Here is a 57,671-nt window from a genome sequence, read left to right as displayed (position 1 = left end):
AGGTACTGTATTAACTTCTGGTGAAAGTGTAGCTCCTGAAGTGGGTAATGCCCTTCCTCTAGCTAAAATACCTTTAGGTACAATCGTTCATAATATTGAATTGAAACCTGGAAAAGGCGGTGCTTTAGCAAGAAGCGCAGGATCTTATGCGCAGTTAACAGCTCGTGAGGGTAAATACGCTACTTTGAAATTACCTTCTGGTGAAACTAGAAGAGTATTGGTTACTTGTTTAGCTACTGTAGGTTCTGTATCTAACTCCGATCACATGAATGTGAAACTTGGTAAAGCAGGTAGAAACAGATGGTTGGGAAGAAGACCTAGAACAAGAGGTGTAGCCATGAACCCTGTTGATCACCCTATGGGTGGTGGTGAAGGTAGATCTTCTGGAGGTCACCCTAGATCACGCAAGGGCTTGTTAGCTAAAGGTAAGAAAACAAGAACGCCTAAGAAATATTCAAACAATCTTATAATTAGTAGAGGTAAGAAGAAAAAATAATGGCTAGATCACTTAAAAAAGGACCATATATAGATTTCAGGCTCGACAAGAAAGTCGACGCTATGAACGATTCAGGAAAAAAATCTGTGATCAAGACCTGGTCAAGAAGGTCAATGATCTCGCCAGATTTTGTAGGACATACTTTTGCTGTACATAATGGTAATAAGTTTATTCCTGTTTATGTAACTGAAAATATGGTGGGACACAAGCTTGGTGAGTTTGCTCCTACTAGAAACTTCAGAGGTCACGTTGGTAAAAAAGACAAAGGTAAAAGATAATTATGGAGGCAGTAGCTAAATTAAAGAATGTACCTACTTCACCTCGAAAGATGAGATTGGTTGCCGATCTTATCAGAGGAGAGAGAGTTAATAAGGCACTAAATATATTGAAATTTGAGCCTAAGCAAGGTGCTGCCAGGCTTGAAAAGTTATTACTTTCTGCTATTTCAAACTGGCAGCAAAGTAATGAGGACGTTGACTTAGAAGATGCGGATCTGTATGTGAAAAGCATTCAAGTTGATAGCGGTAAAATACTTAAGCGTTTAAGACCTGCACCTCAGGGAAGAGCGCATAGAATAAGAAAGAGATCTAATCACGTAACTTTAGTCTTGGATAGTCTTTCCCCTGTTCAGGAAGAGGTTGAAAAACCTGCAAAGAAGGAGACCAAAAAGACTAAAAAATCAGATAATAAAGAAGATAAATAATGGGACAAAAAGTTAACCCTGTAGCTTTTAGATTAGGTATCATCAAAGGTTGGGATTCCAGCTGGTATGGTGGTAAGGATTTTTCTGATAAATTGGTTGAAGACCACAACATCAGAAACTATATAGCAGCTCGTATACCAAAAGGGGGTATATCTAAAGTTGTTATCGAAAGAACTCTCAAAAGAATCACACTTACAGTTCATACTGCACGTCCAGGAGTAGTTATTGGTAAAGGAGGCGCGGAAGTAGATAAGATTAAGGAAGAGTTGAAGAAATTAACTGGTAAAGATGTTCAAATCAATATCTTCGAAGTTAAACGTCCTGAACTCGACGCCAAATTAGTAGGTGAATCAATAGCTCAGCAGTTACAAGCTCGTATTTCTTATAGAAGAGCTATGAAGCAAGCCATTGCTTCTGCAATGAGAGTTGGAGCTCAGGGAATTAAAATTAAAGTTTCTGGTCGTTTAGGAGGTGCTGAAATGGCACGTACTGAACAGTACAAGGACGGTCGTATTCCATTGCATACCTTGAGAGCTGATATCGATTATGCTATTAGTGAAGCTAATACTGTATATGGTAAGATCGGTATAAAGGTGTGGATCTTCAAAGGTGAAGTTTACGGAAAGAGAGATCTCTCTCCTAACGTTGGTCTTGCAAATTCAGGATCAGGTAACTCTGGAAGAGGAGGAAGAAAAAGAGGCGGAGACGGCGGTCCTAAGAGAAGAAGAAATAAATAGTTTTTAATTGGAAGAAGTGCGAAGGCACGGTCTAAATTTCATAAAATATTATGTTACAGCCAAAGAGAGTTAAATTCAGGAAAAAACAAAAGGGTAGAATCAAAGGAATTGCCCAAAGAGGACATAGAATAGCTTTCGGTGCTTTTGCAATAAAGGCATTAGAGCCAGGATGGATCACATCAAGACAAATAGAAGCGGCAAGGATAGCCATGACTAGAGCGATGAAACGTGAAGGTCAGGTTTGGATTCGAATTTTTCCTGATAAGCCTGTAACCAAAAAACCTGCAGAGGTAAGGATGGGTAAAGGTAAAGGTGCTCCTGAGTATTGGGTAGCTGTTGTTAAACCAGGTACTATCCTATTCGAAGCAGGTGGTATTAAGAAGGAGCTTGCACAGGAGGCGTTGAGATTAGCACAACAGAAGCTTCCAATTAAAACTAAATTTTCAGTACGCAGAGATTACGTAGAATCATAAGAAAAATGAAAAATTCGGAAATAAAAGCACTAAATATAGAAGAGCTAAACCAAAGGTTAGCTGGTGAGGAAGAGGCGTACCGAAAAATGAAGTTTGCTCATGCTATATCGCCTATTGAAAATCCTATGAAAATTAAGGAGACTCGTAGGTTAATTGCCAGATTGAAGACTGAATTAACGGCTAAAAAACTTGCTAAATAATATTTAAATGGAGTCTAGAAAATTAAGAAAAGAAAGAATAGGGCAGGTTGTAAGCAACAAGATGGAGAAATCTATCACTGTAAGTGTACAACGTAAAGAAAAACACCCTATCTATGGTAAGTTTGTAAATAAAACTACCAAGTTTACGGCTCATGACGAAAAGAACGAGTGCGGAATTGGCGACACCGTTCGTATAATGGAAACTCGTCCTTTGAGTAAAAATAAAAGGTGGAGATTAGTTGAAATCATCGAAAAGGCTAAATAATAATGATACAGCAAGAGTCTAGATTAAATGTAGCAGATAACAGCGGAGCAAAAGAAGTTCTTTGTATTCGTGTGTTAGGAGGTACTGGAAAGAAATACGCTTCAGTAGGAGATAAGATTGTTGTATCAGTTAAGTCTGCACTTTCTTCCAGTAACTTAAAAAAAGGTACGGTTTCTAAAGCGGTTATCGTTCGTACCAAAAAAGAAGTTAGAAGAAAAGATGGGTCTTATATCAGATTTGAGGATAACGCAGCAGTTCTTTTAACAGCAAATGACGAGCCGAGAGGTACTCGTATTTTTGGACCTGTGGCTAGAGAGTTGCGTGAAAAGCAATTCATGAAAATTGTTTCACTAGCACCTGAAGTATTATAATCATGGAGAGATCAAAAAATAAACAAGCTAAACTACACATTAGAAAAGGAGATAAGGTAAAAGTTATTTCTGGAAACTCTAAAGGTAAGGAGGGTGAAGTTTTAGAAGTAATAACCTCAAAGCAAAGAGCTATTGTGCAAGGTGTTAATATGGTTACTAAGCATGTTAAACCTTCTGCTGATAACCCTGAGGGTGGAATAAAGAAAACTGAGGCAGCTATACATATAAGCAATTTGATGCTTATTGATCCAGCTACTGGTGATGCGGTAAGAACAGGTAGAAAGGAGAACCCAGATAAGGGGGATAAGCTGCAGAGATATTCTAAGAAAACTGGAGAATTTATATAAAATGGCTAATCCAAGATTAAAAGATAAATACCAAAAGGAAATTGTGTCTGCCTTAAAAGACAAATTTCAGTATAAGTCAATAATGCAGGTACCCAAGGTGGTGAAAGTATGTATCAATAAGGGTATAGGTGCAGCTGTTGCTGATAAAAAATTAGTTGATATAGGCCTGGAAGAACTAACTACAATTTCTGGTCAAAAGGCTGTTGCAACGAAGTCTAAGAAATCTATCTCAAACTTTAAGTTAAGAGATGGTATGCCTATCGGAGCCAGAGTGACTCTTAGAGGAGATAAAATGTATGAATTTATGGATCGTTTGATGTCCATTGCATTACCTCGAGTTAGAGATTTTAGAGGAATTAGTGATAAAGGATTTGACGGTAGAGGTAACTATACCTTAGGTGTTAAAGAACAAATTATATTTCCTGAAATAAGTATCGATAAGGTTAATAAAATCAGTGGTATGGATATTACATTCGTAACTACTGCTGAAACAGACGAAGAAAGTTACGAGTTGCTAAAGGCATTCGGTATGCCATTCGCAAATAAAAACTAAAATATTATGGCAAGAAAAGCTGTTATAGCAAGAGAAAAGAAAAGAGAAAGACTTGTGGCTAAGTATGCCGCTAAGAGAAAAGCTCTTAAAGAAGCTGGTGATTATGAAGCATTGGATAAATTACCAAGAAATGCTTCTCCGGTAAGATTACACAATAGATGTAAGCTTACAGGTAGACCTAAAGGTTATATGAGGAAATTTGGAATTTCTAGGGTAACATTTAGGGAGATGGCTTCTGAAGGGAAAATACCAGGCGTTACTAAAGCCAGTTGGTAAAAAATTCTCTTTTATTTTTATTCAAAGAAATTGTTCTGTATCTTTGCAGGCCTGTTTGAGCAGGGTTGCAATTTTACGTTAGATAAAGAAGAAAATGACAGATCCAATAGCAGATTATTTAACCAGGCTTAGAAATGCAATCAAAGCCCGTCACAGAATAGTAGATATTCCTGCTTCTAATATAAAGAAGGAAATGACGAAAGTGTTGCATAATAAAGGATATATCCTTAACTATAAGTTTGAGGAGACTGATAATCATCAGGGAAATATCAAAATAGCTCTGAAATATAATACAGAGACAAAAAAGCCTGCTATTTACCACATCGAGAGGGTAAGTAAGCCTGGTTTAAGAAAGTATGCTCAGGCAGATGCACTTCCAAGAGTACTGAATGGTCTTGGCGTAGCTATTTTATCTACTTCTAAGGGAGTAATAACAGATAAAGAAGCTAAAGACCTTCATATTGGTGGTGAGGTATTGTGTTACGTATATTAATTAAATAATAATGTCAAGAATAGGGAAAAAACCGATTAAGCTCGTAAATGGTGTTACTTACACATACGACAAAGAAGCTGGAGTCGTTACAGTAAAAGGACCTAAAGGAGAGCTTACGCAAGAAATTGATCCTTCCTTCAAATTGGTTGAAAATGAAGGCGAGTTGATTCTGGACAGGCCGACTGAGCAGAAAAGACATAAAGCAATGCATGGCTTGTACCGTTCGCTTATAAACAACATGTTTGTGGGCGTAAGCGAAGGATATCAAAAGAAATTGGAATTAGTGGGTGTTGGTTATAAAGCCACTGCTCAGAATAATGTATTGGAATTAAGTCTTGGATATTCACACAATATCTTTCTTGCTATTCCATCCGAAATTTCTGTGAATGCTGAAACAGAAAAAGGAAAGAATCCTGTTGTTACCTTAGAAGGGTCCGATAAGCAATTGATTGGCCAGGTAGCAGCTAAAATTAAGGCTCTTAGACCGGTTGAACCATACAAAGGTAAGGGTGTAAGATTTGTAGGAGAAATAGTAAGACGTAAAGCTGGTAAGCAAGCTGCTAAATAATTAGGATATGGCATTAAATAAACATAAAAGAAGACTTAGAATAAAGAAAGGTATCAGAAACAAAATTTCTGGTACTGCTGATAAGCCAAGATTATCTGTTTTCAAAAGCAATAAAGGAATATATGCTCAGTTAATAGATGATACAAAAGGACATACATTATTGGCTAGCTCTTCCAAAGATATTGATGAAGAAGGTCTTAATGTGGATGTTAGTAAAAACGTTGGTCTTAAGCTTGCTGAAAAAGCCAAAGCTGACGGAATTGAAAAAGTTGTATTTGATAGGAGTGGTTATCTTTATCATGGTAGAGTGAAAGCTTTAGCTGAAGGTGCCAGAGAGGGAGGTCTAAAATTTTAAAGCGATATGTCTCAGAGTAATATAAGATCAGTAAAAGCTAGCGAAATAGACCTTAAAGAAAAGGTTGTTGCCATAAAAAGGGTAGCTAAAGTAGTAAAAGGTGGTAGAAGATTTAGTTTTTCAGCGATAGTAGTTGTTGGTAATGGTAATGGAGTTGTGGGTTACGGATTAGGTAAGGCTAATGAGGTAACAGACGCCATCACAAAAGGTATAGATGACGCTAAAAAGAATCTTGTTCAAGTACCTATTATAAAAGGAACCGTTCCTCACGAATCAATTGGTAAGTTTGGTGGAGGTTTTGTATTGTTAAAGCCTGCGGCTCCTGGTACTGGAGTAATAGCGGGTGGTGCGATGCGTGCTGTATTAGAAAGTGCTGGAGTACACAATGTGTTGGCCAAGTCGAAAGGATCATCTAACCCTCATAACGTGGTTAAAGCTACTTTTGATGCTTTGACAAACATGAGAGATCCATTTACAGTAGCTCAAGACAGAGGAGTTTCTTTATCTAAAGTTTTTAACGGTTAATAAAATGGCAAAGGTTAAAATATCTCAGGTAAAAAGTGCTATAGGCAGACCTGAAAGACAAAAAAGAACGATACTGGCTCTTGGTTTAGGTAAAATCAGCAAATCCGTAGAAGTGGAGTTAACACCTCAGATTCAAGGAATGATCAACAAGGTGAGCCATTTAGTATCTGTAAGTGAACTATAACCGATTGAACAGATGAAATTAAATACATTAACACCTGCAAAAGGTTCAGTAAAAAGTAAGAAGAGAATTGGTCGTGGTCAAGGTTCTGGAAAAGGTGGTACTTCTACAAGAGGTCACAAAGGAGCTAAGTCACGTTCAGGATATTCTAAAAAGATAGGTTTTGAAGGTGGGCAAATGCCTTTACAAAGACGAGTACCTAAGTTTGGATTCACTAATCCTAACAAGGTAGAGTTTAAAGCCATCAATTTAGATGCTATCCAAGCTCTTGTAGACAGTGCTAGTGTAGATACTATCAATTTAAGTGATTTGATCTCACATGGTCTTGCTGGTAAAAATGATAAAGTAAAAATATTAGGTAGAGGTGAATTGAAATCTAAGGTTGATGTTGAAGCGCATGCGTTCTCTTCCTCTGCTGCCAAAGCGATAGAAGCTGCTGGTGGTAAAGTTACTCAACTATAATTATGAAAAAGTTTTTCACTACTATACAGAATATATTCGCAATAGAAGATTTGAGAGTTCGAATTCTAAATACTATCGGTTTTCTGATAGTATTTAGACTCGGATCTTATATTGTATTACCTGGAGTTGATACAGATGCTTTAGGAGCGGGACCTCAAGGAGGAATATTCGATTTATTGAATACTTTCTTAGGTGGATCGTTTAAAAGATCATCGATATTTGCTTTAGGTATCATGCCTTATATCTCCGCATCAATTGTTATACAATTGTTAACGGTAGCTGTTCCTTATTTCCAAAAATTGCAGAAAGAAGGAGAGTCTGGTCGTAAGAGATTAACTCAAATAACTAGGGTACTTACTATTTTAATTACACTTGCTCAATCAGCGGGTTATTTGGCCACTACTATTCCAGGAGAGGCTATTATGTATTCTCCTTCATTTTTCCAAGTTACTTCGATGATCATTTTGGTAGCAGGAACGATGTTCTGTATGTGGTTGGGTGAAAAAATTACAGACAAAGGAATAGGTAACGGTATATCTATGCTGATTATGATCGGTATTATATCAAGGTTACCAGGATCTTTGTTAAATGAAATGTTGGATAGAGGCATGAGTGGAGCACTTATGTTTGTATTGGAAATTGTAGCATTGTTCTTTATCGTAGTAGGGGTGGTAGCATTAACTCAAGCTACTAGAAGAATTCCTATTCAATATGCGAAGCAGGTTATTGGTAATAAGCTGTATGGAGGTAAGAGGGATTATATTCCTTTGAAAATAAATGCTTCTGGTGTAATGCCTATAATCTTTGCTCAAGCTCTGATGTTTATACCTCCTTTGATTGCTGGAATATGGAAGGAAAGCGAAGTAGGATCTTATATTGGATCAACTTTTTCAAATCCGTATTCATGGCAGTATAATTTGCTATTTGGTATTTTAATTCTATTATTCACTTTCTTCTATACTGCAATTACTGTTAATCCGAATGATATTGCGGATAATTTGAAAAGAAATGGTGGTTTTATTCCAGGTGTAAAGCCCGGGAAACAAACATCAGATTTTATAGATGAAGTATTAACCCGAATTACTCTGCCAGGTTCAATCTTTCTAGCCATAGTGGCAATACTCCCTGCATTCGCTGTGCAAGCTGGTGTAAGTGCTAACTTTTCACAGTTTTATGGAGGAACGTCTCTTTTAATTATGGTAGGTGTTATCTTGGATACCCTGCAGCAAATTGAAAGCTATTTGCTAATGAGACATTACGAAGGAATGATGAAGTCTGGTAAGGTGAAAGGTAGATCTCAAACAGTAGCAGCATAGCACTAGATGGTATATTATAAGAGTCGGGAAGAGGTTGAGTTAATCAAGGAAAGTGCACTTATACTAGGTAAAGCGCACGGTGAAGTGGCGAAGGCCATTAAGCCGGGTGTAAAAACCATTGAGCTGGATAGAATAGCGGAGGAGTATATAAGGGATAATGGAGGTGTTCCTTCATTTAAGAATTATAATGGTTTTCCTTCGTCTTTATGTATATCTGTTAATGAAGATGTGGTGCATGGCTTTCCAAGTGACTATGAGTTAAAAGACGGCGATATTATATCTGTTGATGGTGGGGTTTTTTACAAGGGATTTCATAGTGACTCTGCTTATACTTATCCTATAGGAGAGGTGGATGATGAGATTATTAACTTGTTAAAGCGAACCAAGGATTCTTTGTATAAAGGTATTGAAAAGGCCATCTTCGGAAATAGAATAGGTGATATAGCTTATGCTATACAAGAGTACGTTGAGGGTTTTGGATATGGAGTGGTAAGAGAATTGGTTGGACATGGTGTAGGTAAAGACCTACACGAATCACCTGAAGTGCCGAACTATGGCAAGAGGGGGCGTGGACCTAAGTTGAAAGACGGATTGGTTATAGCGATTGAGCCAATGGTAAATTTAGGAACGCGCAATGTAGTGCAAGAGTCTGATGGTTGGACAATAAGAACCGCAGATAGAAAGCCATCAGCTCACTATGAGCACACGGTGGCAGTATTTAAAGAAGGAACAGAGGTCTTAACGACCCATAAGTTTATAGAAGAGAACTTTAATTTTTAATATATGGCAAAGCAGAAATCTATAGAGCAAGATGGCACGATTACCGAAGCGTTGTCCAATGCTATGTTCAGAGTAGAATTGGAAAATGCTCATGAGGTGATAGCTCATATCTCTGGAAAAATGCGGATGAACTATATTAAGATTTTACCAGGTGACAGAGTTAAATTAGAAATGTCACCGTATGATTTAACAAAAGGACGAATTGTTTATCGATATAAATAAGAGACATGAAAGTTAAAGCGTCAGTAAAGAAGCGTAGCGCTGATTGTAAGATAATCAGAAGAAAAGGAAAGGTCTACGTGATCAACAAAAAAAATCCTAGGTTTAAACAAAGACAAGGCTAAGCTATGGCAAGAATTGCAGGAGTAGACATCCCAGATAACAAAAGAGGTGTAATCGCCCTTACCTATATATTTGGTATAGGTAAAAGTAGTGCTCAGAATATATTGACTGAGGCTGGAATTGATTGGGACAAAAAGGCACAAGATTGGACAGACGACGAGTCAACAGCCATCCGAAACATTATAAGTGAAAACTTTAAAGTAGAGGGTGTATTGAAATCAGAGGTTCAAATGAGCATTAAGCGATTAATGGACATTGGATGTTATCGAGGATTGAGACATAGAAAGAGTCTACCTGTAAGAGGGCAAAGGACTAAGAACAATTCCAGAACCAGGAAAGGAAAGAGAAAGACTGTAGCCAATAAGAAGAAGGCGACTAAATAATAAATAAAGTTATAAGGTAACGACCGAATAACCAAAAGAATACAATGGCACAAAAAAGAAAAGATAAAGCAAAAAAGCGTGTAGTTGCTGTGGAGGCGATTGGCCAAGCACACATTAAGGCTTCTTTCAATAACATAATTATCTCTTTGACTAATACAACAGGTCAGGTAATTTCATGGGCTTCAGCTGGAAAAATGGGATTTAAAGGTTCTAAGAAAAATACTCCTTATGCAGCTCAGATGGCAGCTCAGGATTGTGCACAGAAGGCATATGATCTTGGGTTGAGAAAAGTGGAAGTTTTTGTTAAAGGACCTGGTGCGGGTAGAGAATCAGCTATCAGGACTATCCAAAATTCTGGTATCGAAATCACCACTATCAAAGATGTGACTCCATTACCTCATAATGGATGTAGACCACCTAAAAGAAGAAGAGTATAACATTTCTAAAGAATAGTATAAAATGGCAAGATATAGAGGTCCAAAGACAAAAATAGCCAGACGCTTTAATGAGCCAATTTTTGGCCCAAGCAAGGCATTGCAAAAGAAAAGTTATCCTCCAGGTCAGCATGGACGTGGAAGAAGACGTAAGCAATCTGAATATGCTGTCCAATTGATGGAAAAGCAGAAGGCCAAATATACCTATGGTGTGTTGGAGAAGCAATTTGCTAATCTTTTTGATAAAGCTTCAAGAAAGTCTGGTATTACAGGTGAAGTATTACTTCAGTTGTTAGAGACTAGACTTGATAACACTGTATTCCGTTTAGGAATAGCTCCTACAAGAAGAGCTGCCAGGCAACTTGTGCTGCATAAGCATATCGTTGTAAATGGCGAGGTTGTAAATATACCATCTGTGGCTATTAAGCCTGGAGATACTGTAGGTGTTCGTGAGAGATCTAAGTCTTTAGAGGCAATCACTGACAGTTTAGCTACAAATGGAGTAAAGAGATTCCCTTGGTTAGAATGGGACGGTAGCGAAATGGTAGGTAAATTAGTAACTTTACCTCAAAGGGATGAAATACCGGAGAATATCAACGAACAGTTAATCGTTGAACTTTACTCTAAGTAATTTATAACTTAATAATAATATTAGCCTTACTACATGGTAGTAAGGCTATAACTATAAAAGCAAAAACCTATGTCAATTTTAGCATTTCAAATGCCTGACAAAGTCGTAATGGAAAAAGCAGATGATTTCCACGGCTTATTTACTTTTAAACCATTAGAAAAAGGGTATGGGGTTACCATAGGTAACGCTTTGAGAAGAATATTACTTTCTTCATTAGAAGGTCATGCAATTACAGGAATTAAAATACCTGGTGTATTACATGAATTTTCTACTATTGAGGGCGTTGTTGAGGATGTTTCAGAGATAATCTTAAATCTTAAGATGGTTAGATTTAAGAAAATAGGTGAGTCTTTTGATAACAAGATAACAGTAGCCATAAAAGGACAAAAAGAATTTACGGCTGGAGATATTGCCAAAAGTACATCTGCTTTTGAAGTGTTAAATCCTGATTTGGTAATTTGTAATCTTGACGAATCAGTGGATATAGAGGTAGAACTGAATGTGGAGAAAGGTAGAGGATACTTACCTGCTGAAGAAAATAAACCATCTGAACAAGTATTTGGATACATTCCAATAGATGCCATTTTTACACCTATTAAAAATGTAAAATATAGCATCGAAAATACAAGGGTAGAACAAAAGACCGACTACGAGCAGCTTGTGCTTGATATTGAAACTGACGGTTCCATTCATCCTGAAAAAGCTTTGGAAGGAGCAGCCCACATACTTATTCAGCATTTTATGCTGTTCTCAGACAAGTCAATTGAGCTTGAGACAGATAAAGGAGGCGAAATCGAGCAAGTGGATGAGGAGATGCTTCACATGAGAAAGCTCCTTAAAACACCTTTAAATGATTTAGATCTGTCTGTTAGAGCTTATAACTGTTTAAAAGCAGCAGATGTAAAAACATTAGGTGATTTAGTGAAGCTTGAAATTTCTGACATGATGAAATTCAGAAATTTTGGTAAAAAATCATTAGCTGAATTAGAACAGTTGGTTCAGGATAAGAACCTTACTTTTGGAATGGATCTATCCAAGTATAAACTTGAAGAAGAATAATTAAAATGAGACACGGGAAAAAATTTAATCACTTAGGAAGAACAGCTCCTCACAGAAAGGCAATGCTTTCTAACATGGCTGCTTCGTTGATTATAAACAAGAGGATCACTACTACAGTAGCAAAGGCTAAAGCGTTAAGAAAATACGTGGAGCCTTTAATTACGAGAGCTAAAGCAGATACTACTCACTCAAGAAGGATGGTCTTCTCTTATCTAAACGATAAGCACTCTGTAAAGATGCTTTTTGATGAGGTTGCTGAGAAAATAGCTGATAGACCAGGAGGATACACCAGAATTCTTAAAACTGGAAATAGACTTGGTGATAATGCGGATATGTGCATTATAGAATTAGTAGATTATAACGAATTGTTATTACAAGGTGATAAGCCTGCTAAATCGAAAACCAGAAGAAGTAGAAGAGGTGGTAAGAGCCAAACTGCTGAAGCTTCAGGAGCTGATGCTACTACAGAAACAAAAGCTGAAGAGCCAAAGGCGAAAGGTGATGCGTCTGACGAAACCGCAGATGAAAAGAAAGATTGATCAGATATCATCATTGAAAAAAGTTTATAAAAAAGAAGGGATTAGATTTTTATCTAATCCCTTTTTTTATTTTTGTAACTAGAAAATCTAGAGAGTAATGAAACTACAAAAACGAGAAAAAGCCTATTTACTATTAGCCGATGGAGTAATATTTGAAGGAACTGCCATAGGCAAAAAAGGCACTCGCGGAGGAGAAATCTGTTTTAATACAGGTATGACAGGGTATCAAGAAATATATAGTGACCCTTCATACTATGGGCAAATCATTGTCAATACTAACAGCCATATCGGAAACTACGGTACCATTGAAACTGAACAGGAGTCTGATGGCGCAAAAATTAGTGGAATAGTCGTTAATGACTATTCATATTTATTCAGTAGGAAGACAGCAGAGGGAAGTTTACAGGAGTATTTGGAGAAGAATGGTGTAGTTGGTATCGCAGATATAGATACTCGTATGCTGGTTAGGCATATTAGAAATAAGGGTGCTATGAATGCTATTATTTCATCGGAGTTGTCAGGTCAGGAGTTAGAAAATGAACTTGAGAAGGTGCCTTCTATGGACGGGTTGGAACTTTCTTCGTTGGTAAGCACTAAGGAGCCCTATTATGAGGGAGAAGAAAGTAGTCAAATTAGGGCTGCAGTGCTTGATCTTGGTATCAAAAAGAATATATTAAGGAGCTTAAGCAGCAGAGGTGTATACTGCAAAGTGTTCCCGGCTAAGACTTCCTTTGAGGAGATGCAGAAATGGGGGGCTGATGGTTATTTCATTTCAAATGGTCCCGGAGATCCTGCTGCAATGCCATATGCTGTAGAAACAGTAACCAAAATATTGGAGCAGAATATTCCTCTTTTTGGAATATGTCTTGGTCACCAAATTATGGCTATTGCTTGTGGTATATCTACCTATAAGATGCACCATGGGCATAGAGGATTAAATCATCCTATTAAAAATGTTGAAAGCGGTTTAAGCGAAATAACTTCTCAAAATCATGGTTTTGCTATTAATGAGAAGGATGTTGAAAATTCGGAATTGGTAGAGGCAACACATATACATCTTAACGACAAAACCATTGCGGGAATTAAAGTGAAGGGGAAAAAGGCTTTTTGCGTTCAATATCATCCAGAATCCTCACCTGGACCACATGACTCAAGGTACCTATTTGATCAGTTTATAGATTTGATCAAAGAAAGTAAAAAATAAATATATATTTTAATTGAAAATTAATATACAATGAGTGTAATTGAAAGTATTCACGCAAGACAAATACTCGACTCTAGAGGTAACCCTACCGTTGAGGTGGATGTAATAACAGAAAATGGTGTGCTAGGACGAGCTGCCGTTCCTTCAGGAGCATCAACAGGAAAACATGAAGCCGTTGAATTAAGAGACGGAAACAAGAAAGTTTTCATGGGAAAAGGTGTTTTGAAAGCTGTTGATAATGTAAACACTATCTTGGCGGAAGAGCTTGTAGGTTTTTCTGTATACGATCAGAATTTATTAGATAAAATCATGATTGAGGCTGATGGTACTGAGAATAAAGCTAAGCTTGGTGCTAATGCTATTTTAGGGGCGTCACTAGCTATAGCTAAAGCTGCTGCTAAAGAGTCAGGTCAATCTTTATATAGATATATTGGCGGTGTTAACGCTAACACTCTTCCTGTTCCTATGATGAACATTTTGAATGGTGGAAGCCATGCTGATAATGCTATAGATTTTCAAGAATTTATGGTTATGCCAGTGAAAGCAGATACGTTCTCTGATGCTTTAAGAATGGGTACAGAAGTATTTCATCACTTGAAGAAGGTACTTTCTGATAAGGGCCTTTCCACAAACGTGGGTGACGAAGGTGGATTTGCACCTAACATTGGTTCAAACGAGGAAGCTATTGAAGTGGTACTTCAGGCTATCGAGAAAGCGGGCTTTAAGCCTGGAGAGGACATCTATATTGCTATGGATGCTGCTTCTTCTGAGTTTTATGATAGTAAAAAGAAGGTTTATGACTTTGCATCTACAGGAAAGCAATTAACTTCTGATGAAATGGTTGATTATTGGGCTAATTGGGTAAATAAGTACCCTATTATTTCTTTGGAAGATGCCATGGAAGAAGATGATTGGGACGGATGGAAAAAGCTTACTGAGAAAACAGGTGATAAAGTACAGTTGGTAGGTGATGATTTATATGTAACTAATGTAAAAAGGTTGCAAGATGGTATTAATCAAGGTGTTGCTAACTCTATTCTTATTAAAGTTAACCAAATTGGATCTTTAACAGAAACAATCAATACTGTTAATCTAGCTACAAGGAACTCATACACTAGTGTGATGTCTCACAGATCAGGTGAAACTGAAGATAGTACAATTGCTGATTTAGCAGTAGCTCTTAATACTGGTCAAATTAAGACAGGTTCTGCTTCAAGGTCAGACAGAATGGCTAAGTATAATCAATTACTAAGAATCGAAGAGGAGTTAGGAGAAACCGCCTACTTCCCAGGTATTAAAGCCTTTAATATCAAATAAACTCAAAAGCCCCATGAGTTGGGGCTTTTTCTTTCTCCTTACTTTTTAATATCTTAATATACTAAAGAGTTTAATTATGAAACTTCCCAAGTTCGCTAAAAGCTTTTATTTCTTATTTACTTTTTTCTTTGTGATCTGGATGTTATTCATTGATGCAAATGATCTTATTACCCAGTTTCAGTTAAAAAGTCAGAAGGATAATTTAGAAGATGAAAAGTCTTATTATCTGGAAAAGATTGAAGAAGTGAAAAAGGATAGACATGAGCTGCTTAGTAATGATGAGTTACTGGAGAAGTTTGCCCGTGAAAAGTATTTTATGAAAAAGGAATCTGAAGATTTGTTTGTAATAGTAGAAGAAGAAAAATGAAAAGAATAGTTGTTTTTTTTGTCTTGAGTTTACTCACGGTTGGAGCATTTGCCCAGAAGCAAGTGGATTTTGAGAATGAGCCTTCTTTTTGGGATAGGGTCTATTTTGGAGGAGGTCTGGGGTTTTTCTCAGATAATAATCAAACTAATTTATCTGTGTCACCAGTAGTTGGATACATGATTACAACAAATCTATCTGCAGGGTTAGGACTTACCTATCAATATATAAAGTGGAAAAACCTTGACAAGAATACTAATCTTTACGGAGGTAATACCTTTGTTAGATATAACATTAAACAATTTTTTCTTCAGGGGGAATATAATCTAATTAATTACCCAGTCTATGATTCAGATTTTCAGGACAGAGAAAATATGAGCAGGGTGTTATTAGGAGGAGGAATATCTCAACCAATTGGTGAGAGAGCTGCTATTAACTTCATGGCATTATATGATGTGGCCTATGATGTAAATGGCATATATAGCTCTCCTTGGGAATTCAGAGTATTTGTGTCTTTATAACTGTTGCTAACGCAGACTCTACTTAAGATGATCCTCCTTTATTCTATTAATTACTGCTTCTAAAGTTATTTTAGAGGATTGTATTTTTTCACCTAGTAGTTCCCAGTCTTGGTTGTCTTCCCATATTTCAATTTCTCGTATAGTACTACCGGCAGTAATTTTCAGGTTTAATAAACTTGGTTTTATTTTATGAGCTACTGATTTAACTGTTTTTAAATCTTTGTTTTCATAGGCTGATTCCAGTTTTGCAATTTCAGCAGGAACTGTGTCTACTACGGTTTGTAGCATTTTGGAAATAAAAGCTCTATCACCTTGAGCCATTTCTTCTAATATCGTAATATCATAAGGAGTTTCCTCCTTGTCAATTTTTGTATAGGCATTCACTTTATTCATCTTCTTTGATCTGTTAATTACCTTTAGTATTTTATTAATGAGCTTTTGTTCTTCAAATGGTTTGGAAATATAATCATTCATCCCAGCTTTTAAACATTTTTTATCCTCACCTTTTACGGCATTAGCCGTTTGAGCTATAATTGGGATTTTTTGATTGATGTTTTGTCTAATATAAATTGATGCATCATAGCCATTCATTACTGGCATCTGGATGTCCATTAATATGACATCATAGTAATCATTCTGAGCCTTTTTCGTAGCCTCTAGGCCATGCGAAGCTTCCGTAACACTTGCTCCATGATTAGATAGGATAGTGGTGGCTAAAAGCCTGTTAAATTCATTATCTTCTACTAAAAGTACCTTTAGTCCGGCTAGGGGTTTCTTTGCTTCATTGGTTTGCAGCTCTATAGTTTCGGGAGCCTTCTTAGTTCCAACCCGTAGAGGAATTGTGAATGAGATCGACGTGCCTTCACCTTTTGTGCTTTCGATTTCTAATGAGCCGTTCATTAATTCGGTTAATCTTCTCGAAATAGCTAATCCAAGCCCAGTTCCTCCATATTTGCGGGTTATGCCTGGATCTTCCTGACTGAAATTTTCAAAAAGCCTTTTTTTGTATTCATCATCCATCCCAATCCCAGTGTCAGAAACTTTAAACTTCACATCATATTGATCAGCATTGTTTTTGTAAAAGGTTACAGATACGGTAACTTTTCCTTTGTCAGTAAATTTAATGGCATTCCCCACTAGATTAATTAGAATTTGATTGATCCTGTAAGGATCTCCAATGAGATTTTCAGGCATGTCCAGTGAATAGCAAATATGATAAAGGAGTCCTTTTTCCTGAGCTTTGTACATAAACATCTTTTCAAGTTGCTCCAAAGACTCTCTCAGGTTGAAGTTTACTGCTTCTGTTTTTAGTTTGCCAGATTCGATTTTGGAGAGATCCAAAATGTCATTAATTATGACAAGCAAATTTTCTCCAGAAGTACTAATAGCTTTTAAATAGTTCTTTTGCTCTTGATTAAGGCTTGTCTTTTTTAAGAGATTACTCATCCCAAGAATGGCGTTCATAGGGGTCCTTATCTCATGACTCATATTGGCCAAAAATATTTCTTTAGCTTTTACTGACTCTTCTGCCATTAATTTTGCTTCTCTCAATTCACTTTCCAGTTTTTTCTGGGCGCTGATATCTAAATGAATACCAATAGATCCGGTTTGATGCCCTTCAGGGTTGTAAAGAGGTGCACCGCTAATCAAAAGCCATTTAATTTTTCCTGCCTTGTCTTTTATTTGAATCTCATACATGTTGGAAATACCGTGTTTTCGTGCTTCATTTACTTCACGCATAACATCAATATTTTTTTCTTTTAAGAGATAGCCGGAAGCTACACTTCCCTTTAGCTCATCCAAACTGTAACCGGTAATGTCACAGAAACACTGATTGGCATTTAGAATTCTTTCCTCGTTATCTACCTCAAGTAGACCAAGTTTCATGTTGTCAATAATGCTTCTGTATTTTTCTTCATTGGCACTTAAAATTTTTCGAGATAGTTCGCTGTTGGTAATGTCTCTATAGTTCCATAGATGTCCTATATATTCGTTATCCAATATTACGGGAAGAAAATCTCTTTCCAGGATTCTTCCATCAACCATTTCTAGCACTTCTGCCACTACAGGTTCTTTATTGAATAGTAGTTCTTCAATTCTCTTTGCAAACTGCTCCGGTTGAGTAAAAAGATGTTTTACTTGTTCTGCTGATTGGGAACAGTCACTTCCGGTTAATAATTCTGGCTGTACAGGTATATGAAATATGTCACAAAACTTCTGATTGGTTATGATTATTTTACGGTTTTCATCTTCCAATAGTACGCCATTATTTAACCTCGCAATGGTAGTTTTAAGTCTAAGATTTGATTTGTTAATGTCTAGCTCTGCTTTCTTGATATCTGAAATGTCAGAGAATATACCTGTGATTATTGAGGGTGAATTGGAAGAGTCAACTTCAGAGACTATACCTCTAAGCATTATCCACTTGTAAACATTAGGAGAGGTACTTAGCCTGATGGTTAAGGTTAATTTGTCATTCTTAGTTAGTTTGGGGTCCTTAATCGTATTGAGAAAGTTACTTCTATCAGCTGAGTGAATTGATTCAGACCACTTAAAGAGGTCTTCTAATTGGTCATCTTCATGGAATTGGAATGTAGAATCATGCTTCGAAAGTTGAATGGTGTTATTGGATAAGTTTACTTCCCAAAAATTGTCTTGCAGTTCTCTAATTATCTTTAGCCGACGTAAACTGGCTTCTAACTTCTGTGTATTGTCGTTAGTTACCTCGTTAGCTTTTTCTCGATGCTTCTTTATAGTGAATAACTTTGCTTTCATATATTCAACTTCACTATTCCTCCCCGCCTTATTCACTCTATTTTCCACTACAATTCTCCTTCCTTAATCATCTTATATATGGTCGATTTACCTATATCTAGCTTTTTAGCTACTTTCAATACATTGTTATCATACTTATCTAAAAAGTGCCTTATAATGTCTTTATTATACTCCTTCATGGTTTTTTCTTCCGTAACGAAGCTATCTTTTTTATCTGTAGGAATAAAGGAGATATCTTTTTCTGTAATTGTGTTGTCTTCACACATTACAGCGGCCAGTTCTATTATTGACTTCAACTCTCTAATGTTACCAGGAAAACCATAGCCCATAAGCTTTTTCTTTGCATGTTTATCTATGGTTATGGTGTCAAGCTTGTTTTCCTTGCTAAACTGTTTTAAAAAATATTCAGCTAGCACGAAAATGTCATTACCACGGTCTCTAAGAGGGGGAGAGGTGATAGGCAGGCCAACAATTCTATAATATAAATCTTCTCTAAAATTACCTTCGTTAACTTCGGCTGCTAAGTTTTTATGGGTAGCTATAATTACTCTTATATCGAGGGGTATGCTTTTATTACTACCAAGGCGGGTAATTTCTCTTTCTTGTAGTACCCGAAGAAGTTTGCTTTGAAGCTCTAGAGGCATCTCTCCGATTTCATCCAGAAATATGGTGCCTTTATTGGCTTCTTCGAATTTACCTGGCTTGCTGCCCACGGCTCCTGTAAATGCTCCTTTTTCATAACCGAATAGTTCGCTTTCCAGAAGATTGGCAGGAATAGCTGCCATGTTTACAGGAACAAATGCTTTATTTTTTCTAGGAGAATTATAATGGATGGCTTGGGCTACTAATTCTTTTCCGGTACCAGTTTCTCCAGTTATTGAAACATTAATATTGGTCTTGGCAGCTTTATTCATTACCTCAAATAGTTTTGTTACTTGAGGGCTATTACCTTTTATGAGTTTGTCAAAATCATATTTTTCATCGAGTTGCTGTTTTAGGCTTTTTACCTCTTCTCTTAAATCCTGCGTTTCTTTAATTTTTCCTACTGCGTTCCAAACAAGCTCTTTTGTATCATCATTTTTAATAAAATAGTCAGAAACACCCATTTTGAGAAGTTTTAGTGCTATGCCTACCTGCTCTTGCCCACTGACCACTATAACAGGGGTATTGGGCAGTTTACTCTTTATCTTAGAAAAGAGCTCATCGCCATCGATATCTGGTAGAGAGTAGTCCAGTGTGATAAGATCCGGATTTTTTGATAATGAGGCCAACACTTCTTTTGCTGTTTTAAATAATTCTACTTCATGATCAGGGTTTTGAGATAGATGATACTTTAGCATTTCGCCGAACCAAGGGTCATCTTCAACAATAAATATTCTATATGTTTGGGGCATTAGCCGTCCTCCTCACTGTAAGCCAGATATTTGTTATCTGTTTTGGTTAATAATCTCTTGTATCTATACCAAAAGATACATAAGATGTATTCAATTATCAATAATGAAGTTAAAATAGATAAAGATTGGCGTGTACATAATAAAGCTGTAATTACAAAAGTAGTATGTATCAAATAGATTATGTAGGACGCTTTCATGTGATTGGCACTTTTGTTTAATATTATATGATGAATATGGTTTTTATCTGCCGAGAAAGGAGATCTTTTTTGGGCTATTCGCTCTGTAAATAGCCTCAAAGTATCAAAAACAGGTAAGGCTAGTAGGCCAAATACCAAATTCATATTTACCTCAATAGGGTAAATATTATGAATGTCTGTAGTAATTATATGAATGCCCAAAACCGCGAATATGAATCCTAAAACTAATGATCCTGAGTCTCCCATAAATATTTTCGCAGGATGAAAATTATAAATTAGAAAGCTAAATAATACACCACTTATCAGAGCACAAAAAAGAGCCAGGTCTGATTGACCAATCATATAAAATACTACGGATAAGACTGTGGTGTTGATGAAGGATAAGCCTCCTGCAAGGCCATCAATTCCGTCAATAAGATTAAATGCATTAGTTACTCCAGCTATTATAATAATTGTTAAAGGTATTTGTAGCCAAGTTGCTATCTCATAAATACCTAAAACACCATGCAATGATTCTACCTTAATACCAGCAAAAGCAATAGCTCCAGCACAAAACAATTGTACAGCTAATCTTAATAAAGATGAAATGTCGAATTTATCATCAAGAAGACCTATTATAAATAGCATAGAAATGGTAATGATGAGAACATCCCATTTCTGGAAAGATGTTTGTGAGGGGAGCAGTGCATAAAATGCAGATATGCCAAGAAAAACAGCCACTCCTCCTAGTGCCGGTATTGGTGCAGTATGCACTTTTCTGTGGTTGGGTCTATCTACAAACTTGAATAGTATACCCCAATATCTGATGAGTGGTAATAATATTATGCCAACTATAAAGCCAATTGATGCATATATAAATGTATTCATGGTTTTAGTTTTATGGTTTATGTATTGATTCTAGAGATGAATAGTGAGCCATTTCATACTGTAGAAGGTCTGAAGTATGAATTGAAGAAGAAAGCTGTGGAGAGACTTTCCCTTTTGTTTTCTTGAAGGCTAAAATATCAACTAGGTAACCATATTTATTGGCTATAACCTCCCATGTATATCGCCTTTTAGCAATGTTTTTCATAGTGATGCTAAGCTGTTGAAGCTCTTCATTACTAGTGGAAATCAATAATTCTTGAAGCTCGTAGGTATTTTTGAAATACTTCGCCTTGTTTTCGGTAGTAGCTCTATTATAGGAGACATCAAAACAGAATATAGCTCTTTCTAAATACATGGCCTCTACAAGAGATGGGTTGGTACCACCGGCACTATGTCCATGAATATATACTTTGCAGTTTCCTCTTAAAACATCGAGGCTTTCCTGATCATATATAGGATCTAGAAGATGTAAATTTTTATACTGTTGATAACGCTCCCTACAAGAAATTCCATATTCGCTGTTTTTCCAGTTTCCAACTAGTACTAAGGCCATGTCACTTTGATTAGCAAAGCTTTCCAAGACCATTTGTATGTTATTTTCAGGCTCTATTCTACAAACCTTAAAGGCATAAGGAGAATCCAAAAATGAGTATTGCTCTATATGTGCTTTTGTGATTTCTCTTTTTAAAGTGTGGTCTCCTCCGTATTCAATGACATTACTTAATGTTTTATATTCGGAGGCAGTATAGTCTTGTATGGCCTCATTATCTGATATATCTACATGAGAATATTTTACAGCTAGCCTTTCGCAATATCTTAAATATTTTTTTACATACTTGCCCCACTTATCTCGCTTCCACTCCACGCCATCAATGGAAACAATTATTTTCTTATTGGTAAACCATTTCACAAATGGTAAAACAACAGCCCCAGGCACTCCCAATACTAATAGCACATCAGCATAAAATATAGCATGTATAATGGAAATGATATCATATATTATGCTTTGCGCTCCATTGGCATCAAATGGAAGAAAAACTAATCTTGCACCATTGTACTCTTTTAGGCGTTCTTCTTTAGCATATTTCTTTGCGCTACAGTATACTGTTAAATCATATTTTTTGTTTAGGAATTGGGTAAGGTAACTGACCAGTGTTTCAAAACCGCCGTAATTGGCAGGTAGGCCTACAGTTCCTATAATGGCTAATTTTTTCGTCTTCATGGTAGTTAGTTTTATTACTTCTACCAATGCCCAATTTGTGCCAATTACAAAAAGTGCTTATATGACTTAAATATTGCGGTTTAAGAGTATTTCTTTTCCGTTTTATGGAATGAACTCTAGTGGCTAGACTTTAAAGTGAATAGATCTGTTATAGCTTTTTTAAAATGATTAGGGTGGAAAGTGAGTGCAGACTCGAAGGCCTTTTTTGAAAGGGAATTGTAAAGAGTAGTTTCATTTTTAAGTTGAGTCAAAATCTTTTTTAACTCATCGGTGTTTTTTCCTGCAATGTGATATCCATTCTGGTTATGTGTAATGAGTTCACTGGCACCTCCTTTGGTAGGTACTATACAGGGTTTTCCATAATACATTCCTTCTAATACGGTCATTCCAAAAGTTTCTAACCATTCATCTGTTCTAGATAAGTTAACTAATACATCAGTATTTTGATAGAAGGGGTGTACGTCTTTTTGAGATGGATAGGTGTTTATGTTTTGACTTAATTGCTTATCTCTGAAATAATCTTCGATCTGTGCAGGTGATGCATTAAGAACCAAATCAAAATGCATTTCAGGTAACTCAGCAGCGAGTTTAATAAATTCAGGTATGCCTTTGAAGTCTTTAAGTGAACATATCATCAGAATATTGAATGAATGAGATGTGCTAGCTGTTTGATTATTGTTTTTAGCTAACTGAATAAAAGACTGAGGTAAACTATTATAGATAACTTGTTGATCAGAAACTGTTAATTGTAATGCATCTTTCAAGAAATGAGAAACATGAATGCAGGTAGAAGCGCAATGGTTAACGACAGTTATTAACCATTTTTTAAGTGCTTCTGGTTTTATAGACACCTCATGCATGTGGTATATGACCTTACTGTGCTTGAGCCTTCCGGCTATTGCAGCTCCAAAGGGTAGAATTGAGTTGATATAGATGATATCGTTTTTATTGGTTTTAACAAGAAAAACCAGTAACAGGTGTAGATTCACCTTTGCAAAGTTGAAAAGTGTTATTAGTTTGATTTTACTCCATCTATAATTTATAAATCTATAATTAACCCCCGGTATATCTGAAAGGAATCCATCTTCTGAAGCAGAGGTGAAAAGAATGATTTTATGACCTTCTTTTTGTAATGCTTCTAATGATTGTCTAAATACAAATGGGCTTCCACTTCTGTCATTAAGCAAATGAATGGCTAATATTCTGCTCATAAGTAAATAGGTCTTGATATATGTTTTTATATTGATTTCCTCTTACATTCCAATGAAGCCAGTTGTTGAAATGTTCCTTAGCCATTTTACTCTCGGAATTCATGAGTGATGATGAATAATATAGCTCCAATAATTTAGTTCTGTAAGCATCTACTTCACTATCATAGCCATTCATGGTCACTTTTAGAGAAGAGCTTAAGGGCACTAGTTCTCCGGGACCGTAATTATCATAACAAAGTACGGGGACACCAAAAGAAAGTGCTTCCGCTACTACCATTCCGGCCCCTTCATGAGAAGGAAATAAAAATACAGAGGCCTTCTGGTAGAGTTTTAGTAAAGCATCTCTGTTTATCCAAGATATGAAAGTACAATTATCTTTGAGGTCAAGCATGTCACTTAGTTTCATTAATTTTTCTTTTTGAGGGCCACTTCCGATAAGTAATAAGTTCACCTTTTCCTGATCTTCTACTGGCAGGCTGTTTTTAAACGCAGAAAATGCTTTAATGGTCACGTCAAATCCTTTTAAAGGAACCATTCTTGCCGCCATCATTACTGTAAACTTGTTTTTGTGTTCCGAAGATAATATTACCGGATTTTCAACAGCAACAGATGGTATAATTTCGTATTTAAATTCATTGAGCTTAAGCTTTTGAGCTACGGATGAATTCATACATAATATTTTTATCGCTTTTTTCTTAGTGATCCATAAAAAGGGGTCAAGGTGCCAGAAAATGTTTTTCACTACCCATAGTATTCTATCTTTCAGGTAGTACGATTTGCCATATTTCAAAAGGTGTTCTTTAGGGATTTTAGGATGATGTCCTATAGGGCCCCATACAAAAGGTTTAGATAGTAACCATAAGAAGGAAGGAGACCAATCATTATGAAAGTTGAAATTATGCGCTACATCAAACTTGGCTTTTTTTCGCCAAAGAAATAGAGGCATACCCAGCTGCCACATGTAAAAGTATATCATGGATAATAGTGGACCTTTTTTCCACCATCTAGTCCATTTGGGCCAGTCATAATATAAAAATGAAATAGAATTGAGGTCTTTTATACAACACTCATTTTCTTTAATGTATTTCTCAATGTCAGGTCTGTTATTTTTTCGGGTAACAGCTATTACATGATTATGGCGGGCTACTTGCAGTATGCCGTTCCAGCCCATGCCATCTTCCGAGCCCTTGTATGGATTGACCGCATAAGCGGTGATAAGTATCGTTTTCATGTCAGGCAACTATTAGTTGGTCTTGTGGTCTTCTACTTTTAATTAATTTTGCAGGTACACCTCCTATGATGGAGTATGGGGGAAAAGATTTTGTTACTACTGCTCCTGCTGCTATAACTGAGCCACGTCCTATTACAACCCCATCTAGAATGGTTACTTTACTCCCTATCCAGCAATCTTTTTCAACATAAATTCCTTTTCTAGATACTCCTTGATGCTTGATAAGCATATCAAGGTCATTGTAATTATGGTTCTCAGGATGGCAACTGAAGTACTGACCAATAATGCAGTTACTTTCTATATTAAGCCCACCGGCTCCACCTAAGTAGGCATACTCTCCAATACCTACATTATCGCAAATGCAAATATGACTACCAGGGTCTTGTAATGTGGTAGATACCACTACTCGACTAAAAGATCCTATGCTGACATTATTTCCTATTCTGAGCCCTCTTTTAGATAATCCGTTTAACTCTACCCTGTCTCCTAATTTCATGAACTTGCCAAAGGATATTTTACTTGAAAACTTAAAACTCACTCCTTTTCCCAGCATAGCTCCTTTAGGATTTTTGAATAATAAAAGGAGCTTAAGGCCTCTTAGAATAGAAAAAAATGTATAACTAATGAAGGATAGAAGTATCCTCAAGTCCACAGTAGGAGCCAATTGAAAGTTAGGATTTCTTTTCTGAATTGCTTTTTCTACTAATCTTATCATCACAACTTCGTTTTAATGGTGTTCATAATACCACTTAGTGTGGCTTCCAGTTGAATATTTTCCATTGGTAGGAATTTCGACCGACTATATTTGCTAGAGAATTGATCGAAAAGATTTAAGTACTTATGAGTCAATTCTTCAATTACAGGTTTTGATAGTTCTTTCTTTCTGTTGGTGATAGTTTCAGCATCTGCATAGAGAAAGAAGTTATAATCTGGTTTAGCTACAAGGGCATAAAGAGACTTTACAAAAGATTCGGATAGGTGAATATTAGATCTTTTACCGTCGTTAATAAAGTCATAATAATAGCGATCATATAATACAATATATCCTCTTCGTAAATACTTGAAGTATACTATCCACTGACCAAAAACGTAGTCCAAATAGTAATAGAGAAATCTTAAGGCTGATGAAAGTCGGCTTTTATTCTCTCCTTGTCTGGGCAATGTAGATACAGCCCTTGCTTCTGCCTGCGCTTTTCCATATTTCCAAGCACTTAGAATAGGTAGTATGGATGGCCTATGCCTAAGTACGATTACATTTTTTCGATATACCTTCTCCAAATCATTTTTCACATGATTTATAATGGTAGACTTACCTGCTCCATCCACTCCGCTAAAAGTAATAATGATGCCAGAGTTGTTGAACAGTTGTCTGAAGCTATCCAGTAAGTAGTTAATATTATTAGCCCATTTCTCAAGGCCTCTGTTAAAAGGCTGATCAGATAAATATTTTGTGAGCTTAATATTATTCTCCGGTGAGTACTTGGCTAGCTTATCAAAATTAGTCTGTTCTAATTGGATTCTGTCATATAAACATTTCATTATCTGACTTTTAAATCCAATTTTTAAATGGTTATAATAAGAGATGTATTTTTCAGGAATGTCTGTTTTATTAAGTGTGTAAAATGAATAAATATATAAGAAACCATCTGTCAAGTGAGGCACTTTGATACCAGAGGAGCTTTTGTGAGCATTACTTAGCACTGAATCGGTATCTGTCATTAAGATATTTTTCCTCTTGAGTTTATAAAGAAGGTCGATTGAGAAAAATCCTCCATTTTTAGTAAAACAGTCCAGAGAAGTCATAAATGATTTCTTTCTGATTCTAAGCTTCTCTACAGCAGGGTGTTTTTTTACATATTTAATCATCTCTTTTGCATCAGTTTTATCTATGCATACATCTAGGTCAGATCTTAAGCTTAGCTGATACGGGTTTTCATTGATAGATTTTAATAGCGCATGGTTTGTGGCGTGTATTCTGTCTAGAATATCTGATATAAGTAATTCTCTCATATTACCACGGCTTATGGCCGTTTCTGTAAGAGCATCGTTCCAGACTTTAATTAGCCAGTTAATTTGTACATGCCAGTTTTTTTGTTCTTCATAGATAAGTAAAGAGTGAGTGGCCTGTTTTAATAGGTACAGTTCTATGTAATTATAAAGGTCTTCTTTACTTTCAACATTGAGAAATTGGGCTATCTTTTTACATATATCAAAACCATTAAAATTATGTCTTACCAATATTTCTTCCTGAAAATGAAAATGGATGAGGTCATAATATAAGGGTGCTTCCGTTTTGCTAAATTCCAGGTCATATAGATAAAATTGTTCGTTAGCTATATAGCTGTTCCATGGGGTGAAATCTCCATGACAATAAGTGAATGCAGTTTCATCTGAAATAGCAATTTGATCAAAACGATCTACCAGCTTTTGCTTTATACCCATCGGGATTTTATTGTTATCCAGCTCTTTGAGTTTTTGAATATCTTTAGCTAAATCACTGTAGAAGCTGGATGAAGATAAAGACATTATTTGATGACTACCCTCTATGAGTCTGTTCTGGTATGTTAATAGCTCAGGGCTATAGGCTTTTATTTTAGAGGAGTTTTCCGTTTTAATAGATCCAATTATAATTTTTGAAGGATTAGAATAGTCTATAATTTCAGGAGTAATGATGCCTTTAAATTTATTATCCCAAGTGAGTAAACCTTTGTATTCTTTAGCTAGGCATACCAAAGACGCACCTGTCAGTGCCACTTTACTAAAGACAGGTTTTTCTTTTTCAAAATGAAAACAAACCGCTTTTCTATATTTTCCGGGTGTTCCTGTGAAAATAGTGAATTGGTTGAATTTCAATATTTTCCAATTCAATATATCATTGATATGTATGTGTAGCTTAGTTTTTTTAAAGAAAAATGACTGAAGTTTAATCAGAAAAATGAGCCTGACCATCACAGTAAAGAGCTTAGCTTTAAAATTGTTTACACTATAGAATTCTAAAAATGAGGCATTTTCGGCATTTGATGACCATATCCATCGTAAGGTACCATCAGGATTATTAAAAGTATAAAAGGTCTCCTCCTGAAAGTTTGTCTTGGTATCTTGTGTTATACGGATGTTGAAGGCAGCGAAAACCTGCTCAACGATATAATAGTCTTCGGTGTGTAGTTGTTGGTTTTTCATAATAACAGAATTGCCAACAAAGTGCCATCTCGATATTTAATTGTAAGTATTTGAAAATCAATCAATTAAATCATTTAAATACTCTTTAATCTTCCTTGGAATGGAGTTGATTCCGATTTATGGAATGGAAAGATCAGGTCTTGTTCTTCTCAGGTATAGTTTTTCGGAACGGGACAGGATTGGGTGATACTTGAAAGAGATACCAAAAATAAGCAATTGATAAAAAAGTATTCCGTAGTTAGTTTCACCAAAGATGCCGAATTCGGTAAACGAGTTTATAATAATGGGAATTAGTATTCCTAAGAGCATGAGTTTTTTCTCTTTGTCTTCAAAATTGAGAAATCCCCTGATAGTGGCTATCATTTGTAAAAGCACTAGACCGAAGCCAACAAAGCCAAGGTTCATAAGTACCTGGATGAAAGTGTTGTGGGTCATTTGACCAGCATAGGTGTGTACACCTTTGAAATAGTCTTTATAGGCTATTCTCATAAAACCGAATCCAAACCAGGGCTCTCTGGGTAAGCCTTCATTCAAAAGAGCTGTCCAGAAGGGCAGTCTGCCGGTCATACTAAGTACTTCTTCCACATCACCTTGTTTAATAAATATGGTCTGTACTATAACCGGGATAGAGAATACAGCCCCTACATTGATAGCCAGTTTGAGTTTGATATTGTCTGACTGCCTGATGTGAAAGAAAACGACCAGCAAAAAACCAATCATAGATGATCGAGAACCTGTTAAAATTAGTGCGTAGAGGACTAAAAGAATTTTGATAATAGTCCATACTTTTCGATGGTTGCGATATAAATTAAAAATATAGCAGCAAATGCTCACTACGCAGAGCATACCTAATTCGTTCGGATTCATCATATACCCTCCGAGCCTGGCCTCTTCACCTCCGTGTGTCATCCTATAAAACTCATCAGGAGCTATCATAAGCCCTATAATGAAAATTAGGATGATTAGGAAGGAGGCATTAGCGAGAATGTGATAGAATTTGACGTTAGCTTTAGGAAAGAAAACTTCTAATACCTCAAAGCTTTTCATGTAATAATAGCAAAACACAAAGCTTTCTAAGTCCATAAACCACTGGAGCGAGCTATGACTTGGTTTTGTGGACCACATAAAGGAAATAAACCCCAATAGAAGATAACCTCCATAGAGTAGAGGAGAAAATACATTATTCCATTTAAAGGAATCTACTCCGCCTTTTTTCAGAATATATTTAAAAGCATAATAAGCCGCTATGGTCATCATTATGCGACTAAATACTTTAAATACTCTTGTAATAGCAACATTTTCACTCCAGGTGAAGAAACCAGCTATTTTTACTGCCATAATTATGGTCAGTATCAGATATATTTTTTTTGAAAATTTCTCTATGTCAAGCTGCTTCTGCATGATCAGAGGTATACATTTTAGCGTAGCCGTTTAATAGAGTAAACCAGTTGAAGCTTTCAGTAACCATTTTCTTTGCATTGGCTTTTACCTGTTTACTTTTGGTGCTCAATTCTTTCTTTAGGAAGCAAAGCCCTTCATAAAGTTCTTTTCCTTTGGTTTGTTCCATTACATATCCGCAACTATAGTTTCTTATAGCATCACCTAGGTTGGTGGCTTCAGTTATTAAAGTAGGAATACCTAAGGAGGCGGCCTCCAAAACAGCGGTAGGTAAACCTTCATTTCTGGAAGGGTGAGCAAACACATCTAATTGGCTTAGTAAATCAAATTTTTCTTGTCCGTATTTACTACCATAAAAAATAACTTTTCCGTTACCGAAAGGCGCAATTTCCCTCTTAAGTGATTGAAGATCCTGCCCGTCACCAATTAGCCATAATTCAGCATTAGGGTTTTCATTAGAAAATTTAAGAAACCCTTCTGTAAGGGCATCAAGTCCTTTAGTGTAGGCATCCATCCGGCCGCAAAAACCAATAATAAACTTGTCTGGTTGAGGTTCTGATTTATAAACTTCCTCAATGAGGTTGAAACCATAAGGTATAAGGTAGGTTTTTGCATTTTTGAAGAGTTTTTTAGTTCCTATCACCTCACTTTTACCTAAGCAATGTACATATTGCGCGTTATTAGCCAGGTTTTTTTCGAATATTTTTAAATAAAGCTTTTTAAGGTAGAAACTTCTTCGGAGTGCTATTTCATTATAACTGCCATGAGGCGTGAAAACATAAGGAATGTCATTTTTTACTAACTTTTTGGCTAGTGTGAAGAAGGTGGGGATGAACCCTCCATGCAAATGAACTACAATGTTGTTTTTTTTATGCCCTATTGTTAATGCTTCAACAAGGCTGTTATCAACTTTGTAAAGATTTCTGTATGCCTGAAATAGGCGGAGGTTATATTCTCTTTTTGGCGTTTCGCTATATAGGTCACGCGTAATTCCCCAAACCTCTACGTTCCATCCTGCCAAAACCTGGTGAGTAGCTAATTCATGCACTACTTTATTAACCCCGTTCATCCTAGCCGGATTGGCTTTTCCTAATACGATATGAATTACTTTAGTGTCCAACTTAATTGCTTTGTTTTAGTGATAATAATGGTCCAATACAGGTTAATGAGTATCTGGCTAAGTAGCCAGCCCATCACCACGCCTACAGCATTCCATTGCTCAATGAACCATTGGGCACAAATAACAGAAGCTGTCATACTGATTGCATATCCTATAAAGTAATGTCTGGAATCCCCTAATACCCGAATAAATAGCTTAACAGGGAAAGAAGACAAAATGATGATATATAGCAGGCAACACCACCTCAGTAATGAGGAATATGCCACATAATCATGATTAATGAATGAGAGAATCTGGCTGGAAAATATTGCTGCCAGAATAAGTATAGGAGCTGTCAAAAGTCCAATCTTTCGGATCATTCTAAAAGTGAATTGAAGGGCATCATCAATGTTTTTAGAGATCAGCCTACTAAGGTAGGGTAGGAAGTAATTTTCCAGCCCTTGAATGGCTACATTAAAAACACCCATAGTGGTTTGTGCTAAACGGAGTACACCAAGTACGGCATTACCAGCAATAACGGCGGAGGCAGCTAGTAGGTAGTTGGAAGCTCCCCATTGTATTAAGGCTGTAGGAACCAACCAGCGAGCGCTGATCCAATGTTCTTTTACATATTTTATTAATTCAGGTCTATATAGGAATACTTTTCTTTCTGAAAGAAGAGAAAATATTAATGCAGGTAATGTAGTACCTCCAATAGTTAAAAATAACTCTATTAAAGAAGGTGAAATGTTCTTTATCCAAAATAGAGAAAGTAATAAGAGTTGACCTAGTGATGAAATCAGGTCACTGACAAGGGCAGTTCTTAATTTTCCTTTTGCTATTAAATATCTTCTTAAATGCTCTTGAGATAACTGCATTGAGGCGAAGAATGTAAAAGCATAGCTTACTTCTCTTTCAAACATACCAGTAAGAGTATTAAATGCTACAAACCCTATGGCTAGCAATACAATAAAGATCAATTGTAGGTATTGAACAGAAGCTGAATAATGGTTAACTTCTTCCCCTTCTTTTTTGCCTAAGAATACCTGCATTGGCTGACTTAAGGTCGCTATCTGGAAAGCTAAAATGAGTAGCAACGCTATTTGCCACGCACTGAACTCACCAAAAACACTAACACCACAAAGAGCCACCATAATAATATTGGTTAAAAAAGTGGTACCGCTTACAGCTACCTGATTTGTGACCACTATCAATTTGTCGTTATTCAATATTTTATTGATCAAACTCATGCTTGTGCTGCTTTTTTGTTTTTTATAATTCTCAGCAGTGGTAAATAATATCTCCTTCCTAATCGGCTTATTTTTCTTACTATAAGCTTTATAATGCTTGGGTTATAGTCTGCTCTGTTCAGACCGAAAAAAGTATTAGGAAGAGTATATTCATCATGTAAGAGGTTGAATTCATTTATTCTTTTAGCTGGGGTTACTCTGCTATCAAGCATAAATAAGTTTATGTCTGCAGCAGACATGAGCATTAGCGAGTAGTTGTCATCATCGAGAGATACATTATCAATGATTTTTATAGTGTTAGCGTTGAGGTGTTGAAAGACTAATCTTTGCTCGTCTCTATCAAAATGCGTGTCGTAAGCATCTACTTTTACTACATTAAAGCCTCTTTTTTGTAAAGATTTAGCAAGATGCTTTACAAAAAATGATCGGCCTTCTGGGGCTGTAAATGAGCTTACACAAACAATATTTCCAGGCCTAAAAAAACCTTTTAATTCTAATTTGATACCTAATTGCTGAAACCCTTTTTCTATGGTAGAAGCTTTTATAAACTTAGGAATTTCAATAGCAATGGGTATATCTGAGTTTTTTTCTATTGTAAGCGTGTCATTCACTTTTGCTTTCATAGAATGTACTACCAATATGGCAGCCACACCAAAGCCTAAGCCTAAGATGCCCGTCACAAACATGATGAGTGTTTTGTTGGGGGAAACAGGCTTCGATGGTACCTCACCGTATGATATGATCCTATGAAAGGACACAGAAGCTGCTCTTGCTATTTCAGCTTCAGTACGTTTTTCATGTAAGAAGTTGTAAATTTTCTGGTTAAGCATGAAATTTCTTTCCAGTATGGTAAGGTCCTTCTCTCTTGTAGGAAGCCCTATAAATGCTGTTTCTGCTTTTTTAATGGTTTCGTCTATCTGGTTGTATTTTATGGCCAGGTTGTTTCTGGTGTTTTTAATACTTTCTATCAGGTAGTTTGAAATGTCATTAATCTTTTCATTAACTAGTTTTACTTTTTCATCTTCAGGGGTGTAAATGGTTAGTAGTTCTTTCCTCTCTGCCTGTAGATTTTTAAGGTTTTTAACCATTTCAGTTGAAAGCAAATCATTAAATGCCTCAAAAGTAGGAGCCAGCTCAAGGAAGTTAGATTTACCTATATCTATATAGTTATTCAATGAGTCAATAGCTGCTAAATTCATTTTTAAATTGGCCAGCTGTATTCGCATTTGAGAAATCTGGCGCAGATCTGTTTCTGTCTCCTGTCTTACGTTGATGATATCATTAACATTTCTGTAGGTTTCTATTTCCTCTTCAGAATCTTTCAACCTCTGACCTATTTCAGCTAATTGTTCCTCTAGAAAATGTACCGTTACATCAGTGGCTTTATATTTATCTTCTTCATAATCTTCTATATAAGCTCGGCACAGTCTATTTACCATATCAGCAGTTTTTTGAGGAACTTCACTCTCATAGCCGACTCTTAAAATGGCAATATCTTTATCAATGGAGATAATGTCCAAACCACCGGCGACTTCCTTCACTAGCTTGTCTCTCTCTCTTACTTTAAATTGATATTGATCCACCAGCTTTAAATAAGGCTTTTGCTCTAATAGGTCCTTGTTTTTAGTGATAATTAGTTCGCTACCTTCAAAGTGAATTGTATCACCGAATACTGTTCTTATATCTTTTCCAGGACCTAATGATAGTTTGATAGAATCATTGGAGATAATGTTTAATCCTATCATTTTTTCTCTCCATTCATCTCTAAGGCTGTCATAATTTACTATAAATGGGCACTCATCATATAGTTCCGAAGTGCTCATTTTACCGATTCTAAAGGTTTGTATGTCAAACTTGAGACTGTCTAACGCTCTATTTATGATACGGCTGGATTGAATAACTTCTATTTCAGCTCCTATTTTATTTTTGTTGGTGAATATATCAAAGTCCTTATATAGCATAGTGCTAGTAGGGCCTTCATTATTATCGGCAAGGCGTATTTTTGCCGCACTTTCATATTTAGGTGTGGCATATTTCAAATATCTGGATGCAATATTAACAGCCCCTAAAAAGCATACTGCTATTATAGGCAGTCCTCTTAGTAGCGGTCTTAGTAAACGGAAGTTTTTAGTTAACTCTTTCATGGTTCGAAGATGAAGCTTGCTATAATGGCCAAAGTACTTACTGCAGAACCTATCGGAATTAAGGTCGTCACTTTCTTGTCAAAAGTTTTTCCTTTACGGGAAGGAGCGTATACTACATCGCCAGGTAATATGGCTATGTTTTTTTCATGATAACCATCAATAGTGGTTAAGTCTATGTGTGCTACATAGGTCTCACCATCTATTTCACGGATTACCTGAATGTCTGATTTATCAGCGTAAAAATCAAAATCTCCAGCGAAGCCGAGCACATCTATAAGTTGGTTCTTGTCTCTTTCCAGGCCTAGTTTGCCTGGGCTTGTGAACTCTCCGAGTACAGTTATTTCTTTATTGAGAACCTTTACGTTGATGATTGGCTCTTTAATCCAAGTACTAAACTGTTTAGTTAATGTAATTTCAGCCTCTCTTACTGATAATCCTTCTATTTGGAATTGCCCTAGCTTGGGTACATCTATGAATCCATTTTTATCTACCATCAGCCATTTTCCATATACCTCGTTAGAGTTATATATACCATAAATGGAACCAACGCCCAGGTCGTCATGTCCCCAAATACTTATGCTGATCTTATCATCCTTTTTGATCGTATATGTGAGGCTGTCAGACTGATAAAAAACCGGATCGATGCCTTTCTTTTTTGATTGAAATAGGTTCTGTGTACATGAACCTAAAAAAAAGGGCATGATTATATAAATGAATATGTGGTAGTTGGTTTTCATAGGTTTGAGGTGTTGTTATTTCTATTGAAGAAATTGATATACAAAACCGCATATTATGGCGGCAATGAGCATAATACCTACTAGAGAATGAACACGGCTGGGTTTAGGGTTATTCTTCTCTTGAAGAAGAGTGTTTACTTTTATAATTTTCTCCACTACCTCTTCTATGCGGTTTAATTCCTCTTCCTCTTTTATAATATAATCAAAAGCACCAATTTTCAAAGATTTAACTGCTACTTCCATAGATTGCTGACCACTGATAAGTACCACATATATGTTTGGGTTAAATCTTTTGATTTTCTGCAGTACCTCCAGTCCGTTCATATCATCCATGTGATAATCAAGAAAAATGATATCAGGTTCTTCTGTTAGAGCATTAAGACAGCTGGTGCCACTATGGTAAATGCTGATGTCTTTGAAACCAAGGTTTACGAGATGTTGTTCGTATAAATACGTTCTGAAGATATCGTCGTCCACAACAAATACTTTCATTTTTTCTTTCGTTTTCATATTCTTTTCCAGTTTTGTTAAGTTACTATTCTAAGAATATGCCAAAGGGTTGATTTTCACTAAAATGCTGTTATACAGTGGTTTGACATAGAGAGAGGTATTTCATTTTTCCATTTGATGGAAAGGCTTCCTTAGAAAGGAGTTAGAAAGTTTTTTATAAACTTATGTTTTCTGATCATATTTGAGGTCTTAAAAAAATGGCCATATTCGCCTTATGAGGATATTTTTGATTATTGTTTTTAGTAGTATAAGTTATAGTCTGCAAGCACAAGTAGGCCTGAGTGGTAGAGCTATGAATCAGTTTGAAAAGGGGAATGAGATAAAAGCAGAAGAGCTTCTTCTGAAGGCCCTACAAAAAGATAGTACGCTTAGCTCTCCTTATTATGTAAAGGCTTTTATTTTATATGAGACAGATTCATTATATCAGCAAATAGATTCGGCCTATTATTATGTGAAGCAAAGTTTGGCTCACTTTGCTAAAATGGATGAGAAATCAATTCTAAAACATAAGAGAGAAGGGGTGGATAGCCTGAGTATAATGGCCTTAGAGAAAAAGATAGATAGCGTGGCATATAAACGGGCTGAAGAAGTGAACACAGAGGCTTCTTATATGTATTTTATAGAGTATTATCAGGGAGCGCCTCAGGAAAAAGAGGCTGTAGAAAATAGGAATGCACTGGCCTATATAAAAGCCAATAAGGAAAATACTTATGAAAGTTACAGGAAGTTTATTGAAAAGTACCCTGAAGCTAAACAGGTAGTCGAGGCTGAAGAAAAATTTGAAAGACTATATTATGATAAAAGTACACAAGATGAGCAACTTGATAGCTATTTGAGTTTCTTAAAAAAGAACCCAGATACTCCTTATAGAAATGAAGCCGAGCAGAATATATTTCAGATAGTAACTGCCGATAATCAGCCCCAGAGTTACAGGAGATTTATTGGTATGTTTAACAAAGGGGCAGCCAGAAAAAAAGCTATCGATTTTTTATATCACATATTAAAGCAGCGTGTCGAAGAGCTGGATAAACATCTAATTAATGATTCTCTCAAGTATATTGATAAATGGGATAAGCGAGTGATATTCCCCATTAGAGAAAATGGGAAGTATGGCTTTATGGATGCATCCGGAGAACTAGTTATTACTCCTATTCTTACATCTGTGGGAGAAGAGATGCTTTGTGGTAATCTCGATAATGGCATATATAAGGCTGAGGGAGGGCTCTATGCAATAAATAATGCCCCTGTATATAAAGGAAAATTAGATGCTTGGGATGATTTAGGAGGAGGTCTGGTTAAAATAGAATATTCTGGTAAATATGGAGTAATTCATAAAGCTGGTTATACTGTTCTTCCTATTGAATATGATGCGATTAAAGTTGTAGACAGTACTTTTATTCAATATAAGAAGGGAAGCTTTTGGGGAATTTCCACCTACAGTGGTCGAATTTTAACCAAGCCACTTTTCAATGATATTATCTGGCAAGGAGACTTTGTGGTTCTAGAAAATGGCAACAAATATTCTCTTAAAAATATAGATAACTTACTGAATGCCGCCAATGGAGCTTTATTGTATTTTGATATGCCTTATGATGACTTTCAATGGCGCGGTGGTGATATCATGTGGGTAGAGCGGGGAGATGCAGAAGCATTATTCAATACAAACTTGGAACAAGTAACACCTTTAAGCCCCCAGAAAATAAGTATGCTAGAAAAAGGGTTTTACATTGAGAAAGGGGCTGAAAAGTATGTGATGAGAGAAGATTTTAGTGTAATTGACGTTGATTCTATTCAATTGGCCTCTTTTAATAAATATTGGGGAGCGCTTTCGCATAGTGGTTACTACTCTCTTTATAATATACAAAGAGAGCAATTAGAAAAACAGCACATTGATTCTGTAGCGCTGATAGGGAACCATTTTGCAGTGTCTTATTCTTCTGATTCTGTTTTTCTACATACACCAGACTCTTCAGTTCAAATCAATAAAGGCGATAAATTATCATTAATACCTGCTACAGATTCTAATGAATATGTCATACGGCAGGGAGTAGGAGGCCAAGTGATTATTGATGAAAGAGGAAAAAGTATCTATACCGGTAGTTTTCAAGAGGCTAAGGCACTAGGAAATCAAATGATAATTATTTCTAAAATGAACAAAGGCCTTATTTCAAACGAAGGGAAATCTTTATTGCCCTTTGTGTATGAGGCTATTGGGAATTATAATGATGGTTACATTTCATTATTGAGAAATAAGAAGTTTGGAATTTATAATTATAAAAAAGAGCTGCTAATTCCCTCAGAATACAATCAGAATATAAGGCCTTATAATCAAAGCCTATTAATAGTAGGAGAGCAGGGCGGTCTTGGTTTTGTAGATGTAAATAATCAGAAATTTGGAGAAACGAGTTTTGATGAAATAACTTACTGGAATGACAGTGTTGCTTTGGTAAAGGAAGACCTGGTCTGGAAGCTTTATGATATCTATCATAATGAAATAGTTAATAATGATATCAAATCTATTCACTTCGTAAAACAAGTGGATCAAGAGTCCGTGGCTATATTTTTAAAAGAGAGTGGCTATGGTGTTTATAGTAGTTTAGTAGGGGAAGTCTTGCCTCCTACTTTTAATGATATAATTAACATAGGTACCGCTGATACTCCTGTTTACTTCACAGAGAAACATGTAGTGGAGGCAGAGCTTTATATAGCGATATATTACAGTCAAAAAGGGAATATGTTATATAAGCAGGTTTATGAGCCTGAAGAGTATGCTGAAATTTACTGTGATAACTAGTATTTAGGGACTTAGTCTTCATTATTTCTTATAATTGTAACCCACAATATCAATTTGGATTCAAAATGAAGAAAATTACGTTAATTGTAGGGCTCTTTTTACTGTCTGTAGCAAGTTATGCTCAGGGCCAAAAACCGAAGTTAATAGTAGGTATAGTGGTTGATCAGATGAGACAGGAATATCTTTACAGATTTAATGATAAATTTGGGGAAGATGGTTTTAACCGTCTAATTAATGAGGGTTTTATGTTTAAAAATGCTCATTTTAACTACGTTCCCACTTATACAGGTCCAGGTCATACCTCGGTATATACAGGTTCTACCCCGGCTATACATGGTATCATCGCTAATGACTGGTATGCCAAAGAATTGAAGCACCACATTTACTGTGCTTCAGATAGCACAGAGCAAACAGTGGGTAGTAGTTCTTCGAAGGGAGAGATGTCTCCGCGTAATTTGTTAACTACTACAATTACTGATGAATTGAAATTAGCCACTCAGAAAAGAGCCAAAACCATAGGGATTTCTATGAAAGACCGAGGAGCCATTTTTCCGGCAGGACACCTGGGAGAGGCTTATTGGTATGACACTAAAACCGGAAATTTCATTACTAGCACCTATTATAAAAATCAATTACCTAAATGGTTAGATGATTTCAATGATGAGAAACTGGCAAAAAAATACTTATCTGGGAAATGGGAGCCTATCAATAAAATTAGCTCCTATACCGCATCAGGCTCTGATGATAACAATTACGAGGGTGATTTTTATGGTCAGGGAAATGTTTTAGGAAATGGTTACAAGCTGGATAAGAAAAATTTCGGTCAGCTACCCGCAACTCCTTTTGGAAATGATATATTGAAGGATTTGGCCATAGCTACTATTGAAAGAGAGAACCTGGGCAAAGGTGCTGAGACTGACTTTTTAGCAATAAGCTTTTCTTCTACTGATTACATAGGTCATAGATTTGGCCCTAATTCTGTAGAAGTGGAAGACACCTATATTCGCCTTGATAGAAATATTGCCTCCATTCTAAAGAAGCTCGATGAGCAGGTAGGTGAAGGAAATTATACTGTATTCCTTACTGCCGACCATGCAGTGGCTGAAGTGCCTCAGTATTTTGTGGACAATAAAATACCTTCTGGCTATTTCGTTCATAATTTACAAAAAGAGATTAATACATTTTTGTCTAAGAAATTTGGAGATGGAGACTGGGTTGAGAATGTAAGTAATATGCAGGTGTTTCTTAATTATGAAACTGTATCTCAAAACAAGAGTACTTTACATGAAATACAAGAAGAAGTGGCTCATTATTTAATGACTTTGACGGGAATAAAGGAGACATATCCTGCATACATGATTCATAACCTTGATTATGAAACTCAAGGTATTAAAGGTCTTTTGACTAGAGGATATAATCAAAAAAGATCGGGAGATGTATTGTATGTATTGGAACCGTCTTGGTTGGAGTCAGGTCAGCTAGAAGGAAATACAGGGTCTACTCATGGCTCTACTTATACATATGACACCCATGTGCCTATGTTGTTTTTTGGTAATAGTGTGAAACATGGTGTCTCAGTGAAGTATCATCCTATTACGGATATTGCACCTTCTATTGCCATGATCTTGGATATCATGTTGCCAAATGGAGCTACGGGTCAACCTGCAGACGAGCTTTTCGCTGAATAGGTATATGTTCAGCAAATTTTAATTTTAAATTTTAATATTTTAGCCTATATTTTAAAGAAACACTTTATATAATTTATGTCGAAAACTGAAGAATTTAGTAATCGTTGGGGAATTGTTTTAGCATCTTTAGGAATGGCCATTGGGGCGGGAAATCTTTGGAGATTTCCACGGCTGGCTGGTCAGTATGGAGGTGCATTTTTAATTTTATGGATAGTATTTTTGATGGTCTGGTCCGTGCCTATACTTATGGCAGAGTTTTCTATCGGAAAGAAATTTAAGAAAGGAGTAATCGGATCTTTTGGTAGAGTTGCTGGTAAAGGCCTTACCTGGGGAGGTTTCTTCATTACTATGTGTACTCTCATGATTGCTTTTTATTATTCAGTGGTAACAGGCTGGGCTCTTCGCTACTTAGGTCTGTCTGCTGAGAATTTATTTGATTTTTTCCAAGGTCAAAATACGCTGGCGGCTGATCTTCAAGCTAATCCTGATTATATGGAAGAGTTTTGGCAATCCATTGCCTATAAAAGTCCATGGACTCTTGGGTTGTATGTTTGTGCAATTTTTGCAAGTCTTTATGTGTTAATAAGGGGAGTGCAAAATGGTCTTGAGAAGGCGAATAAAATTCTTATACCTACTCTATTTAGCCTTTTAATAGTTATTACAGTAATGGCCCTTACCATGGATAATGGCTATAAAGGCCTCGAGTATATGTATTCTATAGATACGAGACACTTTTCTAATCCTACCATATGGATAGAAGCTTTGTCTCAATCTGCCTGGTCTACGGGAGCAGGATGGGGGCTTATCATGACTATCTCTTCCTACTCAAGAGAAAGAGAAGATGTGGTGCTCAACACTTTTATTGGAGGATTTGGAAATAACACTGCCTCACTAATGGCAGGTATGGCTATTTTACCAGCTGTTTTTGCTATGGCACCAACAGAAGGAGCAGCTATTGCGTCGCTGCAAAGCGGAAATCAAGCCTTAACCTTTACTATTATACCAAGGCTTTTTGCTACTATACCTGGTGGTCCGGTACTGTCATTTATTTTCTTTTTTGCCTTCTTTTTAGCAGCTTTTAGTTCATTACTACCAATGCTTGAGCTATTGATTAGTAACTTAAAAGATATAGGCCTTACCAGAAAAAGAGCAGGTCTAGCCACTATGGTTTGCTGTATTGTTTTTGGTCTTCCTTCAGCTTATTCTCTGGATATTTTCAACAACCAAGATTGGGTATGGGGTATAGGCCTGATTATTTCAGGACTCTTTATTGTGATAGCTGTGCTGAAGTATGGAATAGAATCTTTCAAGAAAGATTTTATCGATACAGATTCAGACTTTAATGTACCAGTTAAATTTTTCAAGGCGGCCTTGATTTTTAACTTACTATTAGGTGTTATCTTGATATACTGGTGGATGTCTCAGGGCTATTCAGAATATCCTTGGTTTGATGCTGATGGAAACTGGAATGTTTTTGATATTTACAGTAATGCATCTATTATAACACAGTGGGCTGTGATCGTAATCATAGGTCTGATATTAAATAACTTTTTATATAAAAAATTCGTGAAATGAGTATAGGAGCAATTGTATCGATGGTTTGTATTTTAGGAACAGTAGCTGGTGGCTTTGTTTACTTTCTTTCACAAGCACTGAAAAATGAGGCTCGGCATAAGAAAGAGGCCGAGGCTAACGGAGAATAAATACAAATTAAAGTTGAAATAAATTGAAAGTCTGGATGATTAACATCCAGACTTTTTTCATATAGATTCTTGTCATTAAATACTATTTAATATTTTCAATGTCAGATACTTACATGATTATGTTTTATGTGAAATATGTCCAGAAAAATAAGTAGAAGGAGGTTACTTTAAGGCTGTAAACTTTATGTAGAAATGGTTATATGATTTTTTTAAACTAAAGGTTTATGGTGAAATTTTACTCTTTTTTAATTTTTTTTGTTTTCATCCATGTAGGGCTTCAGGCTCAAAGTTGGCTTGGGTTTCATTCTAGTAACTATGCAGGTGTTCAGGGAATAAGCCATCAACCTGCTTCAATTGCCGATAGCAGATATAAATTCCAACTCAATTTGGTTTCTATTGATGCTTTTGCTGCCAACAATTATTACTCCATTCCTAATAGTGACTTTAAGAAGTTTGATATAGATACTGATCGACTTATAGAGAGTTCTAAGAGTAGTGGTAAAGGTGTTTTTGTGGCCTCTGAGCTATATACGCCTATGTCTTTTATGTTAACTATGAGCCCTAAACATGCCTTGGCTATTACAGCCAGAGTACGTTTGATGGCTAACGTAGATGGTGTAAGTGAAGATGTTGCTAATTTCTTGGATCGACTTGATGATGAGTCGGGGTTTGTTATTGATGCAGGTGAAAGTTACGATATAAGTGATTTATACGTGCAAAGTCATCTATGGGCTGAATATGGACTTACCTATGCAAGGGTGATTAGAGGTGAAGGAAAGCACTTTTTAAAAGCTGGAGGTACCTTTAAATTGCTTGATGGTATTGCTTCAGGTTACGGGTATGTTAATAGTTTACAATATGATGGTCTTCAGGATGACCGAGTAAATGTTCCTAATGTGGATGTATCTTCAGGCTTTAATCAAGAGCTAGATGATGAGGATTTTGAATATAACCCACTTTCTAATATTGGTGTAGGTCTTGATCTAGGTGTGGTTTATGAGTTTAGACCTAATATGGATTCATATCAGTATAGTATGGATGGGGAAGATGGTTTATGGAGAAGAGATAAGAATAAGTATAAGTACAGAATAGGCCTTTCCTTACTTGATTTAGGGGCTATAAATTATGATAGAAGTGAGGATAGTGGTCATATTACAGGTAGTGAAGATAATATTGATGTTAATAATCTCGATGGAGATGAAGATGAGATTATTGAAAGCCTATTCAATTTTGAAAGAGGTGGTGAATATAAAATGAATTTACCCACTAGGTTGGTAGGAGATTTTGATTACAATGTACATGGAGGTTTGTACTTGAACCTGACTTCTCAAATAGCTTTTAAAGGCGGAAGCGGAGATAGGGAAAAGACACGTTATGTGAGTACTGTTTCTCTTACTCCTAGAATTGAGAAAAAGGGAATAGAGTTAGGTCTTCCTTTCTCGTATGATAAATTTGCTAATTTAAATAGTGGAGTGTACTTCAGAGCTGGACCAGTGGTGTTGGGTTCTCGAGATTGGATAAGTAATTATCTTTTAGGAAAGGACCCTACAAGTGCTAGTGTGTATTTTGGGTTAAGATTTGGGATTACTTATAAGAAAAAGAAAGATCGTGATAATGATGGTGTTTCTAATAAAATGGATGTATGTCCTAAAGTGCCTGGTGTGTGGGCTTTTAAAGGGTGTCCAGATACTGATGGAGACGGAGTACAGGATAGTGAAGATAAATGCCCTGAGATTGCTGGTGTAGTAGAGCTAAATGGTTGCCCTGATGCCGATGGTGATGGTATAACGGACAGTGAAGATGAATGCCCACAGGTGGCCGGATTGAAAGAGTTTAAAGGTTGCCCTGATACTGATGTTGATGGCGTTAAAGATTCTGATGACGAATGTCCAGAAATTCCTGGTAAGGCAGAGTTCAAAGGCTGTGCTGATACAGATGGTGACGGAGTGAAAGATAGTGAAGATCTATGTCCTAACTTGGCTGGTGATCCTGCAAAAGGTGGATGTCCTGATAGTGATGGAGATGGAATTTACGATAATGAAGATAAATGTCCTAAAGTGGCAGGACCAGCAGAAAACTCTGGCTGCCCTTATGCAGATACTGATGGAGATGGAATTATCGATTCTGAAGATGAATGTGTACTGATTCCTGGAATACCTGAAAATAACGGATGTCCTGCTATTAAAGAGGAGGAGCAAGAAATATTGAATACTGCTTTCAAAAATCTTGAATTTGAGAGTGGAAGTAATAAAATAAAGGTGTCTTCTTACAGTGCTTTAGTGGAGTTGGCTAATCTTTTGAAGAAGAAACCAGAGTGGAGGCTTCAGGTTTCTGGCCATACCGATAGTCAAGGTGCTGCTGCTAATAATTTGAAACTGTCAAAAGATAGAGCTCAGGCTGTAGCTGACTTTTTAGGAGAGCAGGGAATAGATAAAGAGCGTTTTGAAGTAAGAGGCTTTGGAGAAACTCAGCCCATTACAACTAATGATACTGCTGAAGGAAGAAAGCAAAACAGACGAGTTGAATTAGAGGTGCTAATGAAATAATCACGTGGCATTGAGGAAACAAAAAAGGTCTGGAAGTATACTTCCAGACCTTTTTTGTTTTATTATTTTTACCAATTTCGACTATGTTAGTTGGCTTTTTAATACAGCTAAACCTTCTTCAAAAGAATGAGGCTGATATCCTAAGTCATTTTCGGCTTTTGTAATTACAAAACCAGTTTTAGGAGGCCTTTTGGCTGTTTGTTTGAATTTAGAACCATCTGTTTTTGTGATTAGAGACTGGTCTAGTTTAAAGAAATCAGCGGTTTTTATGGCCATTTCATAAGGAGAAAGCATTTCTTTACCACTAATGTTATAAATACCCTTAGCCTGGTTTTTCGCTATTAAGAAACATCCTTGAGCTAGGTCTTCTGCCAGTGTAGGAGTCCTCCACTGATCGTCTACTACTTGGATGTTCTTTTGACTTTCTAGGCTATTTTTAACCCATAATATAATATTAGACCTGCTCATGTCATGCGCTATGCCATATACTAGCACTGTTCTGGCTATAGCCCAAGATATATTACTTTCTATAATAAGCTTCTCCGCGGCTAGTTTACTTTCACCATAAAAATTAACTGGAGCAGGTTCTGCATTTTCTTCAAGTGGGCCATGAGAGCCATCAAAGATGAAATCTGTAGACACATGCACCAGGTGGGCTCCAGTTTTTTCAGCAGCAGCAATCAGATATTCCACTGCATGCACGTTTAACTTCCAGCAGCCATCATGGTCAGTTTCGCACTGATCTACATTGGTCATAGCCGCTGTATTAATAATTACCTCTGGCTTATGTTTGGTAATTATAGCGTTGACGTCCTCTTCATTAGAAATGTCCATTGATTCATAAGTGTACTTATTATCAAAAGAAGGGAGTCGGTTTTCTCCTCTTGCTGTGGCGATAAGTTCTATATTATCTTCGCCGCTGGTAAGAAGTTTTACAAGTTTTTGTCCTAGGAGGCCGTTAGATCCGGTAATTAGTATTTTCACAATTTAATCCTGTTTAGGGTATTCGTATCCGTATAGTTTAGTAATTTTTTTCTTGGGAATTTGTTCAACTTCTACGGACATTTTTAAATCCTCTACAGGCCGATCCCTACGGTCGGTAGGCTGCTCGGCAATTTTGTCTATGATATCCAGTCCATCAATTACTTTTCCAAATACAGTGTATTCATCATCTAAGTGAGGAGCACCTCCTATGGTAGTATAAGCTTTCAGCCTTTCTGGTGAAATAGTTTTAGAAAGATCAACAGACATCACCTGTTCCATATAATCTTTCATTTCCATTAGCTTTTTGCCATAGGCTTCGGGGCCTTCGTTTTGATAGATATTAAAAAGCATTTGTTTTACAGAATCCTGATCAGAGCGGGCCATCAGCTGTTGGGCGGTGGTTCCCAGTTTTTCCATGTCGGTAGTCAGTTCTTCCTTAGTCCACGTTTTTCCTTGTACTATATAAAACTGGCTTCCGCTTGACTCTTTCTTGGGATTAACTCTATCATCTTGTCTGGCGGCAGAAAGGGCCCCTTTAGCATGGAAATGATTTTGCTTAATTTCTGCAGGAATGTTATATCCTGGGCCTCCAGAACCTAGTGGTGCATTCTTTTTCGCATTTTTAGAGTCAGGATCGCCTGTTTGTATCATAAAGTCTTTGATTACTCTATGAAAAAGTAAACTATCATAAAATCCGTCTTGAGCTAGCTTAACAAAGTTTTCCTTGTGTTCAGGAGTATCATCAAACAATATGGCGTGCATGTCGCCATAATCAGTATGAATGGTAATAAGATAGTCTTTTTCAGATGCACAAGAGCCCATGGCTAGTAGAAGCAATGCAAGAATTAAAATTCTGTTGGTCATGAGTTTTATTAAAGTTGATTAAGTTTTTCTCTAATGTCTAAAAGGATTTCCTCTCCACCAGCAGCGAGCACTTCTTCTGCTAGCTCTTCCCCTGCCTGCTCACCATCTTCTATTTTATTCATAATTCTCTTTCTGATGATCTTATCACCTTCAAGGTTTACAATGCCTCCTTTTACCGTTATCGTTTCATCATGGATATCAGCAAGGGCAAACACAGGAATGCTACAGCCTCCTTGTAATGTTCTAAGAAATGCGCGTTCGCAGAGTAACCTTTTTTCTGTAACGTCATGGTTAACATTTTGCCTGATGAAGGTTTTCTTTTCTTCGGATAGGTTGGAGGAAGCTTCTATAGCAATACTTCCTTGGCCTACAGCAGGAATGAATTTATCGAGTGGTAGCTTAGAAATAATCATATCGTCATATCCCATGCGATGTACTCCGGCATAAGCGAGTAGAAGTGCATCGCAAGCGCCGTCTTTCATCTTTTGTATGCGAGTTTGTAAATTGCCTCTTACAGATACCGTTTTTACATGAGGGTAGAAATGTTTCAGAAGGGCTACTCTTCGAGTAGACGATGTTCCAATAATCAGATTTTCCTGTTCTAATGATATTTTCATGTCCAGGCCTACCAATGCATCATTTACCACTTCCCTTTCTGTGAAAGCTATAAGTTCGAACCCATCAGGAAGTTCTGATTGCATATCTTTAGCACTGTGTACAGCTATATCAATATTGCCTTTTTCTAGCTCTGCCTCTATTTCTTCAGTAAATACACCTTTACTTCCGATTTTAGCTATGGAAACATCAAGTATCTTGTCTCCTTTGGTCTCAATAGTAATTATTTCTGTTTCAGCACCACCTTTACTAAGTAAGTCAGCAATATGCTCTGCTTGCCAAAGGGCCAGTTTGCTACCTCTTGTTCCTATTCTGATTTTGTTCATTTACTTTATTATTCTGGCTATTTGAAGCGAAAGATCTAAGAATATAATTTTTGGACTAGCATTACGCTCTAAATGGTAATGCGCGTCATTAATAAGTTTGCTAATTGATTCTACTTTAGTACTATCCATTACTTTACTAAAGTTTTCTATGAATGAACCTACAGCTCCGCTTACCCTTTTTAAGTCAGGTGCAGCGTTGTAAATAATGGCCTCTCTAAACATGTTAAGCGCATAAAGAAATAAACTTCTTTGCGCTACTTTATTCATGCTATGAAACTGGTCGCTTTTAACAACAAGTTCACTAAAGTCTTTTCTAAAACAGTCACGCATCCAGTCTGTAAAGAGCTGGTGGCTGTCATCTTCAATATTGTTTAGGAGTTTCACGGCCAGGTTATAATCACCATCAGCCAGGTGAGATAACTGGTTTGCTTGCTGAGGCTCTAATCCATGGTTTTCCTCTAGCATTTGTTGAATGCTTTCATCGCTAAATTTAGGGATAGTAACTATTTGAGTTCGCGATAAAATGGTGGTAAGTAGGCGCTCAGTGTCGTTAGAAACCAGCAGAAATATAGTTTTTTCTGGCGGCTCTTCTAAAATTTTAAGGATACCATTGGCAGCTGCTGCATTCATATATTCTGGCAGCCAGATGATCATCACTTTATACTTGCCTTCGAAAGCTTTTAATGAAAGGTTTTTTATGATTTGCCTACTTTCTTCCTTTGATATATTTACTTGCTTATCTTCTCCTCCATAATGCGCTGACCAATTGTCGATACCACCGTATGGCGTGGAACTAAGGAATGCTCTCCATTCTTTGAGATAAGAGGAGCTTACTACATCTTTGCCTGTAATATTTTTAGTGGCACTTACCGGATATACAAAGTGCATATCTGGATGTATGAATCGTTGGTTTTTGTAGCATGAGGGGCATTCTCCACAGGCATCATTTTCTGATGGTTTTTCGCAGTTTAGATAATTTGCAAAGGCCAGAGCCATGGGTAAGTTGGGGCTGCCAGGTTTACCCATAAATAGCTGAGCATGTGCCACATGATCACTACTTACTGAATTTATCAGCTGCTTTTTTACGTTGTCAAGTCCTTTTATATCAGCAAATAGCATATTATTCTTTTTCCCAGGTGCGGTATTTTGCAGTTAGTTCAAATACTTTATCTAAAATGTCTCTTTCAGTTTTGTCAAAGATGATCTGCCTTCTTTCCATCACTTTTTCGGCAACCTCACACGCTTTCTCAGCTCTGTAAGTTTCAAGGCCAGTTGCTCCTCCCCAAGTGAATGATGGAATAAAGTTTCTTGGTTGTCCGGCACCGAAGATGTTACAGGAGACTCCTACTACTGTGCCTGTATTAAACATGGTGTTGATGCCACATTTGGAGTGATCCCCCATCATCATGCCACAGAAAGTTTCTCCTGTGTCTGAAAAAGAGTCATGTTTATAACTCCAGAGACGGACAGGGGTGTAATTGTTTTTTAGGTTGGAGGTGTTGGTGTCAGCACCAAGGTTGCACCATTCGCCTATAACAGTATTACCTATATAACCTTCATGGCCTTTATTGCTATAGCCAAAAATTACAGAATTACTCACTTCACCTCCCACTTTGCAGTAAGGTCCTACAGATGAATCACCTCGAATTTTAGCTCCCATGCTCAATACTGAGCCTTCTCCTAAAGAAAAAGCTCCTCTGATCATAGCGCCTTCACTCACTTCTGTGTTTTTACCAATATAGATAGGTCCTTTTTCTGCGTTAATAACCGCAGCTTTAATGGTGGCGCCTTCTTCAATGAAAACATTCTCTTCACCATATACTATAGTGTGAGGATCTATAATGTCAGCAGAAGTACGATTATGAGTAATCAAATCAAAGTCAGCTCTGATCTGTTCCGCATTCTTTTTAAAAATTTCCCAAGTATTGCCTATAATAGTTACAGGTCGGTCATAAGGAAATTTCTCCATGGCGTCCAGCTGTTGTAAGTTGAGCTGGTTTACCTTGGCAGCAATCACCTGCTCGCCGGTGGTTAATAAAGTGTTTTCAGATAGGGAGAGTATAGCTTCTAGCAGCGCCTCGTCAGGGCATACTGCTCCATTGATCCATAGATTGTCTTCTGTATCTATCAATGGAAATTTTTCACTCAGATAGGCTTCAGTGCTAAAAGAAACATCGGTTTTCAGTCTTCTAGCCCATTTTTCAGAGATAGTGAGTATTCCTACTCTTATTTCCGAAACAGGCCGGGTGAATGTAAATGGAAGCAGCGAAAGCCTGATGGTTGGTTCATCAAAAAGGATAACATTCATGATTGCAAAAATAAAAAAGTCTTCAGGATAAATTCACCCTGAAGACTTTTTTATATGATAAATGTTATGCTTAAAGAATTACTTCTTTTTGTATTTTTTGTTGAATTTTTCAACTCTACCCGCTGTATCCACAAATAGTTTTTTACCAGTGTAGAAAGGGTGTGAAGCTGAACTAACCTCCACCTTAATTAGAGGGTACTCGGTTCCATCGTCCCATTTAATGGTTTCGCTTGATGACATGGTAGATTTAGTCAAGAACTTATAGTCACTTGATGTGTCGTAGAAAACTACCTCTCTGTACTCAGGATGTATGTCGTTTTTCATTTTATATACCTTTTCTTATCGTTCTTCCCAAAAGAGGCACAAAATTACTCATTTTAATTATAAGTGCAAGGGCTTTCGCCTTTATTTATTTGAACCTCTTTTATTAATTGTAATTATTAAGTTTTGGTAATGTAAAGGTAAATATAAAAATTCCATTATTTTGCACTTTTATATAGAAGGTCAGAATAAAGGCCCATTTTTTTATTATGAGAGATTTAAAGAGTGTTTTTCTTCTAATCGCGGTGTTGCTTCCGCTCTATTCACAAGCTCAGAGTGCTTTGGTACCGTTGAATTCCGATTATTATCATACTGTAGATAGGTATGAAATATTGGGGGGTGAGCTATATCCGGGCTTTTTTACTTCATGGAAAGGCTATGAAAGGGCTGACGTGGCGAAGTTTGTGGATTCTTTAAAGCTAGAAGATCATAATTGGAGTAAAAGTGATGCTTTTAATCTTGAATACCTGAGTAATGATAACTGGGAGTACGGGGATAGTTCTAATAACATAAGTAGAAAACCTATTCTTAAGCATTTTTATAGATCAAAATCAGACCTGTATCACGTAAAAGAGAAGGACTTTGATCTTCATGTTAATCCAGTTCTTTACTTATTGGGAGGTGTGGAGTCAGCTTCAAGTCAAAGGACTTATATTAATACCCGCGGTGTTGAAGTAAGAGGTATGATTGATGAAAAGGTCGGGTTCTACTCTTTTATAGGCGAAAATCAAGCTATTTTCCCTGAATATGTAATGTCTGATATTCGTCAGAATATAGTCGTTCCTCATGAAGGGTTTTGGAAGGGGTATAAGGATAGTGGAGTAGATTTTTTAACAGCTCGGGGGTATATAACTTTTAATGCTACTAAGCATATTAACCTGCAGTTTGGTCATGATCGCTTCAAAGTAGGAAACGGCTACCGATCTTTAATTCTGTCTGATTATGCGCCAGGGTACTTGTTCCTGAAAATGCAGACAAAAGTATGGAAGCTGAACTATACCAATCTTTTTACTGAGATGACTGCCAATGTAGAAGGTAATAGTACCGGACTTACTGGTAGCAGAAACTATGATAAGAAATTCATGTCTCTTCATCATTTGAGTTTAAATATAGGAAAGAAACTCAATGTAGGCGTTTTTGAGGCAGTTGTTTTTAGTAATGCTGATTCAACTGGAAATAATAGTTATGAGCTTAAATACCTTAATCCTATCATTTTTTACAGAGCAGTAGAACAGCAAAATGGAAGCTCTGATAACGTGCTATTAGGAGCAGATTTCAAATGGTTTCCTGTTAAGAAAGTATCTCTTTATGGTCAGTTTGTATTAGATGAATTTGTGCTGGAAAACTTCAAATCTGGTAGTGGATGGTGGGGAAATAAATATTCTTTACAACTAGGAGCTGAGTATGTAAACGCATTAGGTATAGATAATCTTGATTTGCAGGTGGAAACCAATATTGCCAGACCGTATATCTATAGCCATGATACTGATTTTGGTAGTTATTCACATTATCAGCAGTCATTAGCCCATCCGTTGGGAGCCAATTTTAATGAAGTGGTTGGTATATTGAGATATCAGCCCATGGGTAGGTTGCAAGTTACCGCCAAACTCATCAGAGCTGAATATGGCACTGATGGTGAAGATCAGAACTGGGGAGGAAATATTTTATTAAAAAATCAGACACGAGAGCAGAATGAAAATAATGAGATTGGGCAAGGAGTAGGTACTACACTTATGTATGGTAGTTTAGCCCTCTCTTATCAGTTTAAGCATAATTTGTTCGTAGATCTTACCCATATTTACCGAGATCTTAAGAGTGATCAGGAGAGTTTAGATGAAAATACTAATTACACCTCTTTGGCACTTCGGTGGAATATTCCTCACAGGTACCACGAGTTTTAATTTGAAACGGGTAAATTCGCAGATTGTAGGGTTAATGGGTTAATAAAAGTTATGAAACTGTTCTTTAGAGTATTTAGGTATGCACACCATTTAAAAGTGCTATTTCCTCAATATGTATTATATATATTTCTTAGTGCGGCTTTCAGTGTAGTGAATTTTGCGATGCTGATTCCTTTACTCAATGTGCTATTTGGGCAGGACACCGCCAAGCAATTTGAAAAGCCTACTGAGTTTTCACTGTCGTTAGATTACGCTACAGATTATTTTAACTACTACTTTACTACCATAGTAGAGAATGAGGGTAAAAAAGAGGCACTCATGTTTGTGTGTCTGATAGTGGTAGTATCTGTATTGATGACTAATGTGTTTAGGTATTTGGCCGCTATTGTTAGTGCCAGAGTAAGGTTAGATGTGATCAAGAATTTACGGATGTCCATTTATAATAAAGTGTCCATCATGCATCTAGGCTTTTTCTCTAATGAAAGAAAGGGTGATTTGATGTCTCGAATCACCAATGATGTGCAGGAGGTGGAAAACTCAGTGCTTAATAGTCCTAAATCATTATTAAGGGAGCCGATTCAGGTAATATTTTACTTTGTTACACTTTTCGCTATTTCATATAAGCTTACTTTATTCACTATATTAATATTGCCTATATCAGGCGGTGTATTGGGGTATGTGGTGAAAAAACTGAAAAGAAAAGCCGTTCAAAGTCAGGAATCTTTAGGCCGAATAGTGAATATTTTGGATGAAACACTAGGAGGTATACGCATAGTGAAGGCATTTAATGCTTTGAATTATGTGAGAAAGAAGATGGATGATGAAACAGACTTCTTTAAAAAAGTAAACCTTTCTTATGCTCATAGAAAAGAGATGGGATCACCTATCTCTGAAGTATTGGGAGTAGGTATAGTTACCATTATCCTTTACTATGGAGGTAGCTTAGTACTGGAAAACGATGCTTCATTGAATGCTAGCCAATTTATAGCTTATCTGGCTATTTTCTCTCAAATCATTTCACCTGCTAAAGCATTTTCTCAAGGAATATCCACAGTGCCTAAAGGCCTGGTGGCAGCGGATAGAATATTTAGCGTTATAGATACTAAGCCAGCCATTACAAATAAGCCTAATGCCAAGGTTTTGCCTGCTTTTGAAAAGGAACTTACTTTTGAGCATGTAGATTTTGCTTATGAGAAAGAAAAGGTTCTGAGTGATATTAATCTCACTATACCTAAAGGTAAAATGGTGGCTTTGGTTGGTCCTTCAGGTGGAGGTAAGTCTACACTGGCTGATTTAATCCCGCGCTTTTATGACCCTACAGGAGGGGGCATTAAAATTGATGGTGAAGATTTGAGAGACTATGACATTGATTCTATCAGAAAGCATATGGGTATTGTTACTCAGGAATCTATACTTTTTAATGACACTATTTTTAACAATATTGCTTTTGGTATAGAAGGAGCCAAGCGTGAAGATGTAATACAGGCTGCGAAAATTGCTAATGCACATGATTTTATAGAGGGAATGGAAAACGGCTATGATACCAATATTGGAGATAGAGGTATGAAGCTTTCCGGTGGGCAAAGGCAGAGAATAAGCATAGCGCGCGCTGTATTGAAAAATCCGCCGATATTGATTTTGGATGAAGCCACTTCTGCGCTGGATTCAGAATCTGAAAGGCTGGTACAGGATGCTCTTTCTAACCTTATGAAAAACAGAACATCACTGGTAATAGCACACAGATTAAGTACCATACAGTATGCTGACGAAATAGTAGTTATACAGGACGGAAAGGTGATAGAACGCGGTTCTCATACCGAATTATTGAGCCAGGAAGGCATGTATAAAAAGCTAAATCTGATGCAGAATACTTGATTAATTTTTGTATTTTTAATTTTAACGGAAGTAATTATTCTATAATTTGCCCTCTTTCAATGTATTAATTTATGAAGAAGCCAAAGTCTATATTTTATCTAATCTATTTTTTATTCCATGTTTCTCTTTTACTAGCCTCAATCTATGTAAACTATATGTCTGAGGACCTACAGTTTCTTTTTAAATTGAAAGGACATATGGATCTCATGATTTATGTTACCATTTTAGGTCTGATATTGTTTTTTATAGATGTGGTGCTGATAACCATGGAGGTCAGATCACATAAAAAAGAGAAAGAAAGACTGGAACATGAAATTAATTCACTTAAAGCAAAAATGTTTGATTTGCAGTCAGTAAGTGGTACTCAAAGAACTGCTAATACTGCCGTAGAAGGTAAAAAAGAGGAAGAGACAGACCAATAATTATTTATGAGTAACTTACAGTTGATAAAGCAGGAGCTATTGCAGGCTTCTGATGTGTTGGATGATTTTTTAACAGACACTACCAATATTCAAAAGATTGAAAGTGCGGCTAACTTGTTTGTAGAAAGCTTTAAGAAAGGGGGCAAGGCCATATCTTGCGGTAATGGAGGTTCCCATTGTGATGCAATGCATTTTGCTGAAGAGCTCACCGGCAGGTTTCGTGATGAAAGAAAACCCTTGCCTGCAGTGGCAATTTCAGATTCCAGTCATATTACCTGCGTAGGTAATGATTATGGATATGATAAAGTGTTTTCACGTTTTGTAGAGGCTTTAGGAACAGAAAATGATGTGCTTTTAGCGATAAGTACTAGCGGTAATTCCCGAAATATTATAGAAGCAGCACGTGTGGCCAGAGCTAATGGCGTAAAAGTAGTAGCGCTTACTGGTAACGGCGGAGGCGAACTGGGTGAAATGGCTGATCTGGAAATTCGTGTGCCCCATTATGGCTATGCGGATAGAATCCAGGAAGTACACATCAAAGTAATACATATTCTTATCATGCTCATTGAAAAAATGGTGTAATTATGCTAGCAAAGACTTTTGGAGCGGCAGTTTACGGAGTTGATGCAAAAATTATTACCATAGAAGTAAATGTGGGGCAGGGTACCAAGTTTTTTATGAGTGGCCTGCCTGACAGTGCTGTAAAAGAGAGTGAGCACCGCGTAGAATCAGCGGTGAAATTTCATAGATTTAGAATGCCTCGCCAAAAGGTGGTGGTGAATTTGGCACCTGCTGACATTAAAAAGGAAGGTAGTGCTTATGATTTGCCTATCGCGTTAAGCATTTTACAAGCTTCTGATCAGATCGTGGCAGAAAAGCTTTCCCAATATGTTATCATGGGAGAGCTGTCATTAGATGGTGAGCTGAGGCCTATTAAGGGGGTTTTACCTATAGCAATTGAAGCTCGAAAGAATAAATTTAAGGGCTTTATCCTGCCTAAAGAAAATGCCAGAGAAGCAGCCATTGTTAATGATCTGGATATAATCGGAGTAGAGAATATTAAAGAGGCAGTCGACTTTTTTGAGGGTGAGCTGCAAATAGAGCCTTTAGTAATAGACACTAGAGATGTGTTTATGGCTGAGCTAAATAACTATGATTTCGACTTTAAAGATGTTCAAGGTCAGGAAAATATAAAAAGGGCATTGGAAATTGCCGCAGCTGGCGGCCATAATGCTATTATGATAGGTCCTCCCGGGGCTGGAAAAACCATGCTGGCCAAGCGGTTGTCATCCATTTTGCCTCCTTTGTCTCTGGTGGAAGCACTGGAAACTACTAAAATACATTCTGTAGCAGGTAAGCTGGGAGCTAAGGCCAGTCTTATATCAACAAGGCCATATCGTGCCCCTCACCACACCATTAGTGATGTGGCTTTGGTAGGTGGTGGAGGGAATCCACAACCTGGAGAAATTTCGTTAGCTCATAACGGAGTATTGTTCTTAGATGAATTGCCGGAATTTAAGCGAACTGTTTTAGAGGTAATGCGTCAGCCTATGGAAGAGCGTAGAGTCACCATTTCACGAGCCCGTATTTCGCTAGACTACCCCGCTAATTTTATGCTGATAGCCAGTATGAATCCATGTCCTTGTGGATATTATAACCATCCTGAAAAGGAATGCGTATGTGCTCCTGGTGTGGTGCAGCGCTATCTCAGCAAAGTAAGCGGCCCTTTACTAGACAGGATTGATCTGCATGTAGAAGTGACTCCGGTATCATTTGATGAAATGACGGCTAATAGAAAAACTGAAAGCAGCGAAGAGATCAGAGATAGGGTGATACAAGCGCGAGATAAACAGATAGAGCGCTTTAAGGAGACACCAGCTATCTATTGCAATGCCATGATGCCTTCTCAAATGGTAAAAGAGGTATGTGATATCAATGAAGCTGGCCGTACACTATTAAAAACCGCCATGGAAAAGTTAGGTCTCTCAGCCCGAGCCTATGATCGTATCCTGAAAGTGTCTCGCACCATAGCTGACCTGGCAGGCACTGATGAAATAAGAATTGAACACTTGGCCGAAGCTATTCAGTACCGAAGTCTGGATAGAGATGGTTGGGCAGGGTAGTGTGTGGTTAAGAAATTTATTCATTAAGTAAAGTAGATAAATTTAGGTATGAACTCATTGTTTGGAGTCATTTATATTCGTTTATTGAATATGGAATCTTTATGAAGTCAAAATGTCTACTCTAAAGGAAACTCAAGTTGGTTATTTTTTGACCTATGATCTTTGGAAGTCTGCCAAGGATCTGTTGGATTATCAAATAAATGATAGGAAGGATTATAAAATTTATAACACTTTTAATTTTCTTTATTTTGAGCAGGTAATAAGAAAAACAGAAAGGTTAAAATCTAAGGCTTATTATAACGAACGTATCTCAAATAATCTATTTTATGGTTTTGAAAGAGAGTTTTTTTTGCATAAATATACCATTCCTAAAATAGGCGCTGGTTTAAGAAATTATTACTTTTTCAGCTACCCTATGCAGCAATTAATGTATGCGTTTGGACTTTATATTCTGCGGGTAACACATGAATTCTTAACAGGGGAGAAGGGTAAAAAGATAAAATCTTTTTACGGTGGTGACTTGAAGTTTGAAAAAAACAAACTAGTTCTTAAAGAGAAGACAACCCTATATTATTCTCGTTATAAAGAATTTAAAAGTGAGTTACAAGAAGTAACGGAAGACCCTGAGGACAAAATAATTATTAGGTTAGATATTCAAGATTACTATGACAATATAAGTATTAAAAAATTACTTGATCTGATTGAAATTAATGTTAAATCTAGTGTTTTAAAAAAGAATAATTTTGATTCAGCTACTAAAGAGCAAATTGAATTTTATTACCGCTTTTTAAGCGACGGCATTGACAATATTCCTCAGTCAGATAATAATATTATTTCTGGCTTTATTGGATATTTGTATTTAACCTTTGGTGATTTAATTATAGAAGATGTAATCAATGAGCTAAATGAAGGATTCAGAAAAGTCGACTATAGAATTGTTAGATATGTTGATGATATTTATGTTTCTCTAGACTTTAAGCACTATCCTAACTTTGAATTGAAATTTGATAAAGAACTTAGATATCAATTTGTTCAGAGATTATTAAATAAAATAGCAGATAAATTTCACGCTGAATTAAATTTAAGATTTAATAATAAGGTACAGGTATTTGAAGTTGGCAATGCAGATGAAAGAAATAGGTTTCGGAGTTTAATGAATAAGGTTTCCGAAGATTACCCTGAAGCTCAATTAAAGAAGGGGCTGTCGCCTTCAGAGCAGTTTACTAAATTACTTAATGTTACTGATGATATAAAACAAAAGGGCATCAGTAAATTTCACAAAAATTTGGATGAATTTGATAGAGAAACTCTTAAATATGTATATGATAAACATGTTTTGAATTTGATACAAAATAACATTCCAAAGCTTGAAAGAAAGTTCAAGGATTTCAATTATGAACTTTTACATGTTTATCCTCAGCCATTAATAATTTTGATATCTGCTTGCACTGAGGCTCTGGAAAGTCTTGAGAGTCACTTATTGTCGAAAAGCATTTTCACAACATTTGATTTATGGATATTACTAGTTTTGCTGTCACAACCTAAATTTTCAAATAGAGGGGCGTTATTCAAAAAGCTTGGAGAGAGTGAAAAATTTAGGCCTGTTTTTGAATTTATACGTTCAAAGAAAGTATCTGATAATGCTAATACAGGCTATTATAGTGTTAATTTCAGGAAAATGAAGCAAATTATAAACTATGCTAGTTTTGTGGAACAAATTCGCCAAAGGGTGTTTGCAGAAAGGCAAAATTATTATTCCGTATCCTTGAATCATTTGTTAAATGAAATCCATTTTGTTTGCTATGTATCTGAAGGTGAAAAAGGTGAGATTAAAAACTATAATGCAGGTAATGTAGAACAATATTTGAAGTCAATATATTTAGATAATAACACAGTTATACAAATTAGGAATCTGTTTGATCGACGTAATAATAATCCTATCTCTCATGCTGGTAGTGATTCTAGAATTGCTTGGGGAGTTAGTAAACAAGAATATTATGTGTATAAAGGTTATGTATCCAAAGTATTAGATTGGATTTGCAACAAAAAACTGGACAATAAATTAAGCACATTTAGATTGGTTTTGTTTAT

At 36.5% G+C, this 57,671-nt stretch carries 61 protein-coding genes (1 of these 61 running past the window's edge); 41 read left to right on the top strand and 20 right to left on the bottom strand.

All coding sequences use genetic code 11. The annotated features are described in order from the left end of the window. The 30 genes from rplB to JL102_RS11660 form a co-directional block, all read left to right on the top strand. Positions 1 to 496, top strand: partial view of a 50S ribosomal protein L2 gene (gene rplB / locus JL102_RS11805; RefSeq protein ID WP_202244618.1) — the 3' portion only. Its footprint begins 335 nt before the window's first position; the window shows 496 of its 831 coding nt (coding positions 336–831); its start codon lies off the left edge, out of view; it ends in the stop codon at positions 494 to 496. Further along, entirely contained in the window at positions 496 to 774 is a 279-nt protein-coding gene (gene rpsS, locus JL102_RS11800) for a 30S ribosomal protein S19 (protein WP_202244617.1), read from the top strand. The genes rplB and rpsS overlap by 1 nt, the downstream gene beginning before the upstream one ends. Before the next feature lie 2 nt (positions 775 to 776). After that, positions 777 to 1,199, top strand: coding sequence for a 50S ribosomal protein L22 (gene rplV / locus JL102_RS11795; protein ID WP_202244616.1), 423 nt, complete (start codon positions 777 to 779; stop codon positions 1,197 to 1,199). Next, on the top strand, positions 1,199 to 1,936 hold the full coding sequence (gene rpsC / locus JL102_RS11790; protein WP_202244615.1) for a 30S ribosomal protein S3: 738 nt from the start codon (positions 1,199 to 1,201) through the stop codon (positions 1,934 to 1,936). The genes rplV and rpsC overlap by 1 nt, the downstream gene beginning before the upstream one ends. A gap of 50 nt (positions 1,937 to 1,986) precedes the next feature. Then, positions 1,987 to 2,409 carry a 50S ribosomal protein L16 gene (rplP, locus tag JL102_RS11785; RefSeq protein WP_202244614.1) on the top strand — a complete coding sequence of 141 codons (423 nt, stop codon included), beginning with the start codon at positions 1,987 to 1,989 and terminating at the stop codon, positions 2,407 to 2,409. A gap of 5 nt (positions 2,410 to 2,414) precedes the next feature. Then, positions 2,415 to 2,609: a 50S ribosomal protein L29 gene (gene rpmC / locus JL102_RS11780; RefSeq protein ID WP_202244613.1), complete on the top strand. Its 195-nt coding sequence runs from the start codon at positions 2,415 to 2,417 to the stop codon at positions 2,607 to 2,609. A 7-nt stretch (positions 2,610 to 2,616) separates the two neighbouring features. Further along, positions 2,617 to 2,874 (top strand): 30S ribosomal protein S17, encoded by a 258-nt coding sequence (gene rpsQ, locus JL102_RS11775; protein WP_202244612.1) that lies wholly within the window; start codon positions 2,617 to 2,619, stop codon positions 2,872 to 2,874. Positions 2,875 to 2,876: 2 nt separating this feature from the next. Beyond that, positions 2,877 to 3,245, top strand: coding sequence for a 50S ribosomal protein L14 (rplN, locus tag JL102_RS11770; RefSeq protein WP_202244611.1), 369 nt, complete (start codon positions 2,877 to 2,879; stop codon positions 3,243 to 3,245). A 2-nt stretch (positions 3,246 to 3,247) separates the two neighbouring features. Further along, entirely contained in the window at positions 3,248 to 3,592 is a 345-nt protein-coding gene (gene rplX, locus JL102_RS11765; RefSeq protein WP_202244610.1) for a 50S ribosomal protein L24, read from the top strand. A 1-nt stretch (position 3,593) separates the two neighbouring features. Then, positions 3,594 to 4,145: a 50S ribosomal protein L5 gene (rplE, locus tag JL102_RS11760; RefSeq protein ID WP_202244609.1), complete on the top strand. Its 552-nt coding sequence runs from the start codon at positions 3,594 to 3,596 to the stop codon at positions 4,143 to 4,145. 6 nt (positions 4,146 to 4,151) lie between these two features. After that, positions 4,152 to 4,421, top strand: coding sequence for a 30S ribosomal protein S14 (rpsN, locus tag JL102_RS11755; protein ID WP_202244608.1), 270 nt, complete (start codon positions 4,152 to 4,154; stop codon positions 4,419 to 4,421). A gap of 94 nt (positions 4,422 to 4,515) precedes the next feature. Then, on the top strand, positions 4,516 to 4,914 hold the full coding sequence (gene rpsH / locus JL102_RS11750) for a 30S ribosomal protein S8 (RefSeq protein ID WP_202244607.1): 399 nt from the start codon (positions 4,516 to 4,518) through the stop codon (positions 4,912 to 4,914). Between the two features lie 10 nt (positions 4,915 to 4,924). After that, the gene (gene rplF, locus JL102_RS11745; RefSeq protein WP_202244606.1) at positions 4,925 to 5,482 is read left to right on the top strand and encodes a 50S ribosomal protein L6; all 558 of its coding nucleotides are present in this window, start codon (positions 4,925 to 4,927) and stop codon (positions 5,480 to 5,482) included. Between the two features lie 7 nt (positions 5,483 to 5,489). After that, positions 5,490 to 5,837 carry a 50S ribosomal protein L18 gene (gene rplR / locus JL102_RS11740; protein WP_202244605.1) on the top strand — a complete coding sequence of 116 codons (348 nt, stop codon included), beginning with the start codon at positions 5,490 to 5,492 and terminating at the stop codon, positions 5,835 to 5,837. A gap of 6 nt (positions 5,838 to 5,843) precedes the next feature. Further along, entirely contained in the window at positions 5,844 to 6,362 is a 519-nt protein-coding gene (gene rpsE, locus JL102_RS11735; RefSeq protein ID WP_202244604.1) for a 30S ribosomal protein S5, read from the top strand. Between the two features lie 4 nt (positions 6,363 to 6,366). After that, the gene (gene rpmD, locus JL102_RS11730; protein WP_202244603.1) at positions 6,367 to 6,546 is read left to right on the top strand and encodes a 50S ribosomal protein L30; all 180 of its coding nucleotides are present in this window, start codon (positions 6,367 to 6,369) and stop codon (positions 6,544 to 6,546) included. A 12-nt stretch (positions 6,547 to 6,558) separates the two neighbouring features. Next, on the top strand, positions 6,559 to 7,005 hold the full coding sequence (gene rplO, locus JL102_RS11725) for a 50S ribosomal protein L15 (protein ID WP_202244602.1): 447 nt from the start codon (positions 6,559 to 6,561) through the stop codon (positions 7,003 to 7,005). Positions 7,006 to 7,007: 2 nt separating this feature from the next. Continuing rightward, entirely contained in the window at positions 7,008 to 8,321 is a 1,314-nt protein-coding gene (secY, locus tag JL102_RS11720; protein WP_202244601.1) for a preprotein translocase subunit SecY, read from the top strand. A gap of 6 nt (positions 8,322 to 8,327) precedes the next feature. After that, a complete protein-coding gene (map, locus tag JL102_RS11715) occupies positions 8,328 to 9,101 on the top strand; it encodes a type I methionyl aminopeptidase (protein WP_202244600.1) in 774 nt (257 codons plus the stop codon). A gap of 3 nt (positions 9,102 to 9,104) precedes the next feature. Further along, entirely contained in the window at positions 9,105 to 9,323 is a 219-nt protein-coding gene (gene infA / locus JL102_RS11710) for a translation initiation factor IF-1 (protein ID WP_202244599.1), read from the top strand. A 5-nt stretch (positions 9,324 to 9,328) separates the two neighbouring features. Beyond that, positions 9,329 to 9,445: a type B 50S ribosomal protein L36 gene (gene ykgO, locus JL102_RS11705; RefSeq protein WP_002695078.1), complete on the top strand. Its 117-nt coding sequence runs from the start codon at positions 9,329 to 9,331 to the stop codon at positions 9,443 to 9,445. A 3-nt stretch (positions 9,446 to 9,448) separates the two neighbouring features. Further along, positions 9,449 to 9,826, top strand: coding sequence for a 30S ribosomal protein S13 (gene rpsM / locus JL102_RS11700; protein ID WP_202244598.1), 378 nt, complete (start codon positions 9,449 to 9,451; stop codon positions 9,824 to 9,826). 44 nt (positions 9,827 to 9,870) lie between these two features. Further along, positions 9,871 to 10,263 carry a 30S ribosomal protein S11 gene (rpsK, locus tag JL102_RS11695; RefSeq protein ID WP_202244597.1) on the top strand — a complete coding sequence of 131 codons (393 nt, stop codon included), beginning with the start codon at positions 9,871 to 9,873 and terminating at the stop codon, positions 10,261 to 10,263. Positions 10,264 to 10,285: 22 nt separating this feature from the next. Next, entirely contained in the window at positions 10,286 to 10,891 is a 606-nt protein-coding gene (gene rpsD, locus JL102_RS11690; RefSeq protein WP_202244596.1) for a 30S ribosomal protein S4, read from the top strand. Positions 10,892 to 10,960: 69 nt separating this feature from the next. After that, positions 10,961 to 11,950 (top strand): DNA-directed RNA polymerase subunit alpha, encoded by a 990-nt coding sequence (locus JL102_RS11685; protein WP_202244595.1) that lies wholly within the window; start codon positions 10,961 to 10,963, stop codon positions 11,948 to 11,950. A gap of 5 nt (positions 11,951 to 11,955) precedes the next feature. Further along, positions 11,956 to 12,489: a 50S ribosomal protein L17 gene (rplQ, locus tag JL102_RS11680; protein ID WP_202244594.1), complete on the top strand. Its 534-nt coding sequence runs from the start codon at positions 11,956 to 11,958 to the stop codon at positions 12,487 to 12,489. Between the two features lie 97 nt (positions 12,490 to 12,586). Further along, positions 12,587 to 13,693: a glutamine-hydrolyzing carbamoyl-phosphate synthase small subunit gene (gene carA, locus JL102_RS11675; RefSeq protein ID WP_202244593.1), complete on the top strand. Its 1,107-nt coding sequence runs from the start codon at positions 12,587 to 12,589 to the stop codon at positions 13,691 to 13,693. A 30-nt stretch (positions 13,694 to 13,723) separates the two neighbouring features. Continuing rightward, positions 13,724 to 15,010, top strand: a complete 1,287-nt coding sequence (eno, locus tag JL102_RS11670) for a phosphopyruvate hydratase (protein ID WP_202244592.1) — start codon at positions 13,724 to 13,726, stop codon at positions 15,008 to 15,010. Positions 15,011 to 15,083: 73 nt separating this feature from the next. Beyond that, positions 15,084 to 15,377 carry an FtsB family cell division protein gene (locus tag JL102_RS11665; RefSeq protein ID WP_317191639.1) on the top strand — a complete coding sequence of 98 codons (294 nt, stop codon included), beginning with the start codon at positions 15,084 to 15,086 and terminating at the stop codon, positions 15,375 to 15,377. Further along, positions 15,374 to 15,895, top strand: a complete 522-nt coding sequence (locus JL102_RS11660) for a hypothetical protein (RefSeq protein ID WP_202244590.1) — start codon at positions 15,374 to 15,376, stop codon at positions 15,893 to 15,895. The genes JL102_RS11665 and JL102_RS11660 overlap by 4 nt, the downstream gene beginning before the upstream one ends. Positions 15,896 to 15,913: 18 nt before the next feature. Here JL102_RS11660 and JL102_RS11655 read toward each other — a convergent pair whose 3' ends face one another. The 14 genes from JL102_RS11655 to JL102_RS11590 all read right to left on the bottom strand — a co-directional run bounded on the left by JL102_RS11655 (position 15,914) and on the right by JL102_RS11590 (position 35,110). Continuing rightward, complete coding sequence (locus tag JL102_RS11655) at positions 15,914 to 18,670, bottom strand: hybrid sensor histidine kinase/response regulator (protein ID WP_202244589.1); 2,757 nt, start codon at positions 18,668 to 18,670, stop codon at positions 15,914 to 15,916. Between the two features lie 47 nt (positions 18,671 to 18,717). After that, positions 18,718 to 20,064 (bottom strand): sigma-54-dependent transcriptional regulator, encoded by a 1,347-nt coding sequence (locus tag JL102_RS11650; protein ID WP_202244588.1) that lies wholly within the window; start codon positions 20,062 to 20,064, stop codon positions 18,718 to 18,720. Continuing rightward, positions 20,064 to 21,128, bottom strand: a complete 1,065-nt coding sequence (locus JL102_RS11645; protein ID WP_202244587.1) for a glycosyltransferase family 4 protein — start codon at positions 21,126 to 21,128, stop codon at positions 20,064 to 20,066. Before JL102_RS11645 ends, JL102_RS11650 begins: the two co-directional genes overlap by 1 nt. A 10-nt stretch (positions 21,129 to 21,138) precedes the next feature. Then, the gene (locus JL102_RS11640; RefSeq protein WP_202244586.1) at positions 21,139 to 22,350 is read right to left on the bottom strand and encodes a DUF1972 domain-containing protein; all 1,212 of its coding nucleotides are present in this window, start codon (positions 22,348 to 22,350) and stop codon (positions 21,139 to 21,141) included. A gap of 116 nt (positions 22,351 to 22,466) precedes the next feature. Continuing rightward, entirely contained in the window at positions 22,467 to 23,561 is a 1,095-nt protein-coding gene (locus tag JL102_RS11635) for a glycosyltransferase family 4 protein (protein ID WP_202244585.1), read from the bottom strand. Continuing rightward, entirely contained in the window at positions 23,530 to 24,792 is a 1,263-nt protein-coding gene (locus JL102_RS11630; RefSeq protein WP_202244584.1) for a glycosyltransferase family 4 protein, read from the bottom strand. Before JL102_RS11630 ends, JL102_RS11635 begins: the two co-directional genes overlap by 32 nt. A gap of 1 nt (position 24,793) precedes the next feature. Next, on the bottom strand, positions 24,794 to 25,507 hold the full coding sequence (locus tag JL102_RS11625) for an acyltransferase (RefSeq protein ID WP_202244583.1): 714 nt from the start codon (positions 25,505 to 25,507) through the stop codon (positions 24,794 to 24,796). Then, positions 25,507 to 27,972, bottom strand: a complete 2,466-nt coding sequence (locus JL102_RS11620) for a nucleoside/nucleotide kinase family protein (RefSeq protein WP_202244582.1) — start codon at positions 27,970 to 27,972, stop codon at positions 25,507 to 25,509. Before JL102_RS11620 ends, JL102_RS11625 begins: the two co-directional genes overlap by 1 nt. Positions 27,973 to 28,089: 117 nt before the next feature. After that, positions 28,090 to 29,373, bottom strand: a complete 1,284-nt coding sequence (locus tag JL102_RS11615; protein ID WP_202244581.1) for an O-antigen ligase family protein — start codon at positions 29,371 to 29,373, stop codon at positions 28,090 to 28,092. Next, positions 29,357 to 30,490, bottom strand: a complete 1,134-nt coding sequence (locus JL102_RS11610) for a glycosyltransferase family 4 protein (RefSeq protein WP_202244580.1) — start codon at positions 30,488 to 30,490, stop codon at positions 29,357 to 29,359. The genes JL102_RS11615 and JL102_RS11610 overlap by 17 nt, the downstream gene beginning before the upstream one ends. Further along, positions 30,475 to 31,719, bottom strand: coding sequence for a lipopolysaccharide biosynthesis protein (locus JL102_RS11605; protein WP_202244579.1), 1,245 nt, complete (start codon positions 31,717 to 31,719; stop codon positions 30,475 to 30,477). The genes JL102_RS11610 and JL102_RS11605 overlap by 16 nt, the downstream gene beginning before the upstream one ends. Then, positions 31,716 to 33,863 (bottom strand): GumC family protein, encoded by a 2,148-nt coding sequence (locus JL102_RS11600; RefSeq protein ID WP_202244578.1) that lies wholly within the window; start codon positions 33,861 to 33,863, stop codon positions 31,716 to 31,718. The genes JL102_RS11605 and JL102_RS11600 overlap by 4 nt, the downstream gene beginning before the upstream one ends. After that, on the bottom strand, positions 33,860 to 34,564 hold the full coding sequence (locus JL102_RS11595; protein WP_202244577.1) for a polysaccharide biosynthesis/export family protein: 705 nt from the start codon (positions 34,562 to 34,564) through the stop codon (positions 33,860 to 33,862). Before JL102_RS11595 ends, JL102_RS11600 begins: the two co-directional genes overlap by 4 nt. 57 nt (positions 34,565 to 34,621) lie before the next feature. Further along, a complete protein-coding gene (locus JL102_RS11590) occupies positions 34,622 to 35,110 on the bottom strand; it encodes a response regulator (protein WP_202244576.1) in 489 nt (162 codons plus the stop codon). A 214-nt stretch (positions 35,111 to 35,324) separates the two neighbouring features. On the opposite strand from JL102_RS11590, the gene JL102_RS11585 reads away from it, so the two are divergent. The 5 genes from JL102_RS11585 (at position 35,325) to JL102_RS11570 (ending at position 43,841) form a co-directional block, all read left to right on the top strand. Continuing rightward, positions 35,325 to 37,904, top strand: a complete 2,580-nt coding sequence (locus tag JL102_RS11585) for a WG repeat-containing protein (RefSeq protein WP_202244575.1) — start codon at positions 35,325 to 35,327, stop codon at positions 37,902 to 37,904. A 65-nt stretch (positions 37,905 to 37,969) separates the two neighbouring features. Continuing rightward, positions 37,970 to 39,592 carry an alkaline phosphatase PafA gene (gene pafA / locus JL102_RS11580; protein ID WP_202244574.1) on the top strand — a complete coding sequence of 541 codons (1,623 nt, stop codon included), beginning with the start codon at positions 37,970 to 37,972 and terminating at the stop codon, positions 39,590 to 39,592. 75 nt (positions 39,593 to 39,667) lie between these two features. Continuing rightward, the gene (locus tag JL102_RS11575) at positions 39,668 to 41,167 is read left to right on the top strand and encodes a sodium-dependent transporter (protein WP_202244573.1); all 1,500 of its coding nucleotides are present in this window, start codon (positions 39,668 to 39,670) and stop codon (positions 41,165 to 41,167) included. After that, complete coding sequence (locus tag JL102_RS23810; protein WP_262896860.1) at positions 41,164 to 41,295, top strand: hypothetical protein; 132 nt, start codon at positions 41,164 to 41,166, stop codon at positions 41,293 to 41,295. Before JL102_RS11575 ends, JL102_RS23810 begins: the two co-directional genes overlap by 4 nt. A 224-nt stretch (positions 41,296 to 41,519) precedes the next feature. Next, a complete protein-coding gene (locus JL102_RS11570) occupies positions 41,520 to 43,841 on the top strand; it encodes a DUF5723 family protein (protein ID WP_202244572.1) in 2,322 nt (773 codons plus the stop codon). A gap of 81 nt (positions 43,842 to 43,922) precedes the next feature. Here the strand turns inward: JL102_RS11570 and JL102_RS11565 are convergent, their stop codons facing one another. The 6 genes from JL102_RS11565 to JL102_RS11540 form a co-directional block, all read right to left on the bottom strand. Further along, positions 43,923 to 44,828 carry an SDR family oxidoreductase gene (locus tag JL102_RS11565; protein ID WP_394369241.1) on the bottom strand — a complete coding sequence of 302 codons (906 nt, stop codon included), beginning with the start codon at positions 44,826 to 44,828 and terminating at the stop codon, positions 43,923 to 43,925. Continuing rightward, positions 44,829 to 45,689 carry a peptidylprolyl isomerase gene (locus JL102_RS11560; RefSeq protein ID WP_202244570.1) on the bottom strand — a complete coding sequence of 287 codons (861 nt, stop codon included), beginning with the start codon at positions 45,687 to 45,689 and terminating at the stop codon, positions 44,829 to 44,831. Positions 45,690 to 45,697: 8 nt separating this feature from the next. Then, complete coding sequence (gene hemC, locus JL102_RS11555) at positions 45,698 to 46,630, bottom strand: hydroxymethylbilane synthase (protein ID WP_202244569.1); 933 nt, start codon at positions 46,628 to 46,630, stop codon at positions 45,698 to 45,700. Further along, entirely contained in the window at positions 46,631 to 47,749 is a 1,119-nt protein-coding gene (locus JL102_RS11550; protein WP_202244568.1) for a DNA polymerase III subunit, read from the bottom strand. A 1-nt stretch (position 47,750) separates the two neighbouring features. Beyond that, positions 47,751 to 48,938 carry a GlmU family protein gene (locus JL102_RS11545; RefSeq protein ID WP_202244567.1) on the bottom strand — a complete coding sequence of 396 codons (1,188 nt, stop codon included), beginning with the start codon at positions 48,936 to 48,938 and terminating at the stop codon, positions 47,751 to 47,753. Positions 48,939 to 49,016: 78 nt separating this feature from the next. Further along, positions 49,017 to 49,262, bottom strand: a complete 246-nt coding sequence (locus tag JL102_RS11540; protein ID WP_202244566.1) for a type B 50S ribosomal protein L31 — start codon at positions 49,260 to 49,262, stop codon at positions 49,017 to 49,019. Between the two features lie 206 nt (positions 49,263 to 49,468). Here JL102_RS11540 and JL102_RS11535 point away from each other — a divergent pair, with 206 nt between their 5' ends. The 6 genes from JL102_RS11535 to JL102_RS11510 all read left to right on the top strand — a co-directional run. Beyond that, entirely contained in the window at positions 49,469 to 51,160 is a 1,692-nt protein-coding gene (locus JL102_RS11535) for a hypothetical protein (protein WP_202244565.1), read from the top strand. Positions 51,161 to 51,211: 51 nt separating this feature from the next. Next, positions 51,212 to 53,035 (top strand): ABC transporter ATP-binding protein, encoded by a 1,824-nt coding sequence (locus tag JL102_RS11530; protein ID WP_202244564.1) that lies wholly within the window; start codon positions 51,212 to 51,214, stop codon positions 53,033 to 53,035. Between the two features lie 155 nt (positions 53,036 to 53,190). Then, positions 53,191 to 53,457: a hypothetical protein gene (locus tag JL102_RS11525; RefSeq protein ID WP_202244563.1), complete on the top strand. Its 267-nt coding sequence runs from the start codon at positions 53,191 to 53,193 to the stop codon at positions 53,455 to 53,457. Between the two features lie 6 nt (positions 53,458 to 53,463). Continuing rightward, positions 53,464 to 54,039 carry a D-sedoheptulose 7-phosphate isomerase gene (lpcA, locus tag JL102_RS11520; RefSeq protein ID WP_202244562.1) on the top strand — a complete coding sequence of 192 codons (576 nt, stop codon included), beginning with the start codon at positions 53,464 to 53,466 and terminating at the stop codon, positions 54,037 to 54,039. A gap of 2 nt (positions 54,040 to 54,041) precedes the next feature. Continuing rightward, positions 54,042 to 55,580 (top strand): YifB family Mg chelatase-like AAA ATPase, encoded by a 1,539-nt coding sequence (locus JL102_RS11515; protein ID WP_202244561.1) that lies wholly within the window; start codon positions 54,042 to 54,044, stop codon positions 55,578 to 55,580. 112 nt (positions 55,581 to 55,692) lie between these two features. After that, a partial coding sequence (locus tag JL102_RS11510) for an AbiA family abortive infection protein (protein WP_202244560.1) occupies positions 55,693 to 57,671 on the top strand: 1,979 nt, incomplete at its 3' end.

Source organism: Fulvivirga sediminis, from assembly GCF_016757215.1.
GTDB lineage: Bacteria > Bacteroidota > Bacteroidia > Cytophagales > Cyclobacteriaceae > Fulvivirga > Fulvivirga sediminis.
This window is presented reverse-complemented; position numbering and strand designations above follow the sequence as displayed.

Excerpts from the sequence above, each read along its gene's own strand:
- rpsS (WP_202244617.1), top strand. The coding sequence starts at position 496 with ATGGCTAGATCACTTAAAAAAGGACCATATATAGATTTCAGGCTCGAC.
- rplV (WP_202244616.1), top strand. The coding sequence starts at position 777 with ATGGAGGCAGTAGCTAAATTAAAGAATGTACCTACTTCACCTCGAAAG.
- rpsC (WP_202244615.1), top strand. The coding sequence starts at position 1,199 with ATGGGACAAAAAGTTAACCCTGTAGCTTTTAGATTAGGTATCATCAAA.
- rplP (WP_202244614.1), top strand. The coding sequence starts at position 1,987 with ATGTTACAGCCAAAGAGAGTTAAATTCAGGAAAAAACAAAAGGGTAGA.
- rpmC (WP_202244613.1), top strand. The coding sequence starts at position 2,415 with ATGAAAAATTCGGAAATAAAAGCACTAAATATAGAAGAGCTAAACCAA.
- rpsQ (WP_202244612.1), top strand. The coding sequence starts at position 2,617 with ATGGAGTCTAGAAAATTAAGAAAAGAAAGAATAGGGCAGGTTGTAAGC.
- rplN (WP_202244611.1), top strand. The coding sequence starts at position 2,877 with ATGATACAGCAAGAGTCTAGATTAAATGTAGCAGATAACAGCGGAGCA.
- rplX (WP_202244610.1), top strand. The coding sequence starts at position 3,248 with ATGGAGAGATCAAAAAATAAACAAGCTAAACTACACATTAGAAAAGGA.
- rplE (WP_202244609.1), top strand. The coding sequence starts at position 3,594 with ATGGCTAATCCAAGATTAAAAGATAAATACCAAAAGGAAATTGTGTCT.
- rpsN (WP_202244608.1), top strand. The coding sequence starts at position 4,152 with ATGGCAAGAAAAGCTGTTATAGCAAGAGAAAAGAAAAGAGAAAGACTT.
- rpsH (WP_202244607.1), top strand. The coding sequence starts at position 4,516 with ATGACAGATCCAATAGCAGATTATTTAACCAGGCTTAGAAATGCAATC.
- rplF (WP_202244606.1), top strand. The coding sequence starts at position 4,925 with ATGTCAAGAATAGGGAAAAAACCGATTAAGCTCGTAAATGGTGTTACT.
- rplR (WP_202244605.1), top strand. The coding sequence starts at position 5,490 with ATGGCATTAAATAAACATAAAAGAAGACTTAGAATAAAGAAAGGTATC.
- rpsE (WP_202244604.1), top strand. The coding sequence starts at position 5,844 with ATGTCTCAGAGTAATATAAGATCAGTAAAAGCTAGCGAAATAGACCTT.
- rpmD (WP_202244603.1), top strand. The coding sequence starts at position 6,367 with ATGGCAAAGGTTAAAATATCTCAGGTAAAAAGTGCTATAGGCAGACCT.
- rplO (WP_202244602.1), top strand. The coding sequence starts at position 6,559 with ATGAAATTAAATACATTAACACCTGCAAAAGGTTCAGTAAAAAGTAAG.
- secY (WP_202244601.1), top strand. The coding sequence starts at position 7,008 with ATGAAAAAGTTTTTCACTACTATACAGAATATATTCGCAATAGAAGAT.
- map (WP_202244600.1), top strand. The coding sequence starts at position 8,328 with ATGGTATATTATAAGAGTCGGGAAGAGGTTGAGTTAATCAAGGAAAGT.
- infA (WP_202244599.1), top strand. The coding sequence starts at position 9,105 with ATGGCAAAGCAGAAATCTATAGAGCAAGATGGCACGATTACCGAAGCG.
- ykgO (WP_002695078.1), top strand. The coding sequence starts at position 9,329 with ATGAAAGTTAAAGCGTCAGTAAAGAAGCGTAGCGCTGATTGTAAGATA.
- rpsM (WP_202244598.1), top strand. The coding sequence starts at position 9,449 with ATGGCAAGAATTGCAGGAGTAGACATCCCAGATAACAAAAGAGGTGTA.
- rpsK (WP_202244597.1), top strand. The coding sequence starts at position 9,871 with ATGGCACAAAAAAGAAAAGATAAAGCAAAAAAGCGTGTAGTTGCTGTG.
- rpsD (WP_202244596.1), top strand. The coding sequence starts at position 10,286 with ATGGCAAGATATAGAGGTCCAAAGACAAAAATAGCCAGACGCTTTAAT.
- JL102_RS11685 (WP_202244595.1), top strand. The coding sequence starts at position 10,961 with ATGTCAATTTTAGCATTTCAAATGCCTGACAAAGTCGTAATGGAAAAA.
- rplQ (WP_202244594.1), top strand. The coding sequence starts at position 11,956 with ATGAGACACGGGAAAAAATTTAATCACTTAGGAAGAACAGCTCCTCAC.
- carA (WP_202244593.1), top strand. The coding sequence starts at position 12,587 with ATGAAACTACAAAAACGAGAAAAAGCCTATTTACTATTAGCCGATGGA.
- eno (WP_202244592.1), top strand. The coding sequence starts at position 13,724 with ATGAGTGTAATTGAAAGTATTCACGCAAGACAAATACTCGACTCTAGA.
- JL102_RS11660 (WP_202244590.1), top strand. The coding sequence starts at position 15,374 with ATGAAAAGAATAGTTGTTTTTTTTGTCTTGAGTTTACTCACGGTTGGA.
- JL102_RS11655 (WP_202244589.1), bottom strand. The coding sequence starts at position 18,670 with ATGAAAGCAAAGTTATTCACTATAAAGAAGCATCGAGAAAAAGCTAAC.
- JL102_RS11650 (WP_202244588.1), bottom strand. The coding sequence starts at position 20,064 with ATGCCCCAAACATATAGAATATTTATTGTTGAAGATGACCCTTGGTTC.
- JL102_RS11645 (WP_202244587.1), bottom strand. The coding sequence starts at position 21,128 with ATGAATACATTTATATATGCATCAATTGGCTTTATAGTTGGCATAATA.
- JL102_RS11640 (WP_202244586.1), bottom strand. The coding sequence starts at position 22,350 with ATGAAGACGAAAAAATTAGCCATTATAGGAACTGTAGGCCTACCTGCC.
- JL102_RS11635 (WP_202244585.1), bottom strand. The coding sequence starts at position 23,561 with ATGAGCAGAATATTAGCCATTCATTTGCTTAATGACAGAAGTGGAAGC.
- JL102_RS11630 (WP_202244584.1), bottom strand. The coding sequence starts at position 24,792 with ATGAAAACGATACTTATCACCGCTTATGCGGTCAATCCATACAAGGGC.
- JL102_RS11625 (WP_202244583.1), bottom strand. The coding sequence starts at position 25,507 with ATGATAAGATTAGTAGAAAAAGCAATTCAGAAAAGAAATCCTAACTTT.
- JL102_RS11620 (WP_202244582.1), bottom strand. The coding sequence starts at position 27,972 with ATGAAAAACCAACAACTACACACCGAAGACTATTATATCGTTGAGCAG.
- JL102_RS11615 (WP_202244581.1), bottom strand. The coding sequence starts at position 29,373 with ATGCAGAAGCAGCTTGACATAGAGAAATTTTCAAAAAAAATATATCTG.
- JL102_RS11605 (WP_202244579.1), bottom strand. The coding sequence starts at position 31,719 with ATGAGTTTGATCAATAAAATATTGAATAACGACAAATTGATAGTGGTC.
- JL102_RS11600 (WP_202244578.1), bottom strand. The coding sequence starts at position 33,863 with ATGAAAGAGTTAACTAAAAACTTCCGTTTACTAAGACCGCTACTAAGA.
- JL102_RS11595 (WP_202244577.1), bottom strand. The coding sequence starts at position 34,564 with ATGCCCTTTTTTTTAGGTTCATGTACACAGAACCTATTTCAATCAAAA.
- JL102_RS11590 (WP_202244576.1), bottom strand. The coding sequence starts at position 35,110 with ATGAAAACGAAAGAAAAAATGAAAGTATTTGTTGTGGACGACGATATC.
- JL102_RS11585 (WP_202244575.1), top strand. The coding sequence starts at position 35,325 with ATGAGGATATTTTTGATTATTGTTTTTAGTAGTATAAGTTATAGTCTG.
- pafA (WP_202244574.1), top strand. The coding sequence starts at position 37,970 with ATGAAGAAAATTACGTTAATTGTAGGGCTCTTTTTACTGTCTGTAGCA.
- JL102_RS11575 (WP_202244573.1), top strand. The coding sequence starts at position 39,668 with ATGTCGAAAACTGAAGAATTTAGTAATCGTTGGGGAATTGTTTTAGCA.
- JL102_RS23810 (WP_262896860.1), top strand. The coding sequence starts at position 41,164 with ATGAGTATAGGAGCAATTGTATCGATGGTTTGTATTTTAGGAACAGTA.
- JL102_RS11570 (WP_202244572.1), top strand. The coding sequence starts at position 41,520 with ATGGTGAAATTTTACTCTTTTTTAATTTTTTTTGTTTTCATCCATGTA.
- JL102_RS11560 (WP_202244570.1), bottom strand. The coding sequence starts at position 45,689 with ATGACCAACAGAATTTTAATTCTTGCATTGCTTCTACTAGCCATGGGC.
- hemC (WP_202244569.1), bottom strand. The coding sequence starts at position 46,630 with ATGAACAAAATCAGAATAGGAACAAGAGGTAGCAAACTGGCCCTTTGG.
- JL102_RS11550 (WP_202244568.1), bottom strand. The coding sequence starts at position 47,749 with ATGCTATTTGCTGATATAAAAGGACTTGACAACGTAAAAAAGCAGCTG.
- JL102_RS11545 (WP_202244567.1), bottom strand. The coding sequence starts at position 48,938 with ATGAATGTTATCCTTTTTGATGAACCAACCATCAGGCTTTCGCTGCTT.
- JL102_RS11540 (WP_202244566.1), bottom strand. The coding sequence starts at position 49,262 with ATGAAAAACGACATACATCCTGAGTACAGAGAGGTAGTTTTCTACGAC.
- JL102_RS11535 (WP_202244565.1), top strand. The coding sequence starts at position 49,469 with ATGAGAGATTTAAAGAGTGTTTTTCTTCTAATCGCGGTGTTGCTTCCG.
- JL102_RS11530 (WP_202244564.1), top strand. The coding sequence starts at position 51,212 with ATGAAACTGTTCTTTAGAGTATTTAGGTATGCACACCATTTAAAAGTG.
- JL102_RS11525 (WP_202244563.1), top strand. The coding sequence starts at position 53,191 with ATGTCTGAGGACCTACAGTTTCTTTTTAAATTGAAAGGACATATGGAT.
- lpcA (WP_202244562.1), top strand. The coding sequence starts at position 53,464 with ATGAGTAACTTACAGTTGATAAAGCAGGAGCTATTGCAGGCTTCTGAT.
- JL102_RS11515 (WP_202244561.1), top strand. The coding sequence starts at position 54,042 with ATGCTAGCAAAGACTTTTGGAGCGGCAGTTTACGGAGTTGATGCAAAA.